A 55,520-nucleotide genomic window follows, 5' to 3' on the forward strand; every position below is an offset into this window, starting at 1 on the left:
TCGGATACAGTTCTCCACAATCACCACTGCACCATCCACGATAATCCCGAAATCCAGTGCGCCCAGACTCATTAGGTTGGCACTGATTTTCTGCTCTGCCATCCCTGTCAGGGTAAATAGCATCGACAACGGAATAATACAGGCAGTAATCAATGCAGCTCGGAAATTGCCGAGGAATACAAACAGGATCACAATCACCAGAATTGCGCCTTCAATCAGGTTTTTGGCCACCGTCTTAATGGCTTTATCCACCAGATCACTCCGGTTATACACGGTTTCAACCACTACACCTTCTGGCAATGAGCGTTTGATTTCCTGCATCTTGCTATCTAAGGCCTGAGCGATAGATTTACTGTTCTCGCCCATCATCATCATGGCGATCCCAAGTACGGTTTCTTCACCGTTATAGGTCGCACCACCGGTCCTGAGATCATGACCAATCGACACTGTTGCCACATCGGCCACCCGGATCGGTAAACCGTTTTTGGTACTGACCGTAATATTTTCGATATCCTGTACGGTCTTGAGCATCCCCGGAATACGAACCGTCAGTTGCTGCCCATTTTCTTCAATAAAACCTGCACCACGGTTTTCATTGTTTTCAGACAATACCGTTTGCAAGTCAGTTAACGGAATTTGCAGTTGTTGCAAACGTTTCAGATCCGGAGCAACCACATAGGTCTTGTTATACCCCCCAATACTGTTGATTTCGGCGACACCGGGCACACGTTGCAATTGAGGACGAACAATCCAGTCCTGAATTTCACGCAGGTCCATGGCTTGGTACGGCGTGCCATCTGCCTTTTTAGCATTCGGTTCAGCCTTGATCACCCATTGATAGATCTCACCCAGACCTGTGGAGATCGGTGACATTTGCGGATCAATATCATCAGGCAAAGCACTCTTGGCTTCCTGTAAACGCTGGTTGATCAGCTGACGCGCCCAATAGATATCAGTGCCATCTTTAAAAATCACCGTAACCTGTGACAGGCCATAACGGGAAATTGAGCGGGTTTGTTCCAGATTTGGAATACCCGACATCGCATTTTCAATTGGATAGGTAATCCGTTGCTCAACTTCAGGGGCCGTGAATCCCCCTGCCTGACTGTTAATTTGCACCTGAACATTGGTAATGTCGGGGACGGCATCAATCGAAAGCTTCTGATAGCTATAAATCCCGACCCCAATCCAGGCCACCACAAACAGCATCACCCAAATCGCATTACGAATGGAAAACTGAATAATACGGTCAAACAGGCCTTCCGCAGGGGGAAGTCCTACATTCTCCTTAGTGTCCATGTTCAGCCTCTCCCTTCTCCATCTCGGATTTCAGAAGGAAACTGCCCTGACTGACATACTGCTGCTTTTCAGTCAGACCAGATCGGATTTCCACCCACTGTCCATCACTAGAGTAATTGCCCAGCTGGACTGGTGCAGGGGTGAAATGCAACTGATCTTTTTCTTGCTTGGCTACAAAAACCGTGGCTTTGCCTTCAATCTGCTGAATCGCTACTTTGGCAACGCGTAGCACAGGTTTCTTGTCTGTGCCTTCTAACAGCACATTGACCATCAAGTTAGGTCGCAGTTCTTTAGCCGGTGTCAGGACTTTGGCACGTACTTGCAAACGACCGGTTTGAGTATCGGCCGCTGTGGTTAAGGTCTGAATTTGCGCCTTAAAGGTGTTGCTGGTTTGCAGCGACTTAAACTCGATCTGCTGATCCGGCTGGACATTGATGTTATTGACGCTTGGTAAGATAAATTCAATCCAGAGCTGATCCAGCTGATCAATCACGAACAATTGTTTATCCGGGGTAATCTGCTCGCCCACCACGATATCTTTCAGACTCACGATTCCGCTTAACGGTGCGGTCAGCACATAGCGCCCCTGACTCCCTGTAGATGCACCTAAAGCAGATAAACGGCTGCGTGCGGCTTGCACCTGAATCTGGGCCTGACGGTACGCATTATAAGCCCGCTGATAATCCTGACGTGCAGACACGCCCTGTTCCCAGAGTTGCTTTTCGCGCTGATAATCTTGCTGCGCCAGGGTCAAGGCTTCCTGTGCAATACTTAAATTGGCTTGTTGATCGACCAGATCCGGAATAAACAGGGTAGCAAGTACCTGTCCCTTCTTCACCTGCTCCCCCAGTGCCGCATTGACACTTTCCACCCGTCCGGCAAAAGTTGCAGACACATGCGCTTGTTGATCGGTATTCGGTACCAGCTTGGCAGGATAGGCATATTGCTGCGATACTTCTCCAACACCTACCTGAGCTAGTTTCACGCCGTATTCCGCCATCTGTTTTGGCGTCAGGTTTAAACTGCCTTCCTCAGTTTCACTGCCATGTCCAGCTTCATCTTCAGCATGTCCTTCTTCACCATGGCTATCAGCCGTAGCAGTATCACGACTGGTTTTGTTTTTCCCTGTAAAAAAGAGCAATGCACTCAATACCAGACCAGCCACCACAACAAGGATGACCCAAAACCACTGTTTCTTAGATTGATTCGTCGACATTATTCTGCTCCTACAACAGTGGGAAGGTTATTGGTCTCTTTCCACAGGGTCTGATTGATCTGGTTTAAGGCATCACTTGAACTCACCATACTCGGCTCAATTCCCAGAGCCAAGCTCTCTGCCTCAATCTGTTTCTGCCATGCACTTTTCAAAAGCTGGACCTTGTTTAAACGTTGCTCTTGCAATTGCATGGTGGCTTGCTGCACATCGGTAATGGCATATTTACCGACTTTGAAACCAAGCAACATTTTCTCCTGCACCGTTTCAGACAATGGAATCTGGCGCTGATTGACTAAATCGAACTGTTGTTTCAATCCTGCCAACTCTGCGCTTAAAGTCTGGATTGCATTTAGGTTTTGCTGCTTATAGAACTGTTGCTGTTTCACCAGCAAATCTTGTTTGGCATTGGCAATGCGTAATGAATATTGCTGACGATTAAAAATATTTAATGGAATCTCGATACCTACCCGTAACTTGTTGTCAGTCGAGTTGGTGTCTGCTGTTTTACTTTGCACCATGCCTAAATTAACGGTCGGATTTGGACGATTCGACACCTTTAAATAGTCGATACTGGCCTTTTGCCGTGCAATATCGAGCTGGATCGCGCGCTCGAATAAATTGTTCTGCATATAAGTTTGTAAATCCTGTTGCTGCGGCCAGACATTGCTTGCCTGCGCAGAGAAACGGTTGTCCGTACTGCCCCATAAATTGGCCAGTTGCCGTTTTGCTGTCGCCAGTGCCAGTTCGGTTTGCTGGAATAAACGCTGATTTTCAATATGTGCCATTAGGGTGCGGTCCAGATCGACCTGCGCAATACTGCCTGCCTTGAGTCGTAGGCGTGTTGCGTCCAGGGTCGCCTGACTGGTTTTTAATTGTGCCTGAACCACATCGTGCTCTAGCTCAAGAACCACCACTTGCGACCACAGATATTTCACCGCGAGTTCAAGTTGGGCATCGTATAAGGCTTGATTAAGACCGACCTGAGTCGCCTGTACATCAGCCAGTTTCACCGCCGCACGGCGTTCACCAAACACATCGAGTTTTTGTGAAAGACCAAATTCCAGTTCTTTATCTTTACCTGAGCGGAACTCGGTTTGCTGAATCGAAACACTTGGATTTGTCCATAAACCGGCCTGTTTCACATTGGCCTCGGCAATGCTTTGCTGGGTTTGCCAGACACCGATATCGGCCTGATGCTGTTTCACATCTTGCAGAATTTGTTCAAAATTTAGCTGCCGTTGCAGCGCTTGGGTCGAAGCATGATTTGCATCTAGCAAGGACGCTGCTGCTACAGCTTGACTAAAAAGCACAGCCGTTAGCGCAATTGCCAAGACCGACCATTTCAATGACGATGGATGCGTATGAGGATTTGATGCATTGTTCTGAAATGCATGGATACGCTGATTTAAATTTAAAGACATATAAAGCCCCGCAAATAATAAGGTTGCGGTGGGCTATTTTTTGGCTACCCCACCTATAGCGGGGTCAATACAGGGGGCGGATTTATTCCAGAGAGATGGGGGGACTGATAGGAGTTGGACCAGTAATATTTTTGTTCTGCCAGATGCATTCTTAAAACCGGTTGATCCAGTTGTTGCTGGGCTTCGGTCACCACCACATGAAAACAGGAAGGCAAGTGATCATGATGATCTTGCAGACTTAAGGGCATGGGTAAATCAGAAGCATCCTGATCAACCGCAATGACAGGCTGAGCAGAAACTTGGGACTTTTCCGGGACATGATGTCCAAAATGATTGAGTGAACTATACTCGCCTGACTTTTCATGCGCACAAAAAGCGGCCGCCACGTTCCAGAAACCCTGAAACATGAACAAACTCAGCAAGACGGTGATGAAAATCGCGGAACGATGCAATGTTTACTCTTTAGACAAAAATTGCTCGGATGAACTATAGCAAGTAAAGCAGATGTAATAAAATTACATGTCTGGATTTAGCTACAAAATCCCAGCTTAAGATCAAAGCAGAAGGTAATAAAGGTTTAAAACAGGAAACGGCCCTGCTCATTCAGCCGTTTCCCTCTGGTTTAAACTAACCTATTTACACTTTTGCTGATGTGGCTTGTGCTCAAGCGTCTGTTCAAGCTTGGCCTTGGCCTGCTGCTGAGAATTAAGATTCTTTTCCAGAAAAATCAAACCACCATCGGCATTGGCCCAGCTTGCTGAAACGAATAAAACCAAAAAACATAGCACTGTATTTAATTTAAAAGACATAACATTCACCTGATTTAAATCTGTTGATTCATGTTCCATTTCCAGCATTAAGAAATGGAGTGTGGGTGAATTCATCTTCAATAAACGCCTGATTCCAAACCGCTGTTCTAAAAATTTTGAAGAACCCAAGAAACTACGATTTATCGAGGCAAGTTCAAATTTGCCAAGCGTTTGATTAAGGACAAATAACCCATTGAAATAGATATATTTCCAGTGAGTTATTTTTAGGCTACCTCACTTATAGCGAGGTTAATATCGGAGGCGGGTTTAATCCGGATAAATGCGGGGACTGGTAAGCATTAGACCAGTGATAGTTGTGCTCGATTTCATGGCTCCGTACAACAGGTGTATGCCACTGCTGTTGTGTTTGCATCACCATCACATAGGAACAGGACGGTAAATGATCATGATGATCTTGCAAGTTTAAAGAGGCGGCGACATCCGTATCCGCTTCAACAGCAGAAGCTGAATGCGTTGCAGAAATATGCCGCTTTTCAGGGGCATGATGCCCAAAATGCTTAAGCTCACTGTATTGGCCCGACTTTTCATGCGCGCAGAAAGCCGCTGCCACATTCCAGAAACCTTGGAACATGAACAGGCTTAACAACAGGGTCATAAAAATCAGCGGACGTCGCAACAGCGCACCATTACAGTAAATTGCATAAAGCCACTATAGCAAGCGATGCCGATGTAATAAAATTACAAAACAATTTTTGGTCAATTTATGACTGATTTAAAAAAGTTTTTTCTTTAGAAAAATGAATTTCAGATTTGAGTTCCTGCCATGTATAAACTATGTTCCGCCCTCATCGCAATCGCCTGTCTAAATTTGAGTGGCTGTGCCACGACATTGCTGTCACAGGCACTTCCGAACGAAACCACAAAAACTGAAACAGTGACTTTAGCAAAAGATCAAATCATTGCCATAGGGCAAGCTGTTCAAAACCAGCAGGCACAAGGCATTGTTTTTGTAGGTAAGGATTTCAGTTATTTAATGACCGACGGGAGCGCAGAGCTATCCAAACTGCTACATGCAATTCCAGCAGATCAACGCAGTCTGACCAGCCCTTCCCCATTGGTACTGACCATGGATGATCCAAGTCATTTTCAGGGTGTGTTACAGATTCGCTATAACACGCGAATGGTCGATTTGAATGACACACAAAAGGACCTGTTAAAATCCCTCGGCTTTAGACAGAATTTTAATACCATTTATAACCAGCAAACCGCGCCATATCCGTATATCAATATTTTCTTTAAAGGCCAGCTCTATCAGGCACCGGAAGCACGCAAGATCCAGAAAACCTTAGCGCAGCCTTATCCAATTATCCTGCAACAGGAAAATAAAATTACCAAAAAGCATCCGGTAAAAAAAGCCACCCGCATGGTGCTGTATCCCTTTGCTATGACTTTCGATGTGATTACTGTGGTTCCATCATTGATGTGGGCCGATTTACGGGGTGAGTTTAATAATTAAACGTCGAGCATTGGCTTTTTTATATACCCTGCTGATCCACTCAACTTTTAATGAACATAAAAAACCAGCCCGGAGGCTGGTTTTTTGCTTTACCCGAAATTAACCGGTAATTTTTTTGTATTTGGTGCGTTTCTGAGATGCATCATCACCTAAACGTGACTGACGGTAAGCTTCGTATTCTGCATAGTTACCTGTGTAGAATTCTGGCTGTTCGTTCTCAAACGACAAGATGTGCGTTGCAATACGGTCAAGGAACCAACGGTCATGCGATACCACCATGACGGTACCCGGGAATACCAGAATGGCATCCTCAAGTGCACGTAAAGTTTCGATGTCCAAGTCGTTCGATGGCTCATCCAGCAAGATCACGTTTGCACCCATCTGCAAGATCTTGGCAAGTTGTAAACGGTTACGCTCACCACCCGACAATTCACCTACACGTTTTTGCTGATCCTGACCTTTAAAGTTAAAGCGACCGATATAAGCACGTGATGCGATTTCGTAATCACCGATTTTCAGGATATCTAAACCGCCAGAAACTTCTTCCCAAACGGTTTTGTTGTTATCCAAGGTGTCACGAATCTGACCCACGTAAGCCACTTTAACCGACTCACCTAAAGTCACAGTACCGGTATCCGGTTGCTGTTCGCCCGTCATCATACGGAATAAGGTAGTTTTACCCGCACCGTTTGGACCAACGATACCCACGATCGCTGTAGGCGGAACAGTGAACGTCAGGTTTTCATAGAGTAAGCGACCATCGAATGATTTACTGATCCCTTCCACTTCCACAACCTTGTTACCCAGACGTGGGCCAGGTGGAATGTAGATTTCAGAGGTTTCATTACGTTGTTGGAATTCTTTAGAGTTAAGCTCTTCAAAACGTTCCATACGCGCTTTGTTTTTCTTTTGCTGGCCTTTGGCATTTGAACGAACCCATTCAAGTTCTTTTTTCAATGCTTTAGCAAAAGATTCTTCTTGTTTCTGTTCCTGCTCTAGACGGGCATTCTTTTGTTCCAACCAAGAAGAATAGTTACCTTGGTAAGGAATACCATGTCCACGGTCAAGTTCAAGAATCCACTCAGCCACGTTATCCAAGAAATAACGGTCATGCGTAATCGCAACGATGGTGCCAGGGAAGTCTTTCAAGAAACGTTCTAACCAAGATACTGATTCAGCATCCAAATGGTTGGTCGGTTCGTCGAGAAGCAACATGTCTGGCTTAGAAAGCAATAAACGGCACAATGCAACACGACGACGCTCACCACCTGAAAGCAATGATACATCAGCATCCCATGCTGGGAGGTTCAATGCATCCGCAGCAATTTCAAGCTGGTTATTCAGGTTATGCGCATCCCATGCATGGATGATGGATTCCAATTTTTCTTGCTCTTTCGCAAGTGCATCAAAATCCGCATCCGGTTCAGCATATTCAGCAAAAACCTGGTCAAGACGTTCTAAAGCGTCAAGTGCTTCACGTACACCATCTTCAACGTTACCACGAACGTCTTTGGTCGGATCAAGTGGTGGCTCTTGTTCTAAGTAACCGATTTTGATTCCTGGTTGTGCACGAGCTTCACCTGAGAAATCTTTATCTACGCCAGCCATAATACGGAGAAGGGTTGACTTACCTGCACCGTTCAAACCAAGCACACCAATCTTTGCGCCTGGGAAAAATGATAAAGAGATGTCTTTTAAGATTTCGCGTTTCGGCGGAACCATTTTAGACACTCGGTTCATCGTATAAATATATTGGGCCACGCAGGACTCCTCAATTGAAAAACCAGTACATCGCAAATAAGCGAAAAAATATCTGGCATATTATACGCTGAAACCCCCTTGACTTGAAGTTAAGTTGACATTTGTTTGGCTTCAACAAAGGATTTTCTTTTTCAAGACATTACAGGTTTGAATGATTTACAGCAGATAAAAAATTGATCTGCTTTGGATTAACCCTGCTATATCACTAAAAACGCTATACAGCGCAAAATTTATGCACCCTTCTGGATAAAATATCGGCTAGACTCGATGATTATTTAACTCACGTAGATGAAGTCATCATGACCTATAAAGATGAAACTTTAGCCATTCATGCGGGATATTCACCAGAAGCTACCACCAAGGCTGTGGCCGTGCCGATCTATCAGACCACCTCTTATGCCTTTGATAATACACAACATGGTGCAGACCTATTTGATTTAAAAGTTCAGGGTAATATCTATACCCGGATTATGAACCCGACCACTGCCGTGCTTGAACAACGTATTGCAGCACTGGAGGGCGGGATTGGGGCGTTGGCGCTGGCCTCAGGCATGGCTGCGATTACTTACGCAATTCAGACCATTGCCGAAGCAGGCGACAATATCGCCTCGGTCTCCACCTTATATGGCGGAACCTATAATTTATTTGCCCACACCTTGCCGAAGCAAGGCATTGAAGTGCGTTTCTTTGACTATCAGAATCCGGAAGCGCTGCGTCAAATTATTGATGATAAAACCAAACTGGTGTTTGTGGAATCGATCGGTAATCCGCTCGGCAATATCATCGACCTTGAAGCCATTGCCAAGATTGCGCATGAGTATGGTGTGCCTGTGATTGTCGATAATACGGTAGCAACACCTGCACTGCTTAAACCTTTTGAATTTGGTGCAGATATTGTGATTCATTCCCTGACCAAATATATTGGCGGTCACGGCAATAGCATCGGTGGTGTGATTGTCGATAGCGGTAAATTTCCTTGGGGTAAATATCCTGAACGCTTCAAAGCATTAAACACGCCAGACCCAAGCTATCATGGTGTTAATTATGTCGAAGTATTGGGAGAAGCCGCTTATATTGCCCGTGCGCGGGTAGTACCGTTACGCAATACCGGCGCAGCCATTAGTCCGCTGAGTGTATTCCTGATCCTGCAAGGACTGGAAACTTTAAACCTGAGAATGGAACGTCACACAGAAAATGCCATCAAGATTGCTGAATATTTAAAACAGCATCCCAAAGTAAAATGGGTCAATTATGCGGGTCTGAAAGATCATCCACAGCACCATTTGGCGCAAAAGTATGTGAAAGGTAAACCTTCTGCCATCCTGTCCTTTGGTGTGCAAGATGGCTTAAAAGGCGGTACTCGCTTTATTGATGCCTTGCAACTGTTTACCCGTCTGGTCAACATTGGCGATGCCAAAAGTCTGGCCTGCCATCCTGCAACCACAACTCACCGCCAACTCAATGCAGAAGAGCTAAAATCAGCGGGTGTCAGTGAAGATTTAGTGCGTTTGTCGATTGGTATCGAACATGTGGATGACCTGATTGCCGATCTCGAACAAGCCCTCGCCCAAGTTTAATTTTAATGAAATCAACGAGCCCCGGAAATGGGGCTTATTTTTTGTGCAAAACTAAAAAAATATGCTCGATTTTTCAACTAATACAACACCTTGTTTTAGAGCTTTTACTCTAAAAAAGATATTATTTTTCAAACATTTACACTAGACAAACAAAAAAGATCGGTTAATATTAGACCAAAATAAATTGCAGTGTTAAGCGGTATAGGACAGCATTGCACACAACAGCATGATTCGTGATGAATGTAGGATACTTACATGAATGCAAAACTCAAAAAACTTTTTCAGCAAAAAGTCGACGGTAAAACAATCATTGTCACTGGTGCATCAAGTGGTATTGGTTTAACGGTTTCAAAATACCTGGCGCAAGCTGGGGCCCATGTCTTATTGCTCGCTCGCACCAAGGAGAAGTTAGATGAGGTCAAAGCAGAGATCGAGGCTGAAGGTGGAAAGGCATCTGTGTTTCCATGTGATCTCAACGAGATGGAATCCATTGATGCGGTTTCAAAAGAAATTCTGGCTGCAGTGGATCACATTGACATTCTTGTAAATAATGCCGGTCGTTCCATCCGCCGAGCGGTCCATGAATCGGTTGACCGTTTTCATGACTTCGAGCGCACCATGCAGCTCAATTACTTCGGTGCAGTACGTCTGGTTCTGAATATCCTGCCGCACATGATGCAGCGCAAAGATGGCCAGATCATCAATATCAGCTCGATCGGGGTACTTGCCAATGCGACCCGCTTCTCGGCTTATGTTGCATCAAAAGCGGCTTTGGATGCATTCAGCCGCTGCTTATCCGCTGAAGTACATGCACATAAAATTGCGATTACCTCTATTTATATGCCTTTGGTCCGTACGCCAATGATTGCACCGACCAAAATCTATAAATATGTCCCAACGCTTTCACCGGAAGAAGCTGCCGACCTGATTGCTTATGCCATCGTGAAACGTCCGAAGAAAATTGCCACCAATCTTGGTCGTCTGGCGTCGATTACCTATGCAATCGCACCAGACATCAACAATATCCTGATGTCGATTGGCTATAACCTGTTCCCAAGCTCTACCGCATCTGTGGGCAAACAGGAAAAACTTAATCTGGTGCAACGTGCCTATGCCGCCTGTTCCCAGGTGAACACTGGTAAGCCTCTAGCCGGTTCATTAAGAAAACAGCCCGTCCTTTGACTGGCTGTTTTTATTTCAAATAAAGCTCTGTTTAACGGGCCTGACTGACCCAATCCGTGGTTTTACGAATTGCCCCTTCCAGATCACCCGTTGCAAGCTGCCAGCGCTGTTTGAACTGCTGTAACACTGCTTGTTCTAAAGGTTCGGTTCTAAGAAAGTCTAATATTTCCCGAGACATTTCCAGCTTCTTCGCCAGCCATTGCCACTTTAAAATCAGTTTCAACAATCCGATCGGGACATGGCGTGTAGGTGCCTTGACCTGCAACTGCGTTGCAATCATGCCCGTCAATTGCGGTAGGGCCAGATCATGCTCGCTGACTATCAGCATCGACTGATTTGTTAATGCCTCATCCATCGAAGCCATGACCATGATCTGACATAAATCATCGACCCGGATCAAAGGCAGATAATGTTGTGCAGTTGCCGGCAGTGCACTCATTTTCTTGCGTTTTAGCAGATCAATCATTTGCGCAATCGGCTGGTTCAACGGAATCTCGCCAGAGACATCATCACCCAACACCGTTGCTGGATGGATAATGGTCCAGTCCACCGACAAGCGTTGTGCGGCGCGGATCCAGGCAAAATGAGCCTCTATCTTTGAGGCCTCATAGGCACCTAAGCGCTGATATACTGCGAGCCAGTCAGTCTGGTCGGGCTGTTCAAGACAGACGCCTGCCTGGCGTAAGTGATCAAGCTGCGTCAGCATATATCCTGACATATGCACAGCGCGTTTTAAGTCACAATGCTGATGTACACAGGCCAGTAAATTCAGTGCACCATCAACATTGACTGCCCGTGCCTGCTGCATCTCCAGATTCCAGGCAAACAAGGCACTACTATTATATAAAGTATTGATGGACTTTAATTTCTCCCAGTCTTGCGGCTGAATACCAAGATTTACCTGAGTCACATCCCCTTGAATAAAAGTCAGTTGCTGCAAAGAAACATTTTTTTGTTGCAGCCATTGAGTCAGGGCCTGTTGTTGCTCCAGCGGATTACGGAGCAAGGCAAAGACAGAATGTCCCTGTTGCAAAAGTTGCAGAATCAGATAGCGGCCAATAAAACCTGTCGCGCCGGCAACCAGTACAACTTGACGATATTGTTGATTTTTTAAATGATTATGGTCCATTTTTTATGCCTATTTGATTGACTGTAGGCACAGGTTAAAGGATGGAGTACACTCAATGGTCAAGGGGTTAATACCGCTTTTTTTATAACAATAAAGGATACGCAAGATGTTAATTGGACAGTTGGCAAAACAGGCAAATCTAAGCCGGGACACCATTCGCTTTTATGAAAAGATGCAACTGATCCAGTCCATGACCTGTAATAATGGCTATAAAGATTATCCGGAACAGACGCTGCAACAGCTGCAACTGATTCGTTCTGCCAAAAATCTGGGCTACACCCTGAATGAAATTAAGCAAATTTTAAATATGACGGCGCAAGAGGAAATTCCTGCGGCACAGGTCCAGACCCTTCTTCAAGAAAAGCTCAATCTGATTGATGAAAAAATTGCCCAGCTTTATCAGATCAGAAACATGCTGACTCAATTTACGCAGGGAGAGCCCTGCCCATTCAGAGCAGACTGCGTTATTCCAGTGCTGGACTAAGTGTTATTCCAAAATAGCTTGCTGCTCTAGGACGGCATAAGCCAAAAGCAAAAAATCAGGACGGGTGAAAATACGATTAAAAACAACACGGATTGACTGTGTGTATAAACTGAAACTTATCCACAGCTTTGCTGCTTTAATCATCAGTTCTAACGACTCGGCCTATTTATAGCTTAATGAATGGATATTCATGTCTTAATGCATCGATCAAGATTTAATCTCCACACAGCCATGCAATCATCTAAAAAAATGCTCAAGATAGATTGCACCAAAATGGCTCTATTACAGATCATTTACATAAACTGAATCAGGCGAATGCAAATATTGTCTCTTATAAATACTTAATTCTCTGCTTTTAAAAAGATTAAAACCTATACATTGACCATTCTGACAATGTATATCTGTCAATGAGTTAGCTCAGAATCATACTTATTCTCTCTAGATAAAAATATATTCATAAAAAACATACAAAATAGTGTCATTTTCATGCTTCTTTAGCGGTATATAACATTCTGTAAAGATTCAGTTACAGAATCTTGCTTGGTGAAAAGGAACGTATATGAGTCAGGTATATAGCAAGGAAGAAAGAAGAAGTCGTATCAAAGGTATCGTCGGTGCGGCATCAGGGAACTTGGTTGAATGGTTTGATTTCTATATCTATGCCGTCTTTGCTGCTTATTTTACGCATGCATTAACTGCACCGGATATGGATCCAACCACTAAAGCGATTTATGTATGGGGTGTATTTGCTGCCAGCTTCTTTATGCGACCAATCGGCAGCTGGTTATTCGGACGGATCGCTGACCGTCACGGTCGTAAACAGTCCATGGTGATTTCAATCTGTCTGATGGCACTGAGTTCATTCCTGTTTGCAGCCTTGCCGACCTATGATCAGGTAGGTATGTGGGCCCCTTTCCTGCTACTGATGGTTCGTTTATTACAAGGCCTTTCGGTCGGCGGTGAATATGGTGCCGTCGCCACCTATATGAGTGAGCTGGGCTTAAAAGGACAACGTGGTTTCTTTGCTTCGTTTCAATATGTCACCTTATCTGGTGGTCAGCTACTCGCCAGCTTACTCGGGGTCATCCTGCTTGGCTTTATGACCGAACAGCAATTGAATGATGGCGGCTGGCGTATTCCATTCGTGATTGGGGGTATTGCGGCAATCTTGTCTTTACTGGCACGAAGCCGTTTAGAAGAAACCTTATCGCATGAAGATGCGGAACGTGAGGAATCTGGTAGTCTGGTTGCCTTACTGAAACAGCACTGGAAAACTTTCTTGCTGGTAGTCGGTTATACCTCTGCAGGTTCACTGACCTTCTATGTGGTTACGGTGTATTCTAAAACCTATCTCACCAACATCGGGATGGATGGCAAAACTGTCGGTTTCATTATGACCACAGCCTTGTTTGTGTTTATGTTGGCGCAACCGTTGTTTGGGATGCTTTCAGACCGCATTGGCCGTCGTGCATCCATGCTGGCTTTCAGTTTACTCAGCGCGATCTTTATCTATCCGGTGATGGTCACAGGTATGCGCAGCTTTGCTGACTCGCCTGTCATTATTACCTTATTACTGATTTTCCTGATGATGCTGCTGAGCTTCTACACCTCAATCAGTGGTTTGGTCAAAGCAGAAATGTTCCCTCCACATGTGCGTGCCTTAGGTGTCGGTTTCTCTTATGCCGTCGGTAATGCCTTGTTTGGTGGTTCAGCACCATCGGTGGCGTTGCTATTTAAAGATGCAGGTATTGAAAACATCTTCTTTATTTATGTGATTATCATGCTGATGATCTGTTTCTTCTGTAGCTGGGCCTTACCGAAAAAACCTGAATATCTGGAACATGACCACTAAATCCATTCAAGCTTAACAAGCAAAACCACTTTTGTTCAGGCAAAAGTGGTTTTTTATTTTGGACTTATTTTAAATAAGGATTTGCATTCACCAACTGCTTAAATCCACTCTGGACCAGCATGGCGGTGCGGGAACGGGGTCGCTGTTCAGCTTCCCGCTGGGTAAATTCAATCATGATCCGGTTAAAATCGAGTCGCGGATAGTGTTGCTGTAATTGCTGTCTAAATTGTTTGGAAAATTCAAAACCACGGCTACCAATGACATCGCAGCTGGCAGCCTGTTGTAATAAATGTGCCTCAATCCCCTCCTTAGGGGCGACATAGGGGTTCATATGCAGACTGATCACATCAAAGAGTTGGTCAGCACGCCCGATTGGCCAGCCTTGTTGAATTGACCAGTCTTTCGCCGCATACGCTCCTTGCCCGGCAAAGCAACAGCAATGTGCATGATGCTGATAATGTTGTGTTGTCATTCCCAAATCGTGTAACAGGCATGAAACTGCCAACAGCTCAGCATCACATTGCAGTCGCTGCATTTTGGCAAAGGCAATGGCGTAACACCATGTACGCAGACAGTGATTCTGTAAGGCCTCAGCACTACAAGACTGCATCTGGGCCAAGGCCTGTTGTACATCTGAGCTATCGGGCAATACCAGATCTTCGATACTCAATTGCTGCATTCTGTTGCGCTGTTTATGGTGGGCTAGAGCATAGCTTTTAATGGTTTGCTGAATGACTGGCAGTAAACTGTGACTCAGCAAGGTTATGCGATCTTTTAATCCTAAATCACCAGAAGTCCGGTTCATCCAGTGCTGTCGACCAATCTGCATCGTATTTCCCAAAATTAGAGTAATTACTCTAATTTTTAAAGCAACGCATTGAATCTGTCAAAGTCTTTACCTTTCTCGACCTGAGCTGGTTTAAACAAGACAGCCATGAAGCCTGGATCAACTTTGGCTTTTTCGCCCCCTCTTCCGATATTTTTCGCTGCTGAATAAGCGCAAAAAATGATAAAAACTCCACTACTTTTCAGCCAGTTTTCCAATTTCCTTTACAACCATTTTTAGAGAAAATTAAACAATTTGCTCACTTATCCAGCATTTCGTTTAGTTTTTCTGCTGAAGTTTAAGCGTAATTTAAGTTTTTATGCATAATGGACGGCGCTTTGTTTTTTATTTTTTGGTGTACTTTTAACACTTTTTTTATGGCAAGAGGTTACGACTTAAGGGAGTAAATAATGCTTACGCTGATAGGTATTCTAATTATTGTAACGATTGTCGCGTTACTCATGTCGGGTAAAACCAGTCCAATTGTTGCAATGTCGATTGTTCCGCTTATTGGGGCACTCATTGCTGGCTTTTCGATTAGCGAGATTTCCGGCTTCTTTGAAGCAGGTTTATTAAAAGTCAGCAAAGTGGCCACCATGTTTTTATTTGCCATTTTGTTTTTCAGTATTTTAAAAGAGTTACATGTTTTTGATCCCATGATCCGCAACATGGTGCGTCTGACCCGCGGTAATGTGGTGATTGTTGCGGTGATGACCACCTTGATTGCTGCTATCGTGCATCTGGATGGTTCCGGGGCGGCCACTTTTCTGATTATTATTCCCGCTTTACTGCCGCTCTATCGCAAACTGGGGATGAGTCCTTATCTGATGCTGCTCCTGATGGCCGGCAGTATGGGTATTATGAATATGGTGCCATGGGGTGGCCCTTTAGGTCGTGCATCTGCCGTGACCGGCATTGAAGCCGCCGCACTCTGGCAGAGCCTGATCCCGGTACAGGTGATTGGTATTCTGGGCATGATGGGCTTTGCCGTATTGATGGGCTTACGTGAAAAGAAACGTATCCTTGCAGCACAAGCCTTAGGTACCACACCTTTTGAACAGGACTGCATGGCAGCCGATATGGCGGAAGATGTACAAGAACAAGTCAAACCTAAAAAGTTCTGGTTTAACATCGCTCTGGTTGTTCTTGCGGTCATCTGTCTGGCATTTGGTCTGTTCTCTGCACCTTACGTCTTTATGATTGCCTTATCGCTGGTATTATTGGTGAACTTCCCTAAACCAAGAGAACAAATGGCGGTGATCAGCCGACATGCACCTCAAGCCTTAAGCATGGTGGCGATTATTTTTGCGGCTGGCGCCTTTTTGGGAATTCTCTCCGAATCAGGCATGTTGAAGTCAATCGCACTGGATCTGATTCATATTTTACCAACGACTTGGGTCGGTAGCCTGCATATTCTGGTCGGTATCCTAGGTGTGCCAATGGACCTGTTTACCAGCACCGATGCTTACTATTTTGCCCTCTTGCCGATTGTTCAGGAAGTGACTGCAACTGCTGGTGTAACTGCTGATTCGGTGGTGTATGCCATGGCTATTGGTAATAACGCCGGTACCTTCGTTAGCCCATTCTCACCAGCAACATGGCTAGCCATGGGTCTGGCCGGGACGGATATGGGACGTCATTTACGTTACTCGTTTGGCTGGATCTGGCTATTTAGTTTCTTCACCTTAGGTGTTGGTTTCTTGCTCGGTCTCTATTAATCTTTGCCAAAATAAAAAGAGCATACTCAGGTATGCTTTTTTTATGGCTTATAAATTTTTATCGTGAGCAGATCAATGCCTAGAGCTGCTGCTTTAATAATTTCTCTAACCAATCAATAAAATCCTGAAAATATTGAGGACGATACTGGCGATCCGTCAATAAAATATTGACCGGTAATTGCAAGTCCGGAACCTCCACAAATAAACGCTGTAACACGCCTTGCTGTACATAGGGCGCAGCATCAAATTCAGGAATCTGGATAATACCAATCCCAGCCAAACCTGCCTGAATATAGGCTTCGGTATTTTCAATCAGTAAACGGTATGGCATTCTCAGACGCTGATCCCGAAATACCAATTCACTCCATTCCCGATAATGTTTCGCCACATGGTAGTCCACGGCATAATGCTGCTGCAGTTCCTCAAAGCTTTTGGGTTCACCAAATTCGGCTAGATAAGCAGGTGCTGCCAGTGTCCAGATATGAGTTTGTGTGATGGGCCGGATCAGCAGATATTGGTCCTGTACCTGTCCCACCCGTACCACACAATCCAGTTGCTGTTCAATCAGATTGGAAAAGTCATCACGACCATTCACCAGTACCTTGACCTTGGGATAGCGCTGATAAAAACAACCTAAATGCGGAATCAACAGCTGAGTGGCCAAGCGTTTCGGCATACCAATACTAATCTTGCCTTCCGTACTCCGCACATGCGTCTTAAAGCGATTCAGCTCTTTTAATTGCGTCACCAGACGTATCGCCTCCTCATAAAACAGGCTCCCCTCATGGGTTAAAGCAACTTTACGAGTGGTGCGATAGAACAGCAGTACTTCATATTCTTTTTCAAGCGCTTGTATGGCATAGGTCACATTAGAACGTGGCAACCCCAGTTGCAATGCAGCCTGTGCAAAAGATTGCTTCTCTGCCACTAAACAAAAGATTTTTAAGCGCTCAATCTTATCCATTTTATTATTCAACTTTTCTGCACAATCAGTTCAATACTAACAACTATTTCAAACAAATAAATTGCATTAGCATGATTTTCATACACAACAATCAGGAGATAGAGATGTCACAACATACGCTAGCAGGAAAAACCGTCTTGATTACGGGCGGCGCTAAAAACCTGGGAGGCTTGATTTCACGCAAGTTTGCAGAACAAGGAGCAAACTTGCTCATTCATTATAATAGTGCAGCAACACAGGCAGATGCAGAAGAAACCTTAAAGGCCGTACAGGCTTTCGGGGCAAAAGCGGTTATGGTGCAAGCAGATTTATCCGATATTCAGAATATTGAACACCTGTTTATCACTGCCAAAGAAAACTTTGGCGGGGTGGATATTGCCATCAATACCGTCGGTCGCGTGCTCAAAAAACCGTATCTGGAGACGACTGAACAGGAATTTGACGGGATGAATGAGATCAATAACAAGATTGCCTATTTCTTCATTCAGTCTGCAGGCCGTCATCTCAATCCACACGGAAAAATCTGTAGCATTGTGACCAGTTTACTGGCTGCCTATACCGGTCTCTATTCCACCTATGAAGGTCTGAAAGCACCGGTGGAACATTACACCCGAGCCGCATCCAAAGAGTTTGGTGAGCGTGGCATTTCAGTGACTGCGGTTGCGCCGGGTCCAATGGATACACCATTTTTCTATGGTCAGGAAGCACCAGAAGCCGTGGCTTATCATCAATCTGCTTCCGCTTTAGGTGGACTGACCCAAATTGAAGATATTGAACCGCTGGTTCGCTTTCTGGTCACAGAGGGCTGGTGGATTACAGGCCAAACCATTTTCGCCAATGGCGGTTATACCACCCGTTAATTGCAAAACCAAAGGCTTGGGCACGTCATTGAATGGCCCCAGCCTTTACGGTAACCAAAATACCAACCCGTAAAAACAGGCCAGACTCAGGATAATCGTCAGTAAGGTATGCTTGACCTTGTAGGCAATTACAATGGTAAGCAGCGTCGCCAGAAAATAGGGATTGAGTAAAGTACTACGGAAAGCCCCATGCTCATCCATAAATACAATCGGCGTGGCAATTGCAGTCAATAAACACGGTGCAGAATACTGCAAGGATTGCTGGAACCATTTCGGTAAGCGTAATGGAATATTCGGCTCCAGCAGAATATAGCGATTCATGAAGACCACAATGGCCAGGATAATCAGCAGAAACCAACTCATGCCGCACGCTCCCGCAGATTCTGCAAACAGGTCGCAGTTAACATACCAATCACCCCCGCCAAGATGGCTGCACTTTTAATGCCCAGACTCAAGAACACAACCGTCAGCATAACCGAGACCAGTACACCGACCAGCGTATTCAGGTTTTTAATAAATGGAATCACGATGGCAATAAAGGTCGCAACAATGGAAAAATCGAGATGATATTGATCCAGATTGGGTACTGAAGCTGCCAGCAATACGCCACACAGGCTGAACAACACCCAGCATAGATAGAAGCAACTGCCTGCACCCAGCAAGTAATACATATAATGCTGCTGTTTCTTAATACTGACCGCAAACAGTTCATCTGTCAGTAGAAATCCCAACATTAAGCGATGCTTCAATGGCTGTCTGGAAATATCGTCACGTAGATAGAGCGCATACAGATAATGCTGGGTGGTGATTAAAAACACGGAGATGATAATGGTTAAAGCAGGTGTCCCTGCCATGACCAGCCCCAAAGTCATCAACTGTGCTGCGCCCGCAAAGACCAGCGCAGACATGCCCACCGCCTGTAAGGTGGTCAGCCCAGCCTGAATTGCCATAGAGCCCGCGAGTAAACCCCACGGTAATACCGCAAAACATAGTGGTAGTATTTTGACGACACCATTTAAAAATGCCCGCGTTACGGTCATGGGGGTGTCATCAGTTACGCTGTCGCTTAACATCAAAATCACAAGAGTTGATAAAAGATCGTATGACTATGCCAAAATTTGCATCAGGAGAATTGCATAAAATTGCTGTTTTATTTGAGATAGGCAATATAACCGCCGGGCGTAATGCCAAAGGTCTGACGGAAATGACGGCTAAAATGGCTCTGATCCGAGAAACCACATTGTTGTGAGACTTCGGATAAATTCAGTCCTTGTCTTAACAATCTTTGCGATTTCTGTAACCTTGCCTGTACCAGCCATGCATGCGGTGACAACCCGACATGTTTTTTAAATTGTCTCAAGAAATGCCACTGACTCAGATTGGCCATTTCTGCCAGCTCAGCCAAGGAAAACTCTTGCTCAGGCATCGTTGCCATCAGTTCTTTTATATTAAGGATGCGCTGTTTAGCATTGCTCAAATCGTTCACGTGCGGCTTGACCTGACTGTATTTGGACACCAGCCATGCAATCGTCGACAAGAATAAGGTCTGTTTTAACAAGCTATTATTCGGCTGTTCCAGTAAATCAAACAATAAACGGAATTGCTGGGCCAATCCTTCATCATGCAATACCGCTTCTCTAAACCAAGGTGCAGTACCGTGTACCGTCGTCAGATCGCGGGTGAGTTCATTAAATACTTCAGGTGTTGGATAGATTGCGCGATAGCGCCAGCCGGTGTCTACCGCCGAAGATCCGGTATGCACTTCATCGGCATTGACCAGAATAATATCGCCCTGTGGTGCCACATGATTGCCACCGGTTCGATAAAAGCGCTGTGCGCCCTCTTCGATCACGCCAATACAAAATCCTTCATGAACATGTCGTGAAAACTCCTGCTGATAGTAACTTGCTTTCAGCATTTCCAGACCACCCAGTTCTTCCAGATGGAGGTAATCAACTTGTTCACGAGGTCTACGCGACATCACGACCTCCTTTGAATTTTTTGCATCATGTCAGGTTAGCGCGATTGCATGAAATTTATAGAATAAAATTGCTGTTTATACCGGCTATTCTACGCCCATGACAGCAGTAGGTCAGGGTTTATTCTGCTTTTCAACAAATAAACGTCTTATCCGGTATATGCAATCGATTGATCATGGCATCAATAAAAAAGCGCCTGAGAACAGGCGCTTTTTTAGATGAAGCATCAACGATCCAGAAACTCGACCTGTCCGGTCTTCACATCATAAATTGCACCGACTATTGCAATTTCGCCTCGATCCAGCAGGTCTTTCAATACCGGACTATGCGCCGTAATGTATTGAATATTGTAATGCACATTCATTGCCGTGACCTGATTGATAAAAGCCCGACTTAAATCGCGCGGTTGCATAATGTCATAGACACTATCAACTGAATGCATCAACGGCCCCAGTACATACTGGATATGGGGCATCTCTTGCACATCAGAAACCCGTTTCTGCTGTAAACGTAACTGGCAGGCACTGGTAACAGCACCACAATCGGTATGACCCAAAACCAGAATCACCTTGGAGCCTTTGGCCTGACAGGCAAACTCAAGCGAACCCAGTACTTTTTGTCCCGCAATATTTCCTGCAATCCTTAAACTGAATAAATCGCCAATCCCGACATCAAAGATCATCTCGGTTGGTGCACGCGAATCCATACAGCCCAGTACCGCTGCTATCGGATGTTGTCCTTCATCCGCAGTGACCCGGATCTGGCGATAAACATCCCGTTGCAGGCGTTCATTTTTGACAAAACGCTCATTGCCCTCTTTGAGTAAGGTGATGACCTGTTGCGGGCTTAATTTACGTTGCAGTTCCCGGGTACTGATATAAATATCCAGCGCTGCCTCATCGACATCCTGATAATGTTGCTTAAATCCGATGAGCTTTAGGTCGATCTGACGCTTACTGGCAGTTTCATTCTGATAGTCCTGAATCACTTGATAAATATCGGGATCAATCGAATCACACTGGGTTGCATCAATAATCAGCTGCTGGTGTTTATGTACATGCTCCAAGGCTGAAATCAATGCAGAACGGTTCAGAAAGGTCACTTGTGAAGGCAGTTCAATCCGGGTCACGATGCCATGCAAATGCTTCTCTTTATAGACCCGCACCCCTTTATTAAAATTACCATACAGAATGAAGCCGCTACTGGTCAGCAAGCCGATCACGATGCCCGTCAACAAATCTGTCAGTAAAATTGCAACTAGCGTAATAATAAACGGTAAGAACTGCTTCCAGCCTTTTTGATATAACTGTTTGAATAATTTAGGATGCGTGAGTTTAAAACCCGTCACTATCAAGATAGCAGCCAGCGCAGACAATGGAATCATGTTCATCAATGGCACGAAAAACAAAATTGCCAGCAACAGAAGTATCCCATGAAAAATAGTGGAACATTTGCTACGTGCACCTGTATTGGCATTGACTGAACTACGCACAATCACCGATGTTACGGGCATACCACCAATTAAACCCGATACGATATTGCCTGCTCCTTGTGCCCATAGTTCACGATTGGGTGGAGACGATCTTTTTTGTGAATCCAGTTTATCGGCAGCTTCCAGATTGAGTAAGGTTTCCAGGGAGGCCACAATGGCCAAAGTGACTGCTCCAGTGTAAATCAGCGGCTCCGCCAGATAAGCAAAGTCAGGAAAAACCAGCACCTCCTGAGGTGCCTCCAGGATATTGGGTAACTGGATCAGGTTATCGGTTTGTACTGCCCACGGCGAACCGATACTGATTAAAATAAAATTGAGACCCGCAGCCAGTACAACTGCGATCAGGGCCGAGGGTAAAGCCAACTTTTTAAGTGGACTGCTATCCCAAGCCAGAATCAGAAACAAACTGAGCAGGCCAATTAAGGCCGTACCCAGATCAAAATGCTGAACCAAGGCACTCGGTGTACTGGTCCACAACATGTCCCAAGAGAAGCTGGATAAACCGAATAAGTAAGGTAATTGGGTTACGATCAAAATTGCGCCAATGGCCGCCAGTAATCCCAGAATCACATTATTGGGAATAAAATTCGCAAAGAAGCCCAATTTAAACAGCCCAAATAAAATCTGTAAAATCCCGGCAAAAACAATACACAATAAAAAAGCGGCATAATTGCCGCCTAATTGATCCAGTTGCACAAGAATGACTGCAGTCAGTCCTGCCGCCGGACCTGAAACGCTAATGTGAGAGCCACTCAGCAGCCCGACAATAATACCGCCAACAATTCCGGCAATAATGCCTGAAATAATCGGTGCTCCGGAGGCTAACGCAATCCCTAAACACAAGGGTAAGGCCACGAGAAAAACAACAACTCCGGAGAGGAGGTCATTTAAATGGAATCTATTTTTCAGTGCTAAACTTGTCATGAAGTAACCATTTATAATAAAAAAATAATTAATTTTTACTGCCTGAAAGCGTTTTCCCTACTTCGAGGCTTGAATGATATTGTCCGACAAAGTGCAAGGTTTAAAGTTTGGTTACGTTATAACGTTGTATATTTATTTATCGATTTCAGCCTATTTTTGTTGATCTTAAGATTCGCCTCATCTTGTATGTCCGCAGAGGTCAGATCTGCCGTAATTCAGCTCACAAATAAATAACAGCAATAAAAAACCTCCCGAAGGAGGTTTTTTAGGAATTATCAATTTATTTAGAACCTTTAATCCCGGCTTGTAATAACAAGGCGCCTAAACCACCAATTTTTTGCTCTTGTGGTTTTTCAGTTTTTGGCTTGTTCTGTTGCGGACGCTTAAACTCACCTTCTTTACGTGGAGGACGTTGACCTTGTGGCTTACGTTCTGAACGTTCAGTACGGTCTTGTGCTGCACGTTGTGGACGTGAAGCTTTCGCTGGCGCAGAACCTTCTGCACGCATACTCAAGTTGACACGATTACGTTCCACATCAACCTGCATGACACGGACCTGTACGATTTGGCCCGGTTTCACCACTTTATGCGGATCAGAGACAAATTCATTCGCCAGCTCAGAAATGTGTACTAAACCATCCTGGTGTACACCCACATCGACAAAGGCACCAAAGTTGGTCACATTGGTCACCACACCTTCAAGCTGCATGCCTTCGGTCAGTTGCGCAACTTCAGTAATGTCTTCACGGAACTTGGCTGTACGGAACTCTGGACGTGGATCACGGCCCGGTTTTTCCAATTCAGCCAGAACGTCCTGAATAGTCGGTAAACCAAATTTGTCATCAACAAACTCATCTGCCTTCACTTGGCGAATGATTTCAGTGTTGCCGATAATGTCTTTCACCGTCGTTGCTTTTGCTGCAACAATCTTTTCTACCAAGCCATAACTTTCCGGGTGAACCGCAGAAGCATCCAACGGCTCTGAACCATTTTGAACACGTAAGAAACCTGCTGACTGTTCAAAAGTACGTTCGCCTAAACGTGGTACTTTTTTCAAGGCCTGACGGTTATCAAAGCGACCATTTTCTTTACGGTATTCCACGATTTGCTGCGCAATCGACTTATTCAAACCGGCAATATAAGCCAGAATTGCAGGAGAAGCCGTATTCACATCTACACCAACGGCATTCACACAGTCTTCAACCACAGCATCCAGCGTTTTTGCCAAACCGGTCTGGTTCACGTCATGCTGATATTGACCCACACCAATTGATTTCGGATCAATTTTAACCAGTTCAGCCAATGGATCTTGCAAACGGCGTGCAATTGACACAGCGCCACGAATCGACACATCAAGCTCAGGAAGTTCTTGTGACGCCAATTCACTTGCAGAATAAACCGATGCGCCTGCTTCACTCACGGTGATACGTGTCAATTTCAAATCTGCATTGGCTGCCATCATTTCTGCAACCAAAGCTTCAGTATCACGGCTTGCCGTACCGTTACCAATCGCAATAAGTTCCACGTGGAACTCTCGGCATAAACGCGCAAGTTCTGCCAGCGAACCTTCTTTATCTTCTTTTGGTGCAAATGGATAAATGGTGCTATGCGCCAATACATCCCCTGCATCGCTTACCACTGCAAGTTTCACGCCAGTACGGATACCAGGATCTACACCTAACGTGGTACGGCTACCTGCAGGTGCAGAAAGCAATAAATGACGTAAGTTTTCAGCAAATACATCCATCGCTTCAGCTTCAGCAGCTAAACGCTTATCTGTTAATAAAGAATGTTCGATTTGCGGACGAACTTTACCCAGCCAAAATAATTTAGCAGTTTGCTTTAAATAATCCTGACGGCTTTGTGGCTGAAGTTGCTCAAGATTATATTCTGTCTCGATACGTGCCAATGGAGCATCGTCTTCACCATCTACTTTTAGACCCAGTACATTTTCCTGACGGCCACGTAACATTGCCAATAAACGGTGTGAAGGGACTTTATTGAGATTTTCTGAAAAGTCAAAATAATCACGGAATTTCTTGCCCACTTCTTTTTTCTCATCAGAAGCGACTGCACTTTTCAATACTGCAGTTTTAGCAAAAGTTTGTTTTAATTCAGTAGTTAAGGCGATGTTTTGTGCCCAGTCATCAATCAGGATGTGCTGGATCGCATCGAGCTGGCTTTCAACATCAGGATAGTCTTCATGACTAAAACCAGCCAGTGCTTCTGCAGGATCAATTTGATCTGCAATAATTTTTTCAGCAATCGGACCTAAACCAGCTTCTTTGGCTTTAAATGATTTGCTGGTGCGTTTTGGACGATAAGGTGCATAAATTTCTTCTAATGCATTTTTCGTTTCAGCCGCATTGACGCGTGCCAATAAATCATCGCTTAATTTATCTTGTTCTTGTAAAGATTGAATCACCTTCTCACGACGCTCGAATAAATCACGTAAATAGGTTAAACGTGTATCGAGTTGACGTAATTGCGTATCGTCTAAGCCTTGCGTGACTTCTTTACGGTAACGTGCAATAAAAGGAACGCTAGCACCTTCATCAATTAAACGAATAGCAGCTTCTACTTGGTTTGGACGTACGGCAAGTTCATTTGCCAACTGCTGAACTAAGTCAGTCATCGTGATTGATTCCACAAGGGTTAATTCTAAAAGCACTGATTATAAAGTTCATGGCTATAAAATCCACCATTGTTTTTTTGAATATTGTGTTTTATTCCTGTATAAATTTTATTCACAGGCGATTAATTGCAGTATTCACCCGCCCTTCGAGAACAATCTCTGGACTCAATCTTTTATGCAAATCGCCGCATATTTCTTAAAACAGCTGTTTTTTCTGCCTAAATATTGAAAAAATAGGTTGTTTGTCATCATTCTGCCTGTATATATTTGGTATCTATCTCTTGATTTTATTGGCAATATTTGTTGCTTTATAACATAGCCAAAACTGTGCAATGAATCGTATACTCAAAGGTCTATTGATATTTCACATTCGCATTGCATAAAGACGATGACAATAAACGATAAAGGAGCACAATCATGAGTTTAGTTGTACCTGCTGAATCGACGGAAACCGTACACCATGAGACAGACCGGGTCGAACGCATTTTAGTGGTCGATGACGATGTGCGCTTGCGTACGCTTTTACAACGCTTCCTCGAAGATAAAGGTTTCGTGGTAAAAACTGCTCATGATGCGACACAAATGGATCGTTTACTGCAACGTGAACTGTTCTCTTTAATCGTGCTCGACTTTATGCTCCCTGTCGAAGATGGTTTAAGTATTTGTCGTCGCCTACGCCAATCCAATATCGACACTCCGATTATCATGCTCACTGCACGCGGTAGCGATTCTGACCGTATTGCCGGTCTGGAAGCAGGCGCTGACGATTATCTGCCAAAACCGTTCAATCCAAATGAATTACTGGCCCGTATCCGTGCCGTGTTACGTCGCCAGGTACGTGAAGTCCCAGGTGCCCCAAGCCAGCAAGTTGAAGTGGTCAGCTTTGGCCCATGGTCACTCGACCTTTCGACACGTACCTTGACCCGTGAAGGTCAAGTCGTGACCTTAACGACAGGCGAATTTGCAGTATTGAAAGCACTGGTCCAGCATCCTCGTGAACCGTTAACCCGCGATAAATTGATGAATCTGGCGCGTGGTCGTGAATGGGGTGCAATGGAGCGCTCAATTGATGTGCAAGTTTCTCGCTTACGTCGTTTAATTGAAGACAACCCTGCCCGTGCACGTTACATCCAGACCGTTTGGGGTGTGGGCTATGTATTTGTTCCAGATGGTGCAGAGTAAGTTCGGGAAATTAAACGTTGAAACTTGAACCCATTGATCCACAAGAGTTTACCGAGTTCGCGGCTTATTCCGAAAGGCCCCGAACCAAATGGGAACGTTTTTTAGATAAAATCAAACCTCGTTCCGCTGCCATGCGCACTACCATTCTGGTCTTGTTCATGGTGTTTTTCAGCCTGTTTATGTCCTTGTGGTTCTTTTGGCGAACCCTTTATCTTCCCGAATTACAGCAACATGCCCGCTATTTGGCGATTGAACTGGAACTGGTCAACAATCCGGATATCCGGATTTTGCATCGTGATAGCGAAGTCGATGTCGACACCTGGTTGAAAAACCGGATCGGGATTGAATACGTCACCGATCCAAAAGAGTTTCCGCGGGTTGAAGATAAATTTCTGGCTGAACTCTTTACCAACCAGATTGAAGAGAAGCTGGCCAAAGAACTCGGTGTTAAAGACGTCACGGTTTATTTTAAATTCAAGCCGATTCCGCGTATCTGGATTCAAACGCCTGAAATGAATGGCAACTGGGTCAGAGAACCACTCAAAACCTATACCAACTATAGTGTTGAGCTGATTGCTGGCTGGCTGTTTGGTGTTCCGATTGTATCGTCCATTATTATTTTAATCCTGGTGCGACAAATGAACCGGCCTTTGCGTCGGCTGCAAAATACTGCGAATAATTACAGTAAAACCGGTAAAGCCCCTTATCTCGACACCAATCACGGGCCACTGGAAATCCGTCAGGTCAATCAGGCCTTTAACCATATGGTGTATACGCTGGAACAGACCGAGCGTGATCGTCAGATCATGCTGGCAGGTATTTCCCATGATCTACGTACACCGCTGACCCGTATTCGCCTGACCGCGGAAATGCTGCCAGACGAGTTCTTCCGTGAAGGCCTGATTTACGACGTGGATGATATGGACGCGATTCTGAATCAGTTCATTTCCTATATGCGTGACGGTTCTGACGAAGAGCTCACAGAGACCAATCTGAATAGCCTGCTGCAAGAACTGGTGGTGCAGTTCAAGCCACTAGATATCCGTTTTGAGGCCCAGGAACTTCCGATTATTGCTGCACGCAGCTTGTCACTGAAACGTCTGATTGCCAATCTGATCAATAATGCCAAACGTTATGGTGCAGAACCGATTGAATTATCCGCCAGCCATGTTGATGATCATATCCTGATTACCGTGGCAGATCATGGTGAAGGGATTCCGCCAGATCAAGTCGAAGAACTGATGCAACCGTTTGTTCGCGGTAATTCAGCGCGTACCATTCAAGGGAGCGGCCTTGGACTGGCCATTGTGAAACGTATTGTCGATATTCATCAGGGCCAGATCAGTATCCGTAACCGCGAACAGGGTGGACTGGAAGTAGTAATTTCCTTACCCATTCCAACAGTGGAAGCTAGCGAACCGACCAACAATGCGATTGATAAGATCAAACAGACCCTGACAGGCCATTTCTAAAGCAAAATTCCTGAATCAACCGTCTATCACCGGTTGATTTAGACTAAAGTCGCCTATTTAATCACCACACAATCGGCGACTTTCTACCCATTCAGTCGTACAGATACATCCTGTTTTACTTTAGATATATTTATTTTTTCTTCATAAATTCAAACAGCTAGATTACAGCTTTTAAATAGGCTGAAATACAAGTGAATAAAGCGTATGCAGCTGTATTAGACCTTAGCCTTATTTCAATCCACTTTTCATGTTTTAGCGCTAAAATCCATACTCAATGAAAAGCAAAATTGAGAATGGATGATGTCTTTAAGTCGTATTCGCCTTGCAGCTCTACACGACAAAGTGATGAGTGCAGAACAGGCTGCCAGCTTTATTAAAAATGATATGACGGTCGGAATGAGCGGTTTTACCCGTGCAGGTGAGGCAAAAGCTGTTCCTCAGGCACTGGTTGAACAAGCCAAGAAAAATCCGTTAAAAATCACGTTAATTACTGGTGCCAGCCTTGGCAATGACTTAGACAAGCAATTGACAGAAGCTGGTGTACTGGCTCGTCGTATGCCCTTCCAGGTTGACAATACCTTGCGCCGTGCGATTAACAACGGCGAAGTGATGTTTATTGACCAACATTTGTCTGAAACCGTTGAACAAATGCGTAACCAGCAATTGAAACGTCCTGATGTTGCGGTGATTGAAGCGGTTGCGATTACCGAAGATGGTCATATCGTTCCAACCACTTCGGTCGGGAACTCGGCGAGCTTTGCGATTTTTGCAGAAAAAGTGATTGTTGAAATCAACACCTCACTCAGTGAAAACTTTGAAGGTCTGCACGATATTTATATTCCGACTTATCGCCCAACCCGTACCCCATTGCCATTAACAAAAGTGGATGACCGCATTGGTTCAACCGCGATTCCAATCGATCCAGCGAAAATCGTGGGGATCGTGTTCAATGACACCGCAGATTCACCATCAACGGTGACCCCACCCGATGCGGAAACCCAAGGCATTGCCAACCACCTGATCAAATTCTTTGAACAGGAAGTGGCTGCAGGCCGTTTAGCGAAAAACTTAGGCCCATTACAGGCAGGGATTGGTTCAATTGCCAATGCCGTTTTAACCGGTCTTAAAGATTCAAACTTTGAAGATCTGGTGATGTATTCAGAAGTACTGCAAGACTGTACCTTTGAATTAATTGATGCAGGCAAGATGAAATTCGCTTCAGGCAGCTCCATTACCTTGTCAGCGCAATGTGGCGAACGTGTTTTTGGCAATCTTGAGAAATACAAAGACAAACTGGTGTTACGTCCACAGGAAATTTCCAATCATCCTGAAATCGTACGTCGCTTAGGCATTATCGGGATTAACACGGCGCTTGAGTTTGATATTTACGGTAACGTGAACTCAACCCATGTCTGTGGAACTAAAATGATGAATGGTATCGGCGGTTCAGGCGACTTTGCCCGTAATGCGCATCTTGCCATCTTCGTAACCAAATCCATTGCCAAAGGCGGTGATATTTCGTCGATCGTACCGATGGTCAGCCATGTCGATCACAACGAACATGATGTTGATATTCTGGTGACTGAAGTGGGTCTTGCTGATTTACGCGGCTTGGCACCACGTGAACGTGCCCGTGTTATTATCGACAACTGTGTACACCCGCTTTACCAAGGCGCGTTAAACGATTACTTTGACCGTGCTTGCGAACGTGGTGGTCACACCCCACATATTCTGCGTGAAGCATTGTCTTGGCATGCCAACTTTGAAGAAACAGGTCATATGTTAGCGCCAGTAGAGATTGCTAAATCTGCTTAAACTACGCATTTGTTTCTAAAAAGCATGCTTCGGCATGCTTTTTTTATTTTCAGTCTTTCAAGTCATTTGCCGCCCTACTCTCAGCAAGACTGGAAAGATCACCCGCATCGGCTGCCGGATCAACAGGATATCCTGTAAATCGACTAGCGCACTGACCCGCATGTGATCTTGATAATGTTGGACTGCAGACCAGGTATTGAGATAATCCCACAACTGCTGTCCTGTCCAGCATAATTCAATCTGAAACTGCGGCATCGGAATATCTTGAAAAGGAAATGGGATCGTTTGATAAAGCTCATCAATATAGCGCCGCTCTGCATCCCAGAAGCCGTTTAAGGTCTGGTGGTAAAGCTGTTGCAGCCGGTCATTTAAAAACGCATCCTCAAGCGTTAACAGGCCATAACCAATCACTGCGAAAAGACCATCTGCTTTGAGCGTGCGTTTCACTTGTGCGTAGAATTTTTCAAAGTCAAACCAGTGAATCGCCTGCGCAACGGTAATCAGGTCAAAATACTGATCGGGGAAACTGCATTCTTCCGCGGCTTGCTGTAAATAGCTGACATTACGCAAGGCTGGCGCCTGATCAAGCTGGTTCTGGCTCAGGTCAGTTGCAATCACCTGTTGAAAATACGGCGCAATCAGGCGGGTTAATTGCCCTGAACCTGCGCCACAGTCCCATGCACGCTCAAAACCCTTGAGCTGCTGAATTAAGCTGTCTATAAGCGATTGTGGATAAGTCGGCCGCGCCTGTTGATAAAGTTCACTTTGCGCTGAAAATAAATCCTTCATGCGATGTTATTCTTCAATTTTTCTACTTAGCTTCAATATAACAAACTATTGGCGCAATAAAAAAAGCCCCAAACTTTCGTTTGAGGCTTTTTGAATATGGTGGCGAGACCCAGGATCGAACTGGGGACACACGGATTTTCAATCCGTTGCTCTACCTACTGAGCTATCACGCCAATGGGGTGTATTAAGCCGTATCTCGGCGCAATAGTCAATAATTATCATGAGCTTTTGATTTGATTGCCCATTTTTCACGCAATCAATTTTAAGGCAAAAAAAATCCCTGATGGGATCAGGGATTGAAAATACAAATTTATGGTGGCGAGACCCAGGATCGAACTGGGGACACACGGATTTTCAATCCGTTGCTCTACCTACTGAGCTATCACGCCAAAGTGGGCGTATTAAACAATGTTTGTCTAAGCCCGTCAAGCAAATTTGTGGATTTTTCGTTTAAGCGCTTAATTTTGCTGCAAAGCATGGTTTTAAGGCCAGCTGTTTAGATTTTACCGAGATGCGACAGGCAACGATGGATCGCCCCGCAACCCGGTTCAAACTGTTGCACGCCCTGCGCTTCTTCCATGCGACAGACCTCTTCAACCAGTCGTTCTGCCACACCGCGGCCACGATTGGCGGGATGCACCACAATATATTCCAGAACACGGCTTTCACCTTGTCCTGTCGCCCAAATTGCACCTATAATTTTGGTGTTAAATTCAGCAGTGTAAACTGTGGTATATTGCTGTAGATTTTGTTCAAGTTGTTCCATTGCATCTTGCCCGTCGCCAAACTCTGGGCTGGTATCGTAAAGTCGCTCGAGCTGAGTACGAATTCCTGAATCTTCCAGAGAACTGTAAGCATGTACGGTAATAGGCATTGATTAACCCTCCTGAGCAAACTATGATGCTGTCACTTTTTCGTCACAGCGAAACTATTGGTTTTTAATTCAATCATTTTTGACGTTTTTTGAGGAACGTGTCCATGACGCAACGTATCAGTGAAGTGGTAAGAAATACCAACGAAACAAAAATTCGAGTTCGTCTCAATCTCGATGGTACTGGTCAAGGCACACTCAACACTGGAGTTCCATTTTTAGACCATATGATTGATCAAATCAAGCGTCATGGTCTATTTGATATCGATATTCATTGCGATGGCGATCTGGAAATCGATGACCATCATACCGTCGAAGACTGCGGCATCACACTAGGGCAAGCCTTTGCGCAAGCCTTAGGTGATAAGAAAGGCTTACGTCGTTATGGTCATTTTTATGCACCTTTAGACGAAGCATTGTCTCGTGTAGTAGTAGATTTGTCTGGTCGTCCGGGTTTATTTATGGATATTCCATTTACCCGTGCGCGTATCGGAAGCTTTGATGTCGATTTATTCTCGGAATTTTTCCAGGGCTTTGTCAATCATGCACTGATGACGTTGCATATTGATAACCTGAAAGGCAAAAATAGCCACCATCAGATTGAAAGTGTATTTAAAGCATTGGCACGTGCCTTACGTATGGCCTGTGAAGTTGATCCACGTGCTGAAAATACCATTGCGTCAACCAAAGGTAGCCTGTAATGACCCGTATTGCGTTACTTGATTATGGCATGGGCAACCTGCACTCTGCGGCAAAAGCATTAGAACATGTCGGTGCAATGGTGGATGTGACCAATGATCCGAAACTGATTGCCAAAGCAGATAAGATTGTGTTCCCCGGTGTCGGTGCCATGCGTGACTGCATGCAAGGCATGCGTGAAGCAGGAATTGATGAAGTGGTGCATCAGGCGGTCTTTAACAAACCAGTTCTGGCAATTTGTGTGGGGATGCAAGCCCTGTTACAAAGCTCGGAAGAAAATGGTGGCGTCGAAGCACTGGGTATTTTTGAAGGCGCGGGAAAACACTTCCCGGCAATCCCGAATCTCAAAGTGCCACACATGGGTTGGAATCAGGTACATCAGCTTGATCCAGAGCATCCAATGTGGAATAACATTGAACAAGATGCCCGCTTCTACTTCGTACATAGCTATTATGTCGAGCCAAGCGATTCGGCAATTATTGCCGCGACCTGTGATTATGGCGTGAACTTCTGTACAGCCATTCATAAAGACAATTTGTTCGCAACACAGTTCCACCCAGAGAAAAGTCATACTGCCGGTTTGCAGTTGCTGAAAAACTTTGTGGAATGGAAAATTTAACTGATCTGCATTAAAAAATCGCCATATCATGTGGCGATTTTTATTGCCCATAAAAAATAATTCAAACGACGAATAATGATGTTACAGCCTGTTTCCAACAATTTATCTAATCCGCTTAATCCGCAGGGTCGTTTTAGCCGCTTATCTTATCTGGCTTGGCAAACTGTCATTTTCCTGTTGGCGATTCCGCTAAACATTTACCTTAGCTATGAAATGTTTCAGATCGGCCTAGATGAAGCCTATAGACGCACAGACTTTCTGGCTTTATTTTTATTTGTGACCTTGGCGCTGTTAGTGGTCTATAGCAGTATCATGTTTGCCGTACGGCGCCTGCACGACTGTAACCGTTCAGGTTGGTGGGCGCTGCTGCTGACCTTACCTTATCTGAATATATTGACGCTGTTGTATCTGTTGCTGGCCCGTGGGCATCAGCAGCCTAATCGTTATGGGCCTCCGCACCCGACTGCCATCTGGGAGAAAATCATGGCCTATATCGGCTTAAGTTTAATGCTGATCTTCTCGGTGCTGATATTTCTGGTGATCAGCAAAAGCCCTGTACTGTTCCACTAATACTAATTGGGTTTCATGATTTGCTTTCTCTCTTGACCGTCTAAAACCAGATCAAAATTTCTGCTATTTTTAAATTTCTTGCTTATAATCGGATGCGATACAAAAATTTAAATAAACATAAAAACTACGATTTATGAGGCTTTAATGAATACATCAACTCAAATACAAGATTCTGTTTTCAATGCTAAAGGCCGTTTTGGGCGGCTTGCCTATGCGGCCTGGTCCTTTCTCAGTGCCATTGTGCTATGCGTGGTGATTTTTATCCTTGCCTTTATTGGCAGTCTATTTACAGGTAGCGAGAGTAATTTAGAAACAGGTGATTTTCCATTTGTTATCATAGCCTTATTCTTTATTAGCTACGTCATCCTGATCTATTTTTCCTTTGTGTTTAGCATACGGCGATTCCATGACCGTAACCAAACCGGCTGGCTGTCATTACTGATGCTTATTCCACTGGTCAACTTTATTGTGATGCTGTATTTATTCTGTGCCAAAGGAACAGAAGGCCCAAATAGATTTGGTCCTGTACGTGCAACAGCTCCTTGGGAAAAGGTGCTGGGCTGGATTTATATTATCCTGATTCCGCTCATCCTTATTTTTGCCCTGATCGGCACCGCCGTGCCTGCCTATCAGGAATATCTCCAACGCAGCCAGTATATTCAATCACAATAGTTGCCCTCAGCTCTTCAATCCATCTCAATCCAGCCAGGTTCCGACTTGGCTTTTGTATTTTGATAAAACCCTTTAAGCTCAGTTAAATGACTTGAGTTTTAAATGCAGATGGACACACCTCAACAAACAGCAACACCCTTAAGCAAGGAACAAATACGTGCCTTAACTGCCTTTGAAAACCTTGCTTCAGAAAAGATCATGGTCATTCAAACGCTTGAACAATGCCTGACGCTACACGATCAACTCAGTTCCATCCAAGTCTTTGGTTTTGACAGTGAATCGAAACCGACCTTTAAAGTCGGGAAAAAGTCGACCGGACCGCATGTTATCCAGCTTGCAACACACGATACCGCCTATGTTTTTCAAGTTAGTGCCGAAATTCTGGATTTTTTTAAGACCGATTTTAGAAAATGAACAGCAACTGAAAGTCGGCTTTGGTCTCAAGAATGATGCACATATTTTCCGTAGCCGAGGTATCCAGCCTGCATCACTGATTGAACTATCCAAAAGCTTTGGCAGTTTTGGCTATCGCAGCCAGGTCGGTGTACAAACTGCGATTGCCCTGCTTTTCCAGCGTTATCTGGCCAAGAGTAAAAAGATCAGTACCTCAAATTGGGCGGTTAAACGTCTTAGTCCGCAACAGGTCAGTTATGCCGCAGCGGATGCTTATGCAGCATTGCTGGTATTTGAGCAGCTTTACCGGCAACACCGATTCACACCACAATTACAACAACAAATCATGAAAATACTTGAAGGATCAACAGACAAGGCTTAGAGATTGATCAATACTTTGCTAATATAGGGCACGCTGAACATTCAGAAATGCATTGCGTTATAGGCTAAATCGCCTGTTCTGTCGCAATCGTAGAGGGACGTTCAACAAGCCCTAATAATTTAAACTCTATGATGACGCAAGGAGCGGTGTATGCTAATCATCCCAGCAATTGACCTGAAAGATGGTAAATGTGTCCGTTTAAAACAAGGACGTATGGAAGACGATACAGTTTTCTCTGATGACCCTGTGGCGACTGCACAACATTGGGTGGATGAAGGCGCACGTCGTTTACATTTAGTCGATTTAAATGGTGCTTTTGCCGGCACGCCAATTCATAAACCTGTGGTCGAAGCGATTGTACGGGCACAGCCAGAACTGCCTATCCAGATTGGTGGAGGTATCCGTTCACTTGAAACCATCGAGCATTATTTAGAGGCGGGTGTATCTTTTGTCATTATCGGCACCAAAGCCGTGAAAGAGCCTGAGTTTGTAGAAGAAGCCTGTAAGCGCTTTGCAGGCCGTATTATTGTCGGTATCGATGCCATGAATGGCATGGTGGCAACCGATGGCTGGGCCAATATTACCGAAGTCAAGGCGACTGATCTGGCCAAACGTTTTGCAGATGCAGGCGTATCCAGCATTGTGTATACCGACATTGCCCGTGATGGCATGATGCAAGGTGTCAACGTTGAGCAGACTGTTAATCTGGCAGATTATTCAGGCTTACCGGTAATCGCATCTGGCGGTGTGACCAATCTGGATGATGTCCGTAACTTAAAAGGCCAGAAAGGTATTTTAGGTGCGATCACGGGCCGCGCCATTTACGAAGGCACCTTAAACCTGCGTGAAGCACAATTATTGCTGGATGAAGACAACCGTCTTTAATCCTGTATAAAAAAAAGAAGTTATCTGTCCAGATAACTTCTTTTGTTTTAATACAGCACATGACGCATGAATTTTAAGGGCTGTGTCCCTCGATTGGCATAACCATAACGAACCGAACTTTCAAATAGAATAGAATCCCCAGCCTGCACAACACGTGTTTCCTGTTCCAATTCCAGACTTAACTCGCCTTCGAGTACATAAATCAATTCCTGCCAGCCTTGTTGATCTGCTTCGGCATGATAGACCTCTCCGACAGCCAGTGACCAGCTCCATAATTCAACCTGCGTCGAGACGGGAACCGAAGCTAACAGTGTCGCTTGACTGGCGGGCTGATGGCCTTGCCAGGCCAAGGTATTCACAATTGCGGATTCGCCCAGTTCAGGCGGGCTAACAATACGCTTGAAGTCAATCCCCAGTACCGCTGCTATCGCATCCAATTTTGCCAGACTAATATTGACCTGACCCGTTTCTAAAGCGGCAATGGTACGGCGACTGACCCCTGCCCGGTCTGCCAGTTGTTGCTGGCTTAAATGACTCAGGTCCCGAAAATGACGGATATTTTTTCCTACATGGTTCAGGACAGCATCGGATTGGCGCATGGGCAACAACATTTAAAACTAAATCTTGCGCAATATATTGCACAATGTTCTCAACCAATGCAATATGTGCAGTATATTGCACGTTGCATAGGATTGTTGTTTTGGCCACCTTATCCCAGTCTCCTAAAGCCGCCCAGTTTGCCCTGATTTTTATTACCATGATCTGGGGCGGTACTTTTTTAGCCGTGCAATATGCGCTGAATTTTAGTACCCCGATGTTTTTTGTCGGCTGCCGCTTTGCAGTTGCTGCTTTCGTCATCTTTTTGATCTCGATTAAATCCATGCGCGGCCTAACCCTGAAAGAGAGCTTGGCGGGCACCGCCATCGGGATCGTCATTGCGATTGGTTATGGTACACAGACCATCGGCCTACAAAGTATTTTAAGCAGTGAATCCGCCTTTCTCACTGCACTCTATGTGCCCTTGGTCCCGATTTTAATGTGGCTGATCTTGCAAAAAATACCTTCCGTAATGACGTGGGTGGGTACTGCACTGGCCTTTACCGGCTTGGTGTTGTTAACGGGGAATGGCTTTTCCAGCATTAATTTCAGTTATGGACAAACGCTTACCCTGATCTGTGCCTTTGTGATTGCGCTTGAAATTATCCTGATTGGTTATTTTGCCGGGAAAGTCAATCTAAGACGGGTTACGGTGATTCAACTGGCAGTTGCTTCATTATTATCATTCGCCAGTATGCCCTTGGTCGGTGAACACAGTATTCCAGCGTTTTCCTGGGGATTGCTGATTATTGCCGTGGCGCTCGGCTTAGCCAGTGCGTTGATTCAATTTGTGATGAACTGGGCGCAACGTATGGTCGATCCAACGCGTGCTGCGATTATTTATGCGGGTGAACCGGTTTGGGCCGGTGTCATCGGACGTATTGCAGGAGAACGTTTACCGTTACTGGCATTGTTTGGAGGACTACTGGTGGTGCTTGGGGTTTTAGTGAGCGAATTAAAATTCAAGTTGTTTGAAAAGAAACAAGAGCACTAATGCGCTCTGTTTTTACTGTGGCGGTTCTTTCTTTTTTAGCAGCATACAAAGCTGGTAATACTCAACCGTAGGCAATGGATCATAAAAGGGATGTAACAGCGCTTTCCACTGCTGATAGGCTGCCGACTTCCTGAACCCTTCAGTATGATGCTCAATACTGTCCCAGAAAATCATTAAAATATAACGACCATCAGCTTGTGTATGCTTGATCAGCTGTACTGCATTTAAGCCGTCCATCGAATAAATAATCGATTTGGCCTGGTGAAAAGCCGCTTCAAATGCGTTGCTCTGTCCAGCTTTAATGCTTAAATAAACATGTTCAATAATCATCAGCCGACCTCATTCATACATCGGTTTATTGTCATATAAACAAAATAAACCATGAAGGCTGCGATACACCGTCCACGCCCATGCTGCAAATAAAAAGGCCAATCCAATAAAAAATGCTGACGATGCATGATCATCCGAGAACGGGATACCCAGTTCCTGATGAAACAGTGCCAGTGCAAATACGGCCAAGCTCAATAGATTCCACAGGCAACACCACCAGAACGTACGGATTTGCCAGCTAAAGTGGCTATCCAGCACCGTTCCTTTAACCTCTTTACGTTTGATATAGTTCAACGCTAAAGCCACAAAGGCGAGTACGCTACCGGTGAAGCCTGAAATAAGATAAAAGACATATAAAACATAAGTCAGACCACGATATGCTTGCTGATCAACAGTATGATTCATTCAAACCCTCTTTTAAGTATTTTTTCATTTTTAATCAAAGTTTTAAAATATAAGGTGTAGCTTAATCATTTTTATAAAAAAGAAGGTTGATTCAACAGCTGAATCAACCTTCTCAGGCTTATGACCGGTACATCGGCTTGTTGTCATTCAAGGCAATCAAACCACGGATAGCACGATAGACGATCCAGATCCATGCACCGAAAATCACCGCAAAAGCAAAGGTGGTTGCAGAAATAGCCACCCCTGCAAAGGCAGTGCCATTATCGCCTGTCAGGAACAGGAACGAGAACGGAATAAAGGCAATAATATTCCAGACCAAATACCACCAGAAGGTGCGGATTTGCCAGGTAAAGTGACTTTCAAAAATCGAGCCTTGGACATCACTACGTTTAACATAGTTGATAATCAAGGCCACAATGGCCAATAAACCTACCGTAAAAATTGCAAGGATATAAAGGATGTACAGGACCAGAGTCAAAGTACGATTCGGATCTTGATCAACGGAATAATTCATTTCTATTTATCTCCAGTGTCAGACTCCGCTTAATATCAATAAAACACATTAAGTGGAGAAATTAACCAACATATCAATAATATATTAAAGACTATGGTACAGAAATAAATCTTCCGAAACGGTTGCTTTTGTGTTTTATGTCTCAGTTTTTGCTGAGCAAGCCAACCGGCGCACCATCCTCCCAAAGCATCCACAATATGCAGGGTCTGCTCGGGAATACGGCGATTCCCGAGTTGCGCCGCCTCTTTGTCCTGCGCATACAGCCAATAACTCACCACATTCATCAAGCTGACAAATAACAGGGTATACGGCGGCAATAATTTGCTAAAGCTGGCGACCACCATAAAGACAATATAAATCACAATTGCAATCTGCATGGCCAACCACGGTTTAGTAGCGGTTGGCTTTTCAGCTTTGGCTTTATGCTCAAATACTTGCGAGGCTTTTAAATATACGGCTTGCTGAGCGCGATAACGACCGCGCTCATCCAGAATCACCACATACTCCAGCGCACAGCCAATAATCGGCCTTGGCCCCGTGCGAGCAAAGTCTTTAATGTGAATAAAAACACGTTGTTTTTGCGGGTCATTGGGCTGGATAAAGCCATAGCCTTTATCATCAAACCACTCCACTAACCGACCTTGATCGCGCATGATATTTTCCTAGGCTGTGATTCGTTGTAAACGGTCTTGCATCATCATGCGCATTTGTAGCGGATCTTTTTGCAAAATATCATCGCCGGTACGCCCGTGCTCGGCATTTTTTTGTGCCACCTGCAAACGCATGCTCCAGAAACGACAAGCCGCCATTGCCAGGAAGATATTTAAACAGGCCAATTCATCCTCAGTCAGCGTACGAATGCCTTGATAGGCAGCCAGGAAGGCATCGGCCTTGGCTTGATCGAGATGAGCTTGCGGATAGGCGGTACAGAAGTCATTGATGCTGATTGCAATATCAAACAACCATTCATCCTGATTTAATTCATAAAAATCAAGGATGCCTTGTAACTGATCGCCTTCAAACAAGGTATTGTCTCTAAACAAATCTGAATGAATAAAACCGGTAGGACGATCTGGATGTTGCTGGGTAATCTGTGCAAACTGCTGAAAAACTTGTGCCAATAAAGCCTGATCGTCCGCATTCATTTGTGGCTTAAGCTGTGCTGCCACATCTGACCAGTATTGATGATTACGATTAAAATCACGCTCCAGCGGAAAGTCTCGCAAGGCCAAATGTAATTTTGCCTGCGCCTGTGCAATCGCCTGAATTTGCGCAATGCTGGCATCTTCAGGATGCTCGCCCATCAAGCGCGGTGCAATTTGTGCAGGCTTATCGGCAATGCTATGAATGGCCTGTCCACTGTGCTTTAACGGCACTGCCACAGGCACACCGGCCTGACCCAAACAATCCAGTACAGGCACCAGTTCACCGGCCCCTTCAGCATCTAACTCTTCAAACACCGTTAAAACATATTGTTTCTTTGATTGATCCACCAAAAAATAATTGGTGTTTTGAATACCGCCTTGGATTGGAATCAGGTCAATCACTGCTAAACCATAGGGTTCGGCAAAGGCTTGAACTTCTTCTAAACTCAACGGGGTATAAACCGACATGGAAAACCTGCAAAAAATAGCTGTGAAGTTTGATAGAATACCTGTTCCCTCCATGAAGGTGTAGCACCCCTTTCTTTATTGGCGATTTTTTGGAAAATTTTATGCTCGCAAAACGTATTATCCCTTGCTTAGATGTTGATAATGGTCGAGTCGTCAAAGGCGTTCAATTCCTTGATATTCGTGACGCAGGTGACCCTGTCGAAGTGGCGCGTCGTTATAACGAACAAGGCGCCGATGAAATCACCTTTTTAGATATTACTGCTACCCATCATGGACGCGACACCACCTACCGTACCGTAGAACGCATGGCAGAAAGCGTGTTTGTACCGTTAACTGTCGGTGGTGGTGTCCGTAAAGTTGAAGATATACGTTTATTGCTGAATGCCGGTGCCGATAAAGTCAGTATCAACTCGGCAGCGGTATTTACCCCTGAGTTTGTACAGGAAGCCTCGCAACGCTTTGGTGCTCAATGTATCGTGGTTGCGATTGATGCGAAAAAAACCGGCGAGAACAAGTGGGAAATTTTTACCCACGGTGGCCGTAAACCGACCGGCATCGATGCGATTGAATGGGCCGTAAAAATGGCCGACTTCGGTGCAGGCGAACTGCTGATTACCAGTATGGATGCCGATGGTACCAAAGCAGGCTATGACATTGCCTTGATGCGCCAGATCAATGACCGTGTCAATATTCCCACCATCGCTTCCGGCGGTGTAGGCAATTTACAGCATTTGGCTGACGGTATTTTAAAAGGTGGTGCAGATGCAGTGCTGGCGGCTTCTATTTTCCACTTTGGTCAACACACCATTCCAGAAGCAAAACAATATCTTGCGGCACAAGGTATTGAAATGCGTCTCTGATACATCAGGGATAGAAATATGAACCTCTCTGATGAGAGGTTTTTTTATGGAAAGCTTTTTACAGGCAAAAAAATACCTTGCTGGGCAAGGTAAGAAACGGCATTATATAACGCTAGAGGGTAAAACATACATATCCATTTTGAGCAAAATATAGTCAAATATTTTGTCTGAGCTAAAGTAGCGCTAAAATCTGTAGAAATATTGACATTAAAAACCATTTTTATTGACAATTTACGACAATTTTTTTGGTTTTCCCATCATGAATCGCTGATCAAAGCCGCATGCTGTTTTATCGGTCGCTTTAAGCCACCGCATCATCGGTTTGATCTTGCGACGGCACTGCTGTGACCAGTTTAGGTTTGGGTTCCACCCATTTTACCGGGAAAACAGCCTCTACTGCTTGAGTCAGAGCTTGAGACAATACTGCTGGCAAGCGGAGACCCAATGGATTGGCCTCTTTTAAGTCTGCAGATGAGACCACACGGGTACCCATCACATAATCAAACCATGGTCGGGTCACACACCAGTTGGCATCCTGATTGGAATTCATATGATGATCATAATGCCAGGGAATGGTTTGTTTGGCCCAATCCGGTTCCAGATGCGCACGGCGGTGTACATAATAATAATTGCCTGCACTATACAGCGCCGCCAGAGACATACCCTTTGAAAGTGGGTAGAAGGCCACACTGGCAACACCGGCCACCACCGCCAATGATATGATTTCATTACGTGTGCGCCAATGCTCAACACCTTCTACATAACAGTCGTCAGAAAACTGCTGCTTACGCACTTCACGGTGATGGGCCCAGTGCGACTCCATACTTTTCGGTACCGGACTATAGCGTGGCTGACCAGGACGATGTACGCCATGCAAAATGTATTTATGGGCAAACCATTCAAATGCGTTCGCCACTGCCAAGCCTGCGATAAAACCCTTAATCATGGTCTTCTCCCCTATATTTGCTTATTTTTATTCAGCATATAAATTTTGATAGGCGAAGTATTGACGATAGGCTATAGTTATATTGACAAAACACGACAAGCGAACAGGTGGACAGGATGTCACAGCTCAAGCACTATACCGGCTCTGTTTTTGGTGGTTTGGGGCATTTGTTAAAAGCCTATTGTGAAGCAGAACAGATTGCCATTCCGGAACAATTACAGCAGGTTCAGAATCAGGAACGCTTTGATTATGTGATTTGGCGGGATCTGTTAGAAGATCTGAATCGGCTACATCCGAAGAGTGGCCTAGGCTTGGAAATCGCCGCCTATGTGCAGCCCAAACATCTGGGGATTATTGCCTATCTGGCCTTATCCTGTGAAAATCTGGGAGAAGCTTTAGCGCGTTATCATGACTTTCATCGCCTGATTTATGATGGCAGTCCTTTGGTGGTCGAATTCAATGATCGCTATGCCTCCATCCGCTGGGAAGCGCCTGAACCGCATCCGACCCAACTGACCGATGAAATTGCCATTGCCCTGATGGTGCAATTCCTGAAGCTATTTATGTCCGGTGACACAATTCAGCTGCATGAAGTGCATTTCGTCAATGCTGCACCGAAAAATATCAGTATTTATGAGCAGTATTTCCACTGCAAAGTGCGCTTTGATCAGCCGAAAACACAGTTACTGCTTCCAGTCAGCGAAGCATTTAAACCCTTACGTAGCGGTGATCACACCTTACAGCAACTGTTGTTGCAGCAAGCCCAAGCCTTGCTGGATAAATTGCCCAATTCGACCCAACTGGATCAACGGCTACAACATGCCATTTTAACCGGTCTGCAAAAAAACCAATATCAGCTGGATTTTATTGCCGAAAAGCTGGGACTTTCCGTGCGCCAATTACAGCGTCATTTACAACAACAACACACGACTTTTCAGCAACGGGTGCAACAGGTGCGCTTTATGCTGGCCACTGAATATCTCAAAGATCCGCATCTCAGTTTGCAGGAAATTGCGCTACTGCTATGTTATTCGGAACAAAGCGCTTTTCAGCGTGCTTTTAAAATCTGGACCGGGCAAACCCCGCAACAGTGGCGAAACAACAACACAATTTACAATTCTTAATAAAATTACCCATGAACTAACGGTTTCACAACTGATCCATTTTTTCACACGTTTTATACAAGAGCCTATATACCTATGTGAAATAGTTCACACTTTTTCACACGGTTGACACATATCCATAATAACGTTTTGGATGCTTGTTTTTTTATTTTTTAAAACATGTTTGGTGATAACAATGAACAAATATTTAGCAGAATTTCTTGGTACTTTTTGGCTTGTTTTTGGTGGTTGTGGTAGTGCTGTACTTGCAGCAGCATTTCCAGAACTTGGCATCGGCTTTCTTGGTGTAGCACTTGCTTTTGGTTTAACTGTATTAACGGGCGCGTATGCCTTTGGTCATATTTCAGGTGGTCACTTTAACCCGGCGGTCAGCGTCGGTTTATGGGTCGGTGGACGTTTTAATGCCAAAGACCTAGTGCCCTATATTATTTCTCAGGTGATTGGTGGTGCGCTGGCAGCATTCGTGCTGTACATCATCGTACAAGGTCAGGCAGGTTTTGCCGGTACAGGCGGCTTCGCGACCAACGGTTATGGCGAACTTTCTCCAAACCACTTCTCTGTGGCTTCAGCATTTCTGATTGAAGTAGTCCTCACAGCCTTCTTCCTGATCGTGATCATGGGTGCAACAGACCGTCGTGCACCCGCTGGCTTCGCACCAATTGCAATTGGTTTGGCCCTCACCCTGATCCACTTGATCAGTATTCCTGTGACTAATACTTCTGTGAACCCAGCACGTAGTACTGCGGTGGCTTTATTTGCGGAAACTGCGGCACTTAGCCAGTTGTGGTTATTCTGGGTTGCGCCAATCATTGGTGCCATTATCGGTGCAGTGATTTACAAAGTAGTGGGCAGCGAGAAAAACTAAGCGCATCACACCGCATAAAAAAAACAGCCTGCATCGGCTGTTTTTTTTATTTATAAAAATGGATTTTCAATGTCCTGTTCCAGCTGGCGCTCGATCTGTTCAGGCAGCTCCTGTTTCTCCAAGGCCGCCACCACCTCATTGATAAAGCTTTGTAATGCCTTTGCGGTTTTTAAACCAGCCTGATCTTTGGTGATTTGCAAATTGCCGTACAAGCTCACACAATCCACCTGATTTTCCAGGGTCAGGTCATAAATTGCTGACGACTCATCACCATGTTCAAAAGGTTTAAACATCTTTCTCTCTCGTTATTGTTGTCTCTCACCCAACATGAGCCAAGCACGATCACTTTGCAAGCGTTTCTTAGCGCAACATTTGTAAGAAATACTGTACCAAGGCATTGATCAGCTGGTTAATCATGGCCTGTTTGGTCTGTTCATCAATTTGTGGCAACTTACTGCCTGCCGACTCAGTCGATTGTGAGGTAAATTGACGCTGCTGGGCCTGAATGGCATCGGTCTTGGCCTCTTCCGCACACTGGCTTTGTCCATCCCAATGTGAATAGCTGATGTCTTTATTTGGCTTCACCTGTTGCGCAGACAATGGCAACTGATAGACATTGCGTTTCTGCTGTTCGGTTAATTGCGGGAATAAATTAATTCCCAGCTTTTCTTCCAGATAGCAGACACTCACCACTTTGACCTGTAATGAATTATTGTTTGGCGCATAATAGGCACCAATAATGCCCTGCTTGGGTAAATACACCGCTTTATACACCGCTGTCGGGACAATCACCCCTTTACCAATGGTTTTCAGGCGTTTGCCTTCAAAGATTGGTCCGGTCAGCACATAGGCATCTTTATGCTGTTTGGTGACCATGGAACGCACCGCTTCTTCCAGTTTACGCCAGACTTCCTGATTATTTTTTGGTGCTTGTGGCACCATATTGGCCAGGGAGAAACTGTCATACTGGGCTGCGGTATTGTTCATGTCCCCGTTAGGTGCCATATGACCACGGTCATAGCCGGAACCACGATAATCCGATAACAACGCGCGATGCGCCAACTGCACCCGGGTTTCTTCATGGAAATTATCTTCACGTTTGATTTTGACACTTAAACGTTCAGGGGTGAGATATTCCGCTGACCACAACGGGGTCTTGGAGATGCCCGAATACATCACATTGAAGTCGTTAAAACACAAGGCATAACTGTCTTTTTTCAGACTGTCCTTGCTCAATAACGGCGGCACATCACGATAAAACGGTTTTAAACAGGCGCCATTACTGGACTGGAACGGAATCAGTTTCGAAATTTTTTCATTGCCAAACGCAATCGCAAAACTTCCCGTCGCGACTGCAGCCAGCACAAGCTTTCCAACATTCTGGCTCAAAAAAGCAAATGGAGTTTTACCCTTTCTGGTTGGTCTCTTCGCCATAACTACATCAAAATCAATATGAACGCGCAGCTTAACAACTCAAAGCCTTGCTGTATATTGGGTTTCAGCCTAGAGCGACATTTTATGTCGCAAATCTGTACACTTGCTCAACAGACAATAAAAAAGGCACTTGAGCGTGCCTGTTTTATCAACTTCAACTTAAATTTCGATCTGACTACCCAGTTCCACCACACGGTTGGTCGGAATCTGGTAGAAGTCACTGACCGGACTGGTATTGCGCTGCATCGAGATAAACAGCTTTTCACGCCATGGTGACATGCCATCACCAACGGTATGCACAATACGATCTCGCGAAATGAAGAAACTCATTTGCATCATATCGAACTCAAAATCCAGTTGTTTATAGGCCTGTTCCAGCGCGACCGGAATATTCGGCTGGTCCTTGAAACCATAATAGACATAGATGCGATAAAAGTGCTCATCCAGCTTTTCCACTTTTAAGCGGTCGGCTTCAGCCACATAGGGAATATCCTGCGTATAGACCGTCACCATCACATTACGCTCATGCAGCACCTTGTTGTGCTTGATGTTATGCAACATCGCATGCGGCACAATATTCGGGGTACCGGTCAGAAAAATCGCTTCACCTGGCACATATTGTGTTTCCTTGCTCATGCCAATACTTTTAATAAATAACTCGATTGGCAAGGCATTGGTTTCCATGCGGTTATATACGATTTCACGACCACGTTTCCAGGTCATCAGAATGGTATACACCACCACACCAATCAGGATCGGCACCCATCCGCCAGAGAGGATTTTTAATGAGGTTGAACCGACAAAAATCAGATCAATGATCAGGAATGGCACCGCAAACAACGCCACTTTCCATGCAGGCCAACGCCACACCCCATAGGCCAGCGTCGAGATCAGGATGGTACCGCAGAGCATGGTCATGGTCACCGCAACGCCATAGGCACTGGCCAGTTCGGCACTGCTTTCAAACAGCAGAATCAGGATCACCACTGAGATAAACAACACCCAGTTAATGAAAGGCAAGTAGATCTGGCCCTGCTCTACATCAGAGGTATGGTGCACGGTAAGGCGTGGTAAATAGCGTAACTGCATGGCCTGATTGGCCATTGAGAATACTCCGGTAATCACCGCTTGAGAGGCAATCACCGCTGCGGCAGTTGCCAGTCCGATCATCGGGAATAAGGCCCAGTCAGGCACCAGCAGGTAAAACGGGTTTTCAATCGCCTTGGCATCACGCAACAGTAAGGCGCCCTGACCTGCATAGTTGAGTAGCAAGCACGGCAAGACCACGATAAACCAGGCCAGCTTGATCGGCATACGTCCAAAATGGCCCATATCGGCATACAACGCTTCACCACCGGTCATGGTCAGGATCACTGCACCCATGGTAATAAAGGCAACGGTCGGCTGGTCATAGACAAAATGCAGCGCCCAGTAAGGATTGACCATCATCAACACATACGGGGTCTGAATGATGCTCCACAGGCCAATCAGGCCAATAGACGCAAACCATAATAAGGTGATCGGTCCAAAGAATTTGCCCATGGTGGCAGTACCATGTCGTTGCACCATAAACAAAGCGGTTAAAATACCGAGCGCAATCGGGACTAACCAGCGATCCAGTGTGGGTGTGATCAGACTCAGGCCCTCAATCGCCGACAGTACCGAAATGGCTGGCGTAATAATGCCGTCACCAAAGAATAGCGATGCCCCGATAAATCCAAGTGCGATCAGAAAGATTTTATTCTTGTTGCTGAATACGTTAGAACGCAGGTTCAACGCCAGCAAAGACATGATCCCGCCTTCACCATTGTTGTCTGCACGCATGATCATCGACACATATTTAAAACTGATGGTCAGGTTCATGCACCAGAAGATCAGGGACAGGATGCCGAGAATCGATCCTTCACTGATATCCACATGTCCTGTGACAAAGCATTGCCGTATCGCATAGAGCGGACTGGTCCCAATGTCTCCAAATACCACCCCTAATGCTGCCAGCGTCATCGCCGGCAATGCGGCTTTTTTTGCAGTACTTTGCATATTATGTCGCTTCAAACTAAAACGTTATATGGCGCAATCTTATCATTAGCCAAAAAGTTTTTCTGCAAATCTGTTCATCACAACTTGGCAGCCCGCATTTTTTTGGTTACTATCGCACACCTTGGTGAGGTGTCCGAGTGGCTGAAGGAGCACGCCTGGAAAGTGTGTATACGTTTGCGCGTATCGAGGGTTCGAATCCCTCTCTCACCGCCAAGATTATTTCCAAAACCATCTAAAGATGATCTAAAAAGCTTAAACCTAAAGGGTTTAGGCTTTTTTTATTACTTACAGGTTCCTACCCTTTCCATTGCAATCCCCCATATTGTGGGGGATAATTGGGGGATGATTATAAAAATAGAATAATCGTCCCCCAATTTGCATGGATACCATTCAGAATGCTTAGCGATGCTCAAGTTAGAAAGATCAAACCACTTGAAAAGAAAAAGCGTTATGCCGATGAAAAAGGACTGTATTTAGAAGTCACGCCATCAGGTGGTCGCTTCTGGCGGTTAAAATATCGGTTTAATGGTCGTGAAAGTACTCTCACTATTGGCAGCTATCCAGAGATTTCGCTTGCACAAGCTCGTCGGGCTCGTGATGAAGCACGTATTCAGCTTTACAATAATATCGATCCAAATGCCGTAAAAAATCAACGATTACAGCAAATAGATGAAAGCATCCTTTTCAAATCACTTGCGATGGAGTGGATGGAAGATCGTAAAGCCGTCATTAAAGAAACGACTTATATACGGGATCTATCAGTCTTTGAAAAAGACCTTTTCCCTGCATTAGGTGATATACCTATTGATCAGATTAAGGGTAAAGATGTACTTGCCTGTGCAAAAAAAATTGAAGAGCGTGGCGCACAGGAAATGGCTAAACGTTCAATTCCTTTAGCTGGTCGAATTTTTCGCTTTGCGATTCGTAAAGGCATTATTGAAAATGATCCAACACCTCACCTACAAGAAGCCTTAAAGCCTCGTAAAGTAAAGCACATGGCCCGTTTGGATATTTCAGAATTTCCACCATTCCTTGAACGTATGGATCGTTATCATGGTAGTCCAATGATTAAAACAGCAATTCAGTTGATGACCTTAACTTTTGTACGTACTGCTGAACTTAGAATGATGGAATGGGATGAAATTGATTTTGAAACTAAATTATGGCGTATACCTGCTGATAAAATGAAGATGGCTCAACCACATATCGTTCCTTTGTCGACACAAGCAATCGAGTTAATAGAGGGATTACGCCCTCTTACAGGAAACAAGCAATACGTATTCTATAATCACAGTACAGCTAAGCCTATGAGCAGTAATGCTCTTTTATGCGTAATTCGTACAATGGGGTATAACGGTAAGATGACAGGACATGGCTTCCGTGGACTTGCTTCTACAACCTTACATGAACAGGGTTATATGCATGATGCGATAGAGATCCAACTTGCCCATAGAGTGGGTAATGCCGTTTCTCAAGCTTACAACCACGCTCAACATCTAGACTACCGTATCAAGATGATGCAGGAATGGTCTAATTTCATTGATAGTTTACGTAATAAAATTGTACCTTTTCCTAAAAAATGCTTATCGCATTAAATCCTTAATATAAAGGAAGGTTTCACCTCCCTTTATAGTTTTACAAATCTAAAAATAGCTCACCTATAGATTTGGTGTACGTGGCTGATTTTGCATGTTCAAGAATCACATCATGTATTCTAGCAGGTGCTTCTTTAACCACATCCCAACACCAAGTACCAAACCCACCCTTTTGGTTGATTGCTTTTACCCAAACATCCAATGCTAAACGTTTTGCTTTATTTTGCTCACTGTCTTGACCTTTGATTTCCAAAACAAGAGTCTTACCATTAGCAAGTCGAATTAAAAAATCAGGTACATACTTACGCTTACTGCCATTCCACATATAGTAGATATTAAATCCTAAATGATCATTTTTAGCATAGGATGCCACTACACTGTCTTTAGCAAATTTTTCGAGGATATTTGCGGCATATGCTTCCCATGTACCGTCTGCGACCACATGACTAATTTGAGAAAATTCAGTTGGCTGACATAACCGTGTCGTGTACCAGGTTCTCATATCAGAAGTTGAACCTATAGGTTTTTCAATATCAAAAATAGGTTCTAATACGGTAACATTCGCCTGATGTACATATGCCACCAAATGCCGAACCACCTTATCCATAGAAAGTGCAATCAAAATCCGTTTTTTTAATGGTTCTTCATGGAATAAAGAGGGAACCACTATTTTATCCGATTTTAAAAACTCTTCAGATAAACGAATAAGTTGTTGGATTAATATCTCTTTACTACCCGTATAACCTTGTTGGACATTCTCAAACGCTTTTCGTGCTGCAAGAAACAATAATTTTTGCATACGAAACTCTTCAGGCAATAATTCGAGATCAATTTCTACAGCTTTTGACAAATCTGTCGCACCGCCTAAGGCTGGGGCTAAATTTACTGAAACATGGATTTCACTTGGGTTCAAATGAACGCTTGGAACTTTTGACCAATCTACCATAAGCTTTTCTTTAAGTACGCTATCTACTCTCAGCACATTTGCCCACGATATCTCCAAAACAGAACGTTCAGATAATGTTAATATCTGTGTTGTTGGCTTAGGTGGTTGCGGATTTGTTCCCCCTTCACCTACATCTTGGAAAATTGATAAAGGAACACCAAAAATATTTACATACTCGGGAGCAAACAATTCCCGTATAATACCATCTGGACATTCGACAGGCTGTGTATCATAACTTACTCGTCTTAAACCACGACCAATAACCTGCTCACAAAGTAATTGGCTAGAGAAAGCACGAAGCCCCATAATGTGAGTCACATTTTTTGCATCCCAACCTTCGGATAGCATCGCCACTGATATCACATTTTGAAGATTTTGACCCGCTGTACCACGCTTACCTACATTGTCGACTATTGCCCGTAGTAACTCTTCTTTCTTGAGGTTTAATAACTCTTGTTTTTTATCTTGAGGTAAGTTGATTGCTTCAACAATTTCTTTAAGGCGTGCCTCATAAGTTACATCTGTGTCACTTTTTTCTCCCTTCTCAGCCTTATCTAATACTTTCGAGTCTACTCGGAGTGTCCTGTTCGGGGCCTGCAACTCTGACCAAAATACATCACCTTTATTAAAATAATATTCAATACGAGCGGCTGTTTCGGTACGATTACATACCGTAAGCATAACAGGTGGTGATGACATACCTGCTTTCACCCAAGATATCATTGCTTCACGCCAGTCAGCTCCTAAAAGAGCATAAGCTTGCTGGACTATTTGTGGTAATGCTTCATGCGGCTCGGCTTTTCGATTCAAATCCTCCCGAACATCCTCTTCACGATATAAATGGTAAAGCTTTGGTTGCAAATCTTTGGTACTTGGTAAAGCGTTATCACGCACTACAATGCGAGGAGTTTTGACCAATCCTGCTTCTATTGCATCGTAAAGACCAAAATCTGAAATAACCCATTCGAACAATGCACTTTCAGTAGTTTTTTTCCCTGTTGGGGCAAATGGAGTCGCAGATAAGTCGAAACAACGAATGATTCCTCGTGTTTTATGAATACGATCTAAGCCTTCAACCCAGCGTGTTGCTTCATCTAAATTAATACCAAATTCTTCAGCATCCTTTTTACTAATTTTGACTTCCGCAGGTTTCCGATAAGCATGATGTGCTTCGTCATTAATGATCACAATATTTTTATGGTTGGCCAATGAACCTAATACACGTCTTACATATGCCTCGTCACTTTCTTTACCTTTTTTTACCACCGACCGTTCAGGTTCTTTTTGAGGCATAAGTGAATGCCAATTCTCTATAAGAATCTCAGCTTGATTGAGCTTTTGGCGAAGTATCTCATTTGGGCATAATGAAAAGTCATCATAGTAATTTTGAGGATGGCCTGGTAACAAAATTTGCAATCGTTCTTTAACTGTTAAACCAGGCGCAACGATAAAAATAGCCTTTGAAAAATCTCTATAACGTTTAGGATATGTAAGTGCATTCAATACTTGCCATGTAATAATCATCGACATAACTGTGGTTTTACCAGAACCTGTCGCCATCTTATTACATAGTCGCTCCCACTCACCGCCATCACCGGAGATGGCAATACCTTGTTTAAATTCTGGTGTCGCCTCAACATACCAAATTAATGTCTCAATGGCTTCGATTTGACAGAAATAAAACTCATAAGGGCGTGTCGTTTCTTTATCGTACCAATGTGTTAAAAGTTGGCGTGTAATCGTAGTAACACCAGGATAATCTGCCTCACGCCATTCATTTACACGTTGGCGAATACGATTAACAAGACCCAACTCAACAGATCGCAAGGTATTACTTCGTGTATCGAAGATCTCATAACTTGCAGGACGGCGTCCTTGTTTTAAATCGAGCTGGCTGCTTTGCGGGTTACGCTCCCAATGATAGGTTGGACATTCGAAAGGTGAACTAATAATTAAGGAATTTGTAGACATGGTTTCACCTTAATCCAAATTCATGACTTTAAGTGACTCAATACCTCGGTCATCAATAATCTTGACTGCGATTTTCTTATTTTCACCGGCCTCAAAAGGTAAGCTCTTCGTACCATGGAACTTTTCCAATTGTGTTTCGTCCAATTCAGCACGAATATTTTTCTTAAGTTTTTCCCAGCCTTCTCCCTTACCTGCGATTGGGAAGAATACCTGATGTGGAAATAAACTACGCTCATCATAATCTGTATCTAAACTCCACATGGCAATTTTGGATTTACCACCTGAAATTAGCTCACCTTTAACAGTATCAAAGTAATCAAAACCTAAAACTTCAACTTGGTATTTACCATCTTTTAGCTTATACACTTCGATATCGGGTTGCCCCATAAGCCAGAAACTTTGGTTACTTGTCCGTGCTTTTTTCAAATCTTCAGTAAGTAGATCAGTATTCATTTGTGCTTTTAGGGTTGTAATTCCTTTAATTGCATCAATATCCTTTGCAGCTTCAGGATCAAATGTAAATGCACAAAAAACAATCATTCTAGGCAATGGGAAAAGATTTCCCGCTTCATTCATGGCATTTGCTACTTGTCGTTGCTCCAAGGCCGCATGTTCAGGACCAAAACTTACAACGACTCTATTTCCAGTGTCTAAGTGACCAATGGCATGGATATTTTGCATATCTTTGTCATAAGGTAGTATCTCTAGATCACTAAAGTTAATCATCTGACCATTTGGACCACGGATACCCGTTTTCGCTAGTTCAGCCATCCAATCATGCTTACGACCTGATTCCCCCATACGTGCAATACTTGTATCAGCTTCACCTAATGTTCCTGCTTCATCTAATGCTTTAACTGTCGGGAAAGGCACAGCTTCTACCGTAAATGGTCCACTAATTCTGAGGCGATTCTTAGTAATAATTGGTTTGTCGTATAAAACTTCTTGATCCGCATGTGCTGCAATTGCATCGTCTATTTGCTTTTGCATCGTAATACGCGCTTGATGAAACTTCTCTAATGCTTCTACTTGGTCTATATTCCAATCTTGCGGCGCTTCAAATGGTACTTCCCACTCAAGTAATTCCGCTTTTTTTGAAAAATCTAAGATTTCCTCTTTACGACCACCTTCAATAACTTTAAAAGATGTAGGTGGTTGAGTGGTAAGCTCTTTATTAAGTAGTGTTAGGGCTGTTTCAATTTTAGGGTGGAGTCGGTCATAAATTTGATCAATATCAGGATTATTAGCTATTGATTTGAGTGTAATACGAGGTGCTGTTTCATAAAAGAATCCCCCTTTTAAACCTTCATTTGGATATTTCAGTTCATAATATTCATAACTAGCAGTCATCAATCTTTGTTTTGCTAAAGTGATAGCAATACGAGAGGTATCACATGTAATCCAACGACGTCCCCATTTTTCGGAAACAAATGCTGTTGTCCCTGAACCACAAGTAATATCTAATGTTAAGTCACCTGGATCTGTAGAAAGCAATAAACAGCGTTCAATAACTTTTATGCCTGTTTGTACTACATATAATTTTTCATCTGCATATCCACCGGTAACAGTATCTTCCCATAAGCTATTAAAACGTATCCAAGGAAAATCCTCTGTATATCTTCTATAAGATAATGTTTTACCATAAGCTTCTAGACGGCTAGCTTTACTTAATCTCTCAATACCAATAGAATTTGTCATCCATCCACGAGGAAAAGGAGAATACTCCTTATTTTGAAAGTTAATACTCATAGAAGTTGTCGAGCTTGATGATGCAGAAGTTAAATTATCACGTCGATATATTTTAGAATTATTATTTACTTTCTCCCACTGATTAGTTTCCTCTTGAGTGAACTTTCTGAATTCATACTTATCAGTTCTAATGTAATTATAGTTAATCCAATTACCACCTTCTCGTTTCTGAAATAACGATTTAGATTTTATTTTTTCTATATTTTTCGCATACCACAAAATATAATCTGTAGTAGATGAAAGTACCTTTGTATCACCAAAACCTGTTGTCTTTTTAAAACTAATCAATGTAATAAAATTTTTTCTCCCAAATATTTCATCCATCATTTCTCTAACATGATGAAGATTATCATCAGAAATCTGAACAAATATACTGCCCGTTTCATTTAATAAATCCTTTGCTAATAAAAATCGGTCACGCATATATGTAAGATAAGAATGAATACCCAACTCCCAAGTATCTCGAAATGCTTTTAGCATTTCAGGTTCTTGAGTTAAATCTTTATCACTCTTATCTTTAACATCTTTTTTATTCACAAACGGCTGGAAGTTTGAACCATATTTAATACCGTATGGCGGATCAAAATAAATCATCTGAACCTTACCTGCCATACTCTCCTTTTTAAGAAGACTGTTCATAACTAACAAGCTGTCACCCGCAATTAAACGGTTCGACCATCCTTTTTCATGCTTATAAAAATCTAAAGCGTCACGTAATGGTAAATTCTCGAATGGCGCATGGCTTTGTTGCACAAACCTATCTGTAAAGGCTTTTTCAGCGATATAATTTTCAAATGAAGAAGCCTACACACAAAATCTACCGCACAACCAATTGGCCCGCATATAACCGAGCACTCATTAATCGCGGAAATATTGCCCTTTGGTTTGATCCTGCTACGCAATGGTATGCTCCATCAAAAGGCAAACAAGGGCGAAATCAAACCTACTCCGACGCAGCCATCCAATGCTGCTTAATGATTAAATCCTTATTCCGTCTATCTTTACGTATGGTCACTGGCTTTGTGCAAAGTCTGATTAAACTTTGCGGATTAAATTGGACCGCACCAGATTACAGTACGCTTTGTAGAAGACAAAAGCATATTGATATTGCAATCAGCTACCAAAAAAGTAGCGATGGGCTGCATCTACTCGTAGACTCTAACAGGGATGAAGTTTCTAGGTGAGGGCGAATGGAAACGCAAGAAACATGGAGCTGAATATCGTCGCCAATGGCGTAAACTACATATTGGTATAGATGCCAAAACCCTACAAATACGCGCTATTCAGCTCACAACCAATAATGTCTGTGATTCACAGGTGCTTGGTGATTTACTTAATCAGATTCCACAAGATGAGCAGATTGACTCTGTTTATACCGATGGAGCTTATGACACCAAGCAATGCCGTCAGGTCATTGCAGATCGGCAAGCACATGCGGTGATTCCACCTAGAAAAAATGCGAAACCATGGAAAGATACAAAGAGTAGCTCGCTAGAGCGAAATGAATTACTTCGAACAATTAAACGTTTAGGTAGGACACTATGGAAAAAATGGTCAGGCTATCATCGCCGAAGTTTGGTTGA

The 55,520-nt window shown here is 44.1% G+C and carries 49 protein-coding genes, 3 tRNA genes and 3 pseudogenes (1 of these 55 only partly in view); 23 read left to right on the plus strand and 32 right to left on the minus strand.

From position 1 onward, the window contains the following. The 6 genes from ACINWC323_RS17800 to ACINWC323_RS17775 form a co-directional block, all read right to left on the minus strand. Positions 1-1,299: the beginning of an efflux RND transporter permease subunit gene (locus ACINWC323_RS17800; protein ID WP_009506605.1), read on the minus strand. Its footprint begins 1,851 nt before the window's first position; 1,299 of the gene's 3,150 nt are visible here — the first part of the coding sequence; its start codon is at positions 1,297-1,299; the stop codon falls past the left edge of the window. After that, on the minus strand, positions 1,289-2,515 hold the full coding sequence (locus ACINWC323_RS17795; protein ID WP_009506678.1) for an efflux RND transporter periplasmic adaptor subunit: 1,227 nt from the start codon (positions 2,513-2,515) through the stop codon (positions 1,289-1,291). The genes ACINWC323_RS17800 and ACINWC323_RS17795 overlap by 11 nt, the downstream gene beginning before the upstream one ends. Then, entirely contained in the window at positions 2,515-3,936 is a 1,422-nt protein-coding gene (locus ACINWC323_RS17790) for a TolC family protein (RefSeq protein ID WP_009506649.1), read from the minus strand. Before ACINWC323_RS17790 ends, ACINWC323_RS17795 begins: the two co-directional genes overlap by 1 nt. Before the next feature lie 53 nt (positions 3,937-3,989). After that, on the minus strand, positions 3,990-4,388 hold the full coding sequence (locus tag ACINWC323_RS17785; RefSeq protein ID WP_009506718.1) for a cation efflux protein, CzcI-like: 399 nt from the start codon (positions 4,386-4,388) through the stop codon (positions 3,990-3,992). 180 nt (positions 4,389-4,568) lie between these two features. Then, on the minus strand, positions 4,569-4,745 hold the full coding sequence (locus ACINWC323_RS20195) for a hypothetical protein (RefSeq protein ID WP_171062152.1): 177 nt from the start codon (positions 4,743-4,745) through the stop codon (positions 4,569-4,571). A gap of 238 nt (positions 4,746-4,983) precedes the next feature. Beyond that, entirely contained in the window at positions 4,984-5,382 is a 399-nt protein-coding gene (locus ACINWC323_RS17775) for a cation efflux protein, CzcI-like (RefSeq protein WP_009506580.1), read from the minus strand. Between the two features lie 147 nt (positions 5,383-5,529). Here ACINWC323_RS17775 and ACINWC323_RS17770 point away from each other — a divergent pair, with 147 nt between their 5' ends. Then, a complete protein-coding gene (locus tag ACINWC323_RS17770) occupies positions 5,530-6,222 on the plus strand; it encodes a YidX family protein (RefSeq protein ID WP_009506593.1) in 693 nt (230 codons plus the stop codon). 99 nt (positions 6,223-6,321) lie between these two features. Here ACINWC323_RS17770 and ettA read toward each other — a convergent pair whose 3' ends face one another. Beyond that, positions 6,322-7,983, minus strand: a complete 1,662-nt coding sequence (ettA, locus tag ACINWC323_RS17765; protein ID WP_004776096.1) for an energy-dependent translational throttle protein EttA — start codon at positions 7,981-7,983, stop codon at positions 6,322-6,324. A gap of 299 nt (positions 7,984-8,282) precedes the next feature. Between ettA and ACINWC323_RS17760 the strand changes: the two genes are divergently transcribed. Both ACINWC323_RS17760 and ACINWC323_RS17755 read left to right on the plus strand, forming a co-directional pair. Beyond that, positions 8,283-9,560, plus strand: a complete 1,278-nt coding sequence (locus ACINWC323_RS17760) for an O-acetylhomoserine aminocarboxypropyltransferase/cysteine synthase family protein (RefSeq protein WP_009506728.1) — start codon at positions 8,283-8,285, stop codon at positions 9,558-9,560. Positions 9,561-9,815: 255 nt separating this feature from the next. Then, positions 9,816-10,702 (plus strand): annotated as a pseudogene (locus ACINWC323_RS17755) (SDR family NAD(P)-dependent oxidoreductase). Positions 10,703-10,773: 71 nt separating this feature from the next. Here the strand turns inward: ACINWC323_RS17755 and ACINWC323_RS17750 are convergent. Then, positions 10,774-11,871: an SDR family oxidoreductase gene (locus tag ACINWC323_RS17750; protein ID WP_009506652.1), complete on the minus strand. Its 1,098-nt coding sequence runs from the start codon at positions 11,869-11,871 to the stop codon at positions 10,774-10,776. Positions 11,872-11,977: 106 nt separating this feature from the next. Between ACINWC323_RS17750 and ACINWC323_RS17745 the strand changes: the two genes are divergently transcribed. Both ACINWC323_RS17745 and ACINWC323_RS17740 read left to right on the plus strand, forming a co-directional pair. After that, positions 11,978-12,355, plus strand: coding sequence for a MerR family DNA-binding protein (locus ACINWC323_RS17745; RefSeq protein WP_009506600.1), 378 nt, complete (start codon positions 11,978-11,980; stop codon positions 12,353-12,355). Positions 12,356-12,914: 559 nt separating this feature from the next. Beyond that, positions 12,915-14,207 (plus strand): MFS transporter, encoded by a 1,293-nt coding sequence (locus tag ACINWC323_RS17740; RefSeq protein WP_005227716.1) that lies wholly within the window; start codon positions 12,915-12,917, stop codon positions 14,205-14,207. A gap of 64 nt (positions 14,208-14,271) precedes the next feature. On the opposite strand, the gene ACINWC323_RS17735 is transcribed toward ACINWC323_RS17740, so the two are convergent. Together ACINWC323_RS17735 and ACINWC323_RS0118620 are read right to left on the minus strand one after the other, a co-directional pair. Further along, positions 14,272-15,036, minus strand: coding sequence for an HD domain-containing protein (locus ACINWC323_RS17735; RefSeq protein WP_009506632.1), 765 nt, complete (start codon positions 15,034-15,036; stop codon positions 14,272-14,274). A gap of 35 nt (positions 15,037-15,071) precedes the next feature. Next, positions 15,072-15,251 (minus strand): hypothetical protein, encoded by a 180-nt coding sequence (locus ACINWC323_RS0118620; RefSeq protein ID WP_032880854.1) that lies wholly within the window; start codon positions 15,249-15,251, stop codon positions 15,072-15,074. Positions 15,252-15,443: 192 nt separating this feature from the next. Between ACINWC323_RS0118620 and ACINWC323_RS17730 the strand changes: the two genes are divergently transcribed. Further along, positions 15,444-16,751 (plus strand): CitMHS family transporter, encoded by a 1,308-nt coding sequence (locus tag ACINWC323_RS17730; RefSeq protein WP_009506578.1) that lies wholly within the window; start codon positions 15,444-15,446, stop codon positions 16,749-16,751. A gap of 79 nt (positions 16,752-16,830) precedes the next feature. Here ACINWC323_RS17730 and ACINWC323_RS17725 read toward each other — a convergent pair whose 3' ends face one another. Next, complete coding sequence (locus tag ACINWC323_RS17725; RefSeq protein WP_009506660.1) at positions 16,831-17,715, minus strand: LysR family transcriptional regulator; 885 nt, start codon at positions 17,713-17,715, stop codon at positions 16,831-16,833. A gap of 104 nt (positions 17,716-17,819) precedes the next feature. Between ACINWC323_RS17725 and ACINWC323_RS17720 the strand changes: the two genes are divergently transcribed. Further along, positions 17,820-18,575 carry an SDR family oxidoreductase gene (locus tag ACINWC323_RS17720; protein WP_009506654.1) on the plus strand — a complete coding sequence of 252 codons (756 nt, stop codon included), beginning with the start codon at positions 17,820-17,822 and terminating at the stop codon, positions 18,573-18,575. Between the two features lie 45 nt (positions 18,576-18,620). On the opposite strand, the gene ACINWC323_RS17715 is transcribed toward ACINWC323_RS17720, so the two are convergent. The 5 genes from ACINWC323_RS17715 to ACINWC323_RS17695 form a co-directional block, all read right to left on the minus strand. Next, positions 18,621-18,938 carry an AzlD domain-containing protein gene (locus tag ACINWC323_RS17715; RefSeq protein WP_009506687.1) on the minus strand — a complete coding sequence of 106 codons (318 nt, stop codon included), beginning with the start codon at positions 18,936-18,938 and terminating at the stop codon, positions 18,621-18,623. Continuing rightward, positions 18,935-19,648, minus strand: a complete 714-nt coding sequence (locus ACINWC323_RS17710; RefSeq protein ID WP_009506667.1) for an AzlC family ABC transporter permease — start codon at positions 19,646-19,648, stop codon at positions 18,935-18,937. Before ACINWC323_RS17710 ends, ACINWC323_RS17715 begins: the two co-directional genes overlap by 4 nt. Before the next feature lie 77 nt (positions 19,649-19,725). Next, a complete protein-coding gene (locus ACINWC323_RS17705; RefSeq protein WP_009506630.1) occupies positions 19,726-20,556 on the minus strand; it encodes an AraC family transcriptional regulator in 831 nt (276 codons plus the stop codon). Between the two features lie 224 nt (positions 20,557-20,780). Then, positions 20,781-22,970: a bifunctional SulP family inorganic anion transporter/carbonic anhydrase gene (locus ACINWC323_RS17700; protein WP_009506609.1), complete on the minus strand. Its 2,190-nt coding sequence runs from the start codon at positions 22,968-22,970 to the stop codon at positions 20,781-20,783. 280 nt (positions 22,971-23,250) lie between these two features. Then, positions 23,251-25,605 carry a Tex family protein gene (locus tag ACINWC323_RS17695; protein WP_009506710.1) on the minus strand — a complete coding sequence of 785 codons (2,355 nt, stop codon included), beginning with the start codon at positions 25,603-25,605 and terminating at the stop codon, positions 23,251-23,253. 417 nt (positions 25,606-26,022) lie between these two features. On the opposite strand from ACINWC323_RS17695, the gene ompR reads away from it, so the two are divergent. The 3 genes from ompR to scpC all read left to right on the plus strand — a co-directional run bounded on the left by ompR (position 26,023) and on the right by scpC (position 30,074). Then, entirely contained in the window at positions 26,023-26,787 is a 765-nt protein-coding gene (gene ompR / locus ACINWC323_RS17690; RefSeq protein WP_004657337.1) for an osmolarity response regulator transcription factor OmpR, read from the plus strand. A gap of 17 nt (positions 26,788-26,804) precedes the next feature. Beyond that, positions 26,805-28,259, plus strand: a complete 1,455-nt coding sequence (locus ACINWC323_RS17685) for an ATP-binding protein (RefSeq protein ID WP_009506708.1) — start codon at positions 26,805-26,807, stop codon at positions 28,257-28,259. Between the two features lie 300 nt (positions 28,260-28,559). Next, complete coding sequence (gene scpC, locus ACINWC323_RS17680; protein ID WP_032880857.1) at positions 28,560-30,074, plus strand: succinyl-CoA:acetate CoA-transferase ScpC; 1,515 nt, start codon at positions 28,560-28,562, stop codon at positions 30,072-30,074. A gap of 57 nt (positions 30,075-30,131) precedes the next feature. On the opposite strand, the gene ACINWC323_RS17675 is transcribed toward scpC, so the two are convergent. From ACINWC323_RS17675 to ACINWC323_RS17660, 4 genes are all read right to left on the minus strand, one after another. Beyond that, positions 30,132-30,863: a class I SAM-dependent methyltransferase gene (locus ACINWC323_RS17675; RefSeq protein WP_009506685.1), complete on the minus strand. Its 732-nt coding sequence runs from the start codon at positions 30,861-30,863 to the stop codon at positions 30,132-30,134. Positions 30,864-30,960: 97 nt separating this feature from the next. Continuing rightward, positions 30,961-31,036: transfer RNA gene (locus tag ACINWC323_RS17670), tRNA-Phe, on the minus strand. A gap of 140 nt (positions 31,037-31,176) precedes the next feature. Then, positions 31,177-31,252, minus strand: a tRNA-Phe gene (locus ACINWC323_RS17665). 107 nt (positions 31,253-31,359) lie between these two features. Further along, positions 31,360-31,737, minus strand: coding sequence for a GNAT family N-acetyltransferase (locus ACINWC323_RS17660; protein WP_004776129.1), 378 nt, complete (start codon positions 31,735-31,737; stop codon positions 31,360-31,362). A 104-nt stretch (positions 31,738-31,841) separates the two neighbouring features. Here ACINWC323_RS17660 and hisB point away from each other — a divergent pair, with 104 nt between their 5' ends. The 6 genes and pseudogenes from hisB (at position 31,842) to hisA (ending at position 35,954) form a co-directional block, all read left to right on the plus strand. After that, on the plus strand, positions 31,842-32,435 hold the full coding sequence (gene hisB / locus ACINWC323_RS17655) for an imidazoleglycerol-phosphate dehydratase HisB (protein ID WP_004776131.1): 594 nt from the start codon (positions 31,842-31,844) through the stop codon (positions 32,433-32,435). Then, on the plus strand, positions 32,435-33,052 hold the full coding sequence (gene hisH / locus ACINWC323_RS17650) for an imidazole glycerol phosphate synthase subunit HisH (RefSeq protein ID WP_009506712.1): 618 nt from the start codon (positions 32,435-32,437) through the stop codon (positions 33,050-33,052). The genes hisB and hisH overlap by 1 nt, the downstream gene beginning before the upstream one ends. A gap of 75 nt (positions 33,053-33,127) precedes the next feature. Then, positions 33,128-33,622 carry a DUF805 domain-containing protein gene (locus tag ACINWC323_RS17645; RefSeq protein WP_050560460.1) on the plus strand — a complete coding sequence of 165 codons (495 nt, stop codon included), beginning with the start codon at positions 33,128-33,130 and terminating at the stop codon, positions 33,620-33,622. Positions 33,623-33,766: 144 nt separating this feature from the next. Next, the gene (locus ACINWC323_RS17640) at positions 33,767-34,294 is read left to right on the plus strand and encodes a DUF805 domain-containing protein (RefSeq protein WP_009506691.1); all 528 of its coding nucleotides are present in this window, start codon (positions 33,767-33,769) and stop codon (positions 34,292-34,294) included. 102 nt (positions 34,295-34,396) lie between these two features. Next, positions 34,397-35,069, plus strand: a pseudogene (locus tag ACINWC323_RS0118625) (3'-5' exonuclease). A gap of 150 nt (positions 35,070-35,219) precedes the next feature. After that, positions 35,220-35,954 (plus strand): 1-(5-phosphoribosyl)-5-[(5-phosphoribosylamino)methylideneamino]imidazole-4-carboxamide isomerase, encoded by a 735-nt coding sequence (gene hisA / locus ACINWC323_RS17635; protein WP_005282589.1) that lies wholly within the window; start codon positions 35,220-35,222, stop codon positions 35,952-35,954. Between the two features lie 47 nt (positions 35,955-36,001). On the opposite strand, the gene ACINWC323_RS17630 is transcribed toward hisA, so the two are convergent. Next, positions 36,002-36,553 (minus strand): XRE family transcriptional regulator, encoded by a 552-nt coding sequence (locus ACINWC323_RS17630; RefSeq protein ID WP_032880860.1) that lies wholly within the window; start codon positions 36,551-36,553, stop codon positions 36,002-36,004. A 158-nt stretch (positions 36,554-36,711) separates the two neighbouring features. On the opposite strand from ACINWC323_RS17630, the gene ACINWC323_RS17625 reads away from it, so the two are divergent. Beyond that, positions 36,712-37,545, plus strand: coding sequence for a DMT family transporter (locus ACINWC323_RS17625; protein ID WP_502322123.1), 834 nt, complete (start codon positions 36,712-36,714; stop codon positions 37,543-37,545). Between the two features lie 12 nt (positions 37,546-37,557). Here ACINWC323_RS17625 and ACINWC323_RS17620 read toward each other — a convergent pair whose 3' ends face one another. From ACINWC323_RS17620 to ACINWC323_RS17600, 5 genes are all read right to left on the minus strand, one after another. Continuing rightward, a complete protein-coding gene (locus tag ACINWC323_RS17620) occupies positions 37,558-37,875 on the minus strand; it encodes an antibiotic biosynthesis monooxygenase family protein (RefSeq protein WP_009506676.1) in 318 nt (105 codons plus the stop codon). A 9-nt stretch (positions 37,876-37,884) separates the two neighbouring features. After that, positions 37,885-38,280: a DUF4870 family protein gene (locus tag ACINWC323_RS17615; protein WP_009506722.1), complete on the minus strand. Its 396-nt coding sequence runs from the start codon at positions 38,278-38,280 to the stop codon at positions 37,885-37,887. Between the two features lie 118 nt (positions 38,281-38,398). Continuing rightward, the gene (locus ACINWC323_RS17610) at positions 38,399-38,794 is read right to left on the minus strand and encodes a DUF4870 family protein (RefSeq protein WP_009506730.1); all 396 of its coding nucleotides are present in this window, start codon (positions 38,792-38,794) and stop codon (positions 38,399-38,401) included. Positions 38,795-38,829: 35 nt separating this feature from the next. After that, a complete protein-coding gene (locus tag ACINWC323_RS17605) occupies positions 38,830-39,447 on the minus strand; it encodes a DUF1294 domain-containing protein (RefSeq protein WP_009506591.1) in 618 nt (205 codons plus the stop codon). 9 nt (positions 39,448-39,456) lie between these two features. Continuing rightward, positions 39,457-40,407: a homoserine kinase gene (locus ACINWC323_RS17600; RefSeq protein ID WP_005227768.1), complete on the minus strand. Its 951-nt coding sequence runs from the start codon at positions 40,405-40,407 to the stop codon at positions 39,457-39,459. 101 nt (positions 40,408-40,508) lie between these two features. Between ACINWC323_RS17600 and hisF the strand changes: the two genes are divergently transcribed. Beyond that, positions 40,509-41,267 (plus strand): imidazole glycerol phosphate synthase subunit HisF, encoded by a 759-nt coding sequence (gene hisF / locus ACINWC323_RS17595; RefSeq protein WP_004657307.1) that lies wholly within the window; start codon positions 40,509-40,511, stop codon positions 41,265-41,267. Positions 41,268-41,568: 301 nt separating this feature from the next. Here hisF and ACINWC323_RS17590 read toward each other — a convergent pair whose 3' ends face one another. Continuing rightward, positions 41,569-42,213: a sterol desaturase family protein gene (locus ACINWC323_RS17590; RefSeq protein ID WP_009506626.1), complete on the minus strand. Its 645-nt coding sequence runs from the start codon at positions 42,211-42,213 to the stop codon at positions 41,569-41,571. Positions 42,214-42,329: 116 nt separating this feature from the next. On the opposite strand from ACINWC323_RS17590, the gene ACINWC323_RS17585 reads away from it, so the two are divergent. Together ACINWC323_RS17585 and aqpZ are read left to right on the plus strand one after the other, a co-directional pair. Beyond that, positions 42,330-43,337 (plus strand): AraC family transcriptional regulator, encoded by a 1,008-nt coding sequence (locus ACINWC323_RS17585; protein WP_005282571.1) that lies wholly within the window; start codon positions 42,330-42,332, stop codon positions 43,335-43,337. A gap of 175 nt (positions 43,338-43,512) precedes the next feature. Next, positions 43,513-44,202, plus strand: a complete 690-nt coding sequence (gene aqpZ, locus ACINWC323_RS17580; RefSeq protein WP_005227775.1) for an aquaporin Z — start codon at positions 43,513-43,515, stop codon at positions 44,200-44,202. 50 nt (positions 44,203-44,252) lie between these two features. Here the strand turns inward: aqpZ and ACINWC323_RS17575 are convergent, their stop codons facing one another. The 3 genes from ACINWC323_RS17575 to ACINWC323_RS17565 form a co-directional block, all read right to left on the minus strand. Further along, a complete protein-coding gene (locus tag ACINWC323_RS17575) occupies positions 44,253-44,495 on the minus strand; it encodes a hypothetical protein (RefSeq protein ID WP_009506656.1) in 243 nt (80 codons plus the stop codon). A gap of 67 nt (positions 44,496-44,562) precedes the next feature. Beyond that, positions 44,563-45,636 carry a DNA/RNA non-specific endonuclease gene (locus tag ACINWC323_RS17570; RefSeq protein WP_032868507.1) on the minus strand — a complete coding sequence of 358 codons (1,074 nt, stop codon included), beginning with the start codon at positions 45,634-45,636 and terminating at the stop codon, positions 44,563-44,565. A gap of 159 nt (positions 45,637-45,795) precedes the next feature. Beyond that, complete coding sequence (locus ACINWC323_RS17565; RefSeq protein WP_005227781.1) at positions 45,796-47,676, minus strand: potassium transporter Kup; 1,881 nt, start codon at positions 47,674-47,676, stop codon at positions 45,796-45,798. 123 nt (positions 47,677-47,799) lie between these two features. On the opposite strand from ACINWC323_RS17565, the gene ACINWC323_RS17560 reads away from it, so the two are divergent. Continuing rightward, positions 47,800-47,889 (plus strand) — tRNA-Ser (locus ACINWC323_RS17560). Positions 47,890-48,071: 182 nt separating this feature from the next. Continuing rightward, on the plus strand, positions 48,072-49,271 hold the full coding sequence (locus ACINWC323_RS17555) for a tyrosine-type recombinase/integrase (RefSeq protein ID WP_009506670.1): 1,200 nt from the start codon (positions 48,072-48,074) through the stop codon (positions 49,269-49,271). Between the two features lie 40 nt (positions 49,272-49,311). Here ACINWC323_RS17555 and ACINWC323_RS17550 read toward each other — a convergent pair whose 3' ends face one another. Continuing rightward, positions 49,312-52,188 carry a BPTD_3080 family restriction endonuclease gene (locus ACINWC323_RS17550; protein ID WP_009506624.1) on the minus strand — a complete coding sequence of 959 codons (2,877 nt, stop codon included), beginning with the start codon at positions 52,186-52,188 and terminating at the stop codon, positions 49,312-49,314. Between the two features lie 9 nt (positions 52,189-52,197). Further along, positions 52,198-54,690 carry a site-specific DNA-methyltransferase gene (locus ACINWC323_RS17545; protein WP_212749667.1) on the minus strand — a complete coding sequence of 831 codons (2,493 nt, stop codon included), beginning with the start codon at positions 54,688-54,690 and terminating at the stop codon, positions 52,198-52,200. 41 nt (positions 54,691-54,731) lie between these two features. Between ACINWC323_RS17545 and ACINWC323_RS0118630 the strand changes: the two are divergent. Beyond that, positions 54,732-55,520 (plus strand): annotated as a pseudogene (locus ACINWC323_RS0118630) (IS5-like element IS17 family transposase); the annotation flags it as partial.

The sequence above is a fragment of the Acinetobacter sp. WC-323 genome (genome assembly GCF_000314615.1).
In the GTDB taxonomy this organism is placed as follows: domain Bacteria; phylum Pseudomonadota; class Gammaproteobacteria; order Pseudomonadales; family Moraxellaceae; genus Acinetobacter; species Acinetobacter courvalinii.

Coding starts and splice junctions, on each gene's coding strand:
- ACINWC323_RS17795 (WP_009506678.1), bottom strand. CDS start 2,515: ATGTCGACGAATCAATCTAAGAAACAGTGGTTTTGGGTCATCCTTGTT.
- ACINWC323_RS17790 (WP_009506649.1), bottom strand. CDS start 3,936: ATGTCTTTAAATTTAAATCAGCGTATCCATGCATTTCAGAACAATGCA.
- ACINWC323_RS20195 (WP_171062152.1), bottom strand. CDS start 4,745: ATGTCTTTTAAATTAAATACAGTGCTATGTTTTTTGGTTTTATTCGTT.
- ACINWC323_RS17770 (WP_009506593.1), top strand. CDS start 5,530: ATGTATAAACTATGTTCCGCCCTCATCGCAATCGCCTGTCTAAATTTG.
- ACINWC323_RS17760 (WP_009506728.1), top strand. CDS start 8,283: ATGACCTATAAAGATGAAACTTTAGCCATTCATGCGGGATATTCACCA.
- ACINWC323_RS17750 (WP_009506652.1), bottom strand. CDS start 11,871: ATGGACCATAATCATTTAAAAAATCAACAATATCGTCAAGTTGTACTG.
- ACINWC323_RS17745 (WP_009506600.1), top strand. CDS start 11,978: ATGTTAATTGGACAGTTGGCAAAACAGGCAAATCTAAGCCGGGACACC.
- ACINWC323_RS17740 (WP_005227716.1), top strand. CDS start 12,915: ATGAGTCAGGTATATAGCAAGGAAGAAAGAAGAAGTCGTATCAAAGGT.
- ACINWC323_RS17735 (WP_009506632.1), bottom strand. CDS start 15,036: ATGCAGATTGGTCGACAGCACTGGATGAACCGGACTTCTGGTGATTTA.
- ACINWC323_RS17730 (WP_009506578.1), top strand. CDS start 15,444: ATGCTTACGCTGATAGGTATTCTAATTATTGTAACGATTGTCGCGTTA.
- ACINWC323_RS17725 (WP_009506660.1), bottom strand. CDS start 17,715: ATGGATAAGATTGAGCGCTTAAAAATCTTTTGTTTAGTGGCAGAGAAG.
- ACINWC323_RS17720 (WP_009506654.1), top strand. CDS start 17,820: ATGTCACAACATACGCTAGCAGGAAAAACCGTCTTGATTACGGGCGGC.
- ACINWC323_RS17715 (WP_009506687.1), bottom strand. CDS start 18,938: ATGAGTTGGTTTCTGCTGATTATCCTGGCCATTGTGGTCTTCATGAAT.
- ACINWC323_RS17710 (WP_009506667.1), bottom strand. CDS start 19,648: ATGTTAAGCGACAGCGTAACTGATGACACCCCCATGACCGTAACGCGG.
- ACINWC323_RS17705 (WP_009506630.1), bottom strand. CDS start 20,556: ATGTCGCGTAGACCTCGTGAACAAGTTGATTACCTCCATCTGGAAGAA.
- ACINWC323_RS17700 (WP_009506609.1), bottom strand. CDS start 22,970: ATGACAAGTTTAGCACTGAAAAATAGATTCCATTTAAATGACCTCCTC.
- ACINWC323_RS17695 (WP_009506710.1), bottom strand. CDS start 25,605: ATGACTGACTTAGTTCAGCAGTTGGCAAATGAACTTGCCGTACGTCCA.
- ompR (WP_004657337.1), top strand. CDS start 26,023: ATGAGTTTAGTTGTACCTGCTGAATCGACGGAAACCGTACACCATGAG.
- scpC (WP_032880857.1), top strand. CDS start 28,560: ATGTCTTTAAGTCGTATTCGCCTTGCAGCTCTACACGACAAAGTGATG.
- ACINWC323_RS17675 (WP_009506685.1), bottom strand. CDS start 30,863: ATGAAGGATTTATTTTCAGCGCAAAGTGAACTTTATCAACAGGCGCGG.
- ACINWC323_RS17660 (WP_004776129.1), bottom strand. CDS start 31,737: ATGCCTATTACCGTACATGCTTACAGTTCTCTGGAAGATTCAGGAATT.
- hisB (WP_004776131.1), top strand. CDS start 31,842: ATGACGCAACGTATCAGTGAAGTGGTAAGAAATACCAACGAAACAAAA.
- hisH (WP_009506712.1), top strand. CDS start 32,435: ATGACCCGTATTGCGTTACTTGATTATGGCATGGGCAACCTGCACTCT.
- ACINWC323_RS17645 (WP_050560460.1), top strand. CDS start 33,128: ATGATGTTACAGCCTGTTTCCAACAATTTATCTAATCCGCTTAATCCG.
- ACINWC323_RS17640 (WP_009506691.1), top strand. CDS start 33,767: ATGAATACATCAACTCAAATACAAGATTCTGTTTTCAATGCTAAAGGC.
- hisA (WP_005282589.1), top strand. CDS start 35,220: ATGCTAATCATCCCAGCAATTGACCTGAAAGATGGTAAATGTGTCCGT.
- ACINWC323_RS17630 (WP_032880860.1), bottom strand. CDS start 36,553: ATGCGCCAATCCGATGCTGTCCTGAACCATGTAGGAAAAAATATCCGT.
- ACINWC323_RS17625 (WP_502322123.1), top strand. CDS start 36,712: ATGATCTGGGGCGGTACTTTTTTAGCCGTGCAATATGCGCTGAATTTT.
- ACINWC323_RS17620 (WP_009506676.1), bottom strand. CDS start 37,875: ATGATTATTGAACATGTTTATTTAAGCATTAAAGCTGGACAGAGCAAC.
- ACINWC323_RS17615 (WP_009506722.1), bottom strand. CDS start 38,280: ATGAATCATACTGTTGATCAGCAAGCATATCGTGGTCTGACTTATGTT.
- ACINWC323_RS17610 (WP_009506730.1), bottom strand. CDS start 38,794: ATGAATTATTCCGTTGATCAAGATCCGAATCGTACTTTGACTCTGGTC.
- ACINWC323_RS17605 (WP_009506591.1), bottom strand. CDS start 39,447: ATGCGCGATCAAGGTCGGTTAGTGGAGTGGTTTGATGATAAAGGCTAT.
- ACINWC323_RS17600 (WP_005227768.1), bottom strand. CDS start 40,407: ATGTCGGTTTATACCCCGTTGAGTTTAGAAGAAGTTCAAGCCTTTGCC.
- hisF (WP_004657307.1), top strand. CDS start 40,509: ATGCTCGCAAAACGTATTATCCCTTGCTTAGATGTTGATAATGGTCGA.
- ACINWC323_RS17590 (WP_009506626.1), bottom strand. CDS start 42,213: ATGATTAAGGGTTTTATCGCAGGCTTGGCAGTGGCGAACGCATTTGAA.
- ACINWC323_RS17585 (WP_005282571.1), top strand. CDS start 42,330: ATGTCACAGCTCAAGCACTATACCGGCTCTGTTTTTGGTGGTTTGGGG.
- aqpZ (WP_005227775.1), top strand. CDS start 43,513: ATGAACAAATATTTAGCAGAATTTCTTGGTACTTTTTGGCTTGTTTTT.
- ACINWC323_RS17575 (WP_009506656.1), bottom strand. CDS start 44,495: ATGTTTAAACCTTTTGAACATGGTGATGAGTCGTCAGCAATTTATGAC.
- ACINWC323_RS17570 (WP_032868507.1), bottom strand. CDS start 45,636: ATGGCGAAGAGACCAACCAGAAAGGGTAAAACTCCATTTGCTTTTTTG.
- ACINWC323_RS17565 (WP_005227781.1), bottom strand. CDS start 47,676: ATGCAAAGTACTGCAAAAAAAGCCGCATTGCCGGCGATGACGCTGGCA.
- ACINWC323_RS17555 (WP_009506670.1), top strand. CDS start 48,072: ATGCTTAGCGATGCTCAAGTTAGAAAGATCAAACCACTTGAAAAGAAA.
- ACINWC323_RS17550 (WP_009506624.1), bottom strand. CDS start 52,188: ATGTCTACAAATTCCTTAATTATTAGTTCACCTTTCGAATGTCCAACC.